Source organism: Cupriavidus sp. MPR-AND1C (assembly GCF_058809705.1).
Genome location: NZ_JBXASU010000005.1, coordinates 1 through 56,835 on the forward strand (window position 1 = coordinate 1; position 56,835 = coordinate 56,835).

At 66.3% G+C, this 56,835-nt stretch carries 52 protein-coding genes, 1 tRNA gene and 1 pseudogene (1 of these 54 only partly in view); 43 read left to right on the plus strand and 11 right to left on the minus strand.

The window, feature by feature from the left end; translation table 11 throughout:
- Positions 1–276 (plus strand): annotated as a pseudogene (locus tag AC1RWI_RS04565) (copper resistance protein CopQ); the annotation flags it as partial.
- Between the two features lie 132 nt (positions 277–408).
- Positions 409–1,047, plus strand: a complete 639-nt coding sequence (locus tag AC1RWI_RS04570) for a TetR/AcrR family transcriptional regulator (protein WP_492864823.1) — start codon at positions 409–411, stop codon at positions 1,045–1,047.
- On the opposite strand, the gene AC1RWI_RS04575 is transcribed toward AC1RWI_RS04570, so the two are convergent.
- Positions 992–2,386, minus strand: a complete 1,395-nt coding sequence (locus AC1RWI_RS04575; RefSeq protein ID WP_492864825.1) for an APC family permease — start codon at positions 2,384–2,386, stop codon at positions 992–994. The two genes, AC1RWI_RS04570 and AC1RWI_RS04575, sit on opposite strands and share 56 nt — an antisense overlap.
- Positions 2,387–2,514: 128 nt before the next feature.
- A complete protein-coding gene (locus tag AC1RWI_RS04580; protein ID WP_492864827.1) occupies positions 2,515–3,387 on the minus strand; it encodes a LysR family transcriptional regulator in 873 nt (290 codons plus the stop codon).
- 139 nt (positions 3,388–3,526) lie between these two features.
- Here AC1RWI_RS04580 and AC1RWI_RS04585 point away from each other — a divergent pair, with 139 nt between their 5' ends.
- The 5 genes from AC1RWI_RS04585 (at position 3,527) to AC1RWI_RS04605 (ending at position 8,638) form a co-directional block, all read left to right on the plus strand.
- Positions 3,527–4,132: a cysteine hydrolase family protein gene (locus AC1RWI_RS04585; RefSeq protein ID WP_492865017.1), complete on the plus strand. Its 606-nt coding sequence runs from the start codon at positions 3,527–3,529 to the stop codon at positions 4,130–4,132.
- A 152-nt stretch (positions 4,133–4,284) separates the two neighbouring features.
- On the plus strand, positions 4,285–5,283 hold the full coding sequence (gene waaC, locus AC1RWI_RS04590; protein ID WP_492864829.1) for a lipopolysaccharide heptosyltransferase I: 999 nt from the start codon (positions 4,285–4,287) through the stop codon (positions 5,281–5,283).
- Positions 5,284–5,535: 252 nt separating this feature from the next.
- Positions 5,536–6,150 (plus strand): TetR/AcrR family transcriptional regulator, encoded by a 615-nt coding sequence (locus AC1RWI_RS04595; protein WP_043347708.1) that lies wholly within the window; start codon positions 5,536–5,538, stop codon positions 6,148–6,150.
- 47 nt (positions 6,151–6,197) lie between these two features.
- Positions 6,198–7,424, plus strand: coding sequence for a YbfB/YjiJ family MFS transporter (locus AC1RWI_RS04600; RefSeq protein WP_492864831.1), 1,227 nt, complete (start codon positions 6,198–6,200; stop codon positions 7,422–7,424).
- 92 nt (positions 7,425–7,516) lie between these two features.
- Positions 7,517–8,638, plus strand: a complete 1,122-nt coding sequence (locus AC1RWI_RS04605; protein ID WP_492864833.1) for an NADH:flavin oxidoreductase/NADH oxidase — start codon at positions 7,517–7,519, stop codon at positions 8,636–8,638.
- Between the two features lie 84 nt (positions 8,639–8,722).
- Here AC1RWI_RS04605 and AC1RWI_RS04610 read toward each other — a convergent pair whose 3' ends face one another.
- Both AC1RWI_RS04610 and AC1RWI_RS04615 read right to left on the minus strand, forming a co-directional pair.
- Positions 8,723–9,703: a Bug family tripartite tricarboxylate transporter substrate binding protein gene (locus tag AC1RWI_RS04610; protein WP_492864835.1), complete on the minus strand. Its 981-nt coding sequence runs from the start codon at positions 9,701–9,703 to the stop codon at positions 8,723–8,725.
- 89 nt (positions 9,704–9,792) lie between these two features.
- Positions 9,793–10,890, minus strand: a complete 1,098-nt coding sequence (locus tag AC1RWI_RS04615) for a porin (RefSeq protein WP_492864837.1) — start codon at positions 10,888–10,890, stop codon at positions 9,793–9,795.
- A gap of 499 nt (positions 10,891–11,389) precedes the next feature.
- On the opposite strand from AC1RWI_RS04615, the gene AC1RWI_RS04620 reads away from it, so the two are divergent.
- The 13 genes from AC1RWI_RS04620 to AC1RWI_RS04680 all read left to right on the plus strand — a co-directional run bounded on the left by AC1RWI_RS04620 (position 11,390) and on the right by AC1RWI_RS04680 (position 24,713).
- Complete coding sequence (locus AC1RWI_RS04620; protein WP_492864839.1) at positions 11,390–12,277, plus strand: alpha/beta fold hydrolase; 888 nt, start codon at positions 11,390–11,392, stop codon at positions 12,275–12,277.
- A 221-nt stretch (positions 12,278–12,498) separates the two neighbouring features.
- On the plus strand, positions 12,499–12,804 hold the full coding sequence (locus AC1RWI_RS04625) for a recombinase-like helix-turn-helix domain-containing protein (RefSeq protein ID WP_043347691.1): 306 nt from the start codon (positions 12,499–12,501) through the stop codon (positions 12,802–12,804).
- Between the two features lie 111 nt (positions 12,805–12,915).
- Entirely contained in the window at positions 12,916–13,971 is a 1,056-nt protein-coding gene (locus AC1RWI_RS04630; RefSeq protein ID WP_043347690.1) for a Rieske 2Fe-2S domain-containing protein, read from the plus strand.
- Positions 13,964–14,734 carry an SDR family oxidoreductase gene (locus tag AC1RWI_RS04635; protein ID WP_043347686.1) on the plus strand — a complete coding sequence of 257 codons (771 nt, stop codon included), beginning with the start codon at positions 13,964–13,966 and terminating at the stop codon, positions 14,732–14,734. The genes AC1RWI_RS04630 and AC1RWI_RS04635 overlap by 8 nt, the downstream gene beginning before the upstream one ends.
- Positions 14,735–14,750: 16 nt before the next feature.
- Positions 14,751–15,287: a cupin domain-containing protein gene (locus AC1RWI_RS04640; protein ID WP_006157660.1), complete on the plus strand. Its 537-nt coding sequence runs from the start codon at positions 14,751–14,753 to the stop codon at positions 15,285–15,287.
- A 68-nt stretch (positions 15,288–15,355) separates the two neighbouring features.
- Positions 15,356–16,186 carry an IclR family transcriptional regulator gene (locus AC1RWI_RS04645; protein ID WP_043347683.1) on the plus strand — a complete coding sequence of 277 codons (831 nt, stop codon included), beginning with the start codon at positions 15,356–15,358 and terminating at the stop codon, positions 16,184–16,186.
- 5 nt (positions 16,187–16,191) lie between these two features.
- Positions 16,192–16,995, plus strand: a complete 804-nt coding sequence (locus tag AC1RWI_RS04650) for an SDR family oxidoreductase (protein WP_492864842.1) — start codon at positions 16,192–16,194, stop codon at positions 16,993–16,995.
- The gene (locus AC1RWI_RS04655; RefSeq protein WP_043347677.1) at positions 16,988–18,709 is read left to right on the plus strand and encodes a thiamine pyrophosphate-binding protein; all 1,722 of its coding nucleotides are present in this window, start codon (positions 16,988–16,990) and stop codon (positions 18,707–18,709) included. Before AC1RWI_RS04650 ends, AC1RWI_RS04655 begins: the two co-directional genes overlap by 8 nt.
- A gap of 12 nt (positions 18,710–18,721) precedes the next feature.
- On the plus strand, positions 18,722–19,528 hold the full coding sequence (locus AC1RWI_RS04660) for an aspartate dehydrogenase (protein ID WP_043347674.1): 807 nt from the start codon (positions 18,722–18,724) through the stop codon (positions 19,526–19,528).
- A 21-nt stretch (positions 19,529–19,549) separates the two neighbouring features.
- Positions 19,550–21,022, plus strand: coding sequence for an aldehyde dehydrogenase (locus AC1RWI_RS04665; protein ID WP_043347671.1), 1,473 nt, complete (start codon positions 19,550–19,552; stop codon positions 21,020–21,022).
- A gap of 51 nt (positions 21,023–21,073) precedes the next feature.
- Positions 21,074–22,063, plus strand: coding sequence for a VOC family protein (locus AC1RWI_RS04670; protein WP_492864845.1), 990 nt, complete (start codon positions 21,074–21,076; stop codon positions 22,061–22,063).
- Positions 22,064–22,173: 110 nt separating this feature from the next.
- On the plus strand, positions 22,174–23,130 hold the full coding sequence (locus AC1RWI_RS04675; RefSeq protein WP_043347667.1) for a PDR/VanB family oxidoreductase: 957 nt from the start codon (positions 22,174–22,176) through the stop codon (positions 23,128–23,130).
- Positions 23,131–23,417: 287 nt separating this feature from the next.
- Complete coding sequence (locus tag AC1RWI_RS04680; protein WP_236702050.1) at positions 23,418–24,713, plus strand: MFS transporter; 1,296 nt, start codon at positions 23,418–23,420, stop codon at positions 24,711–24,713.
- 80 nt (positions 24,714–24,793) lie between these two features.
- Here the strand turns inward: AC1RWI_RS04680 and AC1RWI_RS04685 are convergent, their stop codons facing one another.
- On the minus strand, positions 24,794–25,372 hold the full coding sequence (locus tag AC1RWI_RS04685) for a MarR family winged helix-turn-helix transcriptional regulator (protein WP_043347664.1): 579 nt from the start codon (positions 25,370–25,372) through the stop codon (positions 24,794–24,796).
- A gap of 330 nt (positions 25,373–25,702) precedes the next feature.
- On the opposite strand from AC1RWI_RS04685, the gene AC1RWI_RS04690 reads away from it, so the two are divergent.
- From AC1RWI_RS04690 to AC1RWI_RS04725, 8 genes are all read left to right on the plus strand, one after another.
- Positions 25,703–26,683 carry a Bug family tripartite tricarboxylate transporter substrate binding protein gene (locus AC1RWI_RS04690; RefSeq protein WP_043347662.1) on the plus strand — a complete coding sequence of 327 codons (981 nt, stop codon included), beginning with the start codon at positions 25,703–25,705 and terminating at the stop codon, positions 26,681–26,683.
- A 72-nt stretch (positions 26,684–26,755) separates the two neighbouring features.
- Positions 26,756–29,050, plus strand: a complete 2,295-nt coding sequence (locus tag AC1RWI_RS04695; RefSeq protein ID WP_492864848.1) for a xanthine dehydrogenase family protein molybdopterin-binding subunit — start codon at positions 26,756–26,758, stop codon at positions 29,048–29,050.
- Positions 29,043–29,909, plus strand: coding sequence for an FAD binding domain-containing protein (locus AC1RWI_RS04700; RefSeq protein WP_043352081.1), 867 nt, complete (start codon positions 29,043–29,045; stop codon positions 29,907–29,909). Before AC1RWI_RS04695 ends, AC1RWI_RS04700 begins: the two co-directional genes overlap by 8 nt.
- Positions 29,910–29,918: 9 nt before the next feature.
- Positions 29,919–30,395 (plus strand): (2Fe-2S)-binding protein, encoded by a 477-nt coding sequence (locus AC1RWI_RS04705; protein ID WP_043347658.1) that lies wholly within the window; start codon positions 29,919–29,921, stop codon positions 30,393–30,395.
- Entirely contained in the window at positions 30,385–31,170 is a 786-nt protein-coding gene (locus tag AC1RWI_RS04710) for an SRPBCC family protein (RefSeq protein WP_043347656.1), read from the plus strand. The genes AC1RWI_RS04705 and AC1RWI_RS04710 overlap by 11 nt, the downstream gene beginning before the upstream one ends.
- A gap of 184 nt (positions 31,171–31,354) precedes the next feature.
- Positions 31,355–32,176, plus strand: a complete 822-nt coding sequence (locus tag AC1RWI_RS04715) for an IclR family transcriptional regulator (protein ID WP_043347655.1) — start codon at positions 31,355–31,357, stop codon at positions 32,174–32,176.
- A 307-nt stretch (positions 32,177–32,483) separates the two neighbouring features.
- A complete protein-coding gene (locus AC1RWI_RS04720; RefSeq protein ID WP_492864852.1) occupies positions 32,484–32,750 on the plus strand; it encodes a hypothetical protein in 267 nt (88 codons plus the stop codon).
- A gap of 236 nt (positions 32,751–32,986) precedes the next feature.
- Positions 32,987–33,580, plus strand: a complete 594-nt coding sequence (locus tag AC1RWI_RS04725) for a ParB-like protein (RefSeq protein ID WP_043347650.1) — start codon at positions 32,987–32,989, stop codon at positions 33,578–33,580.
- Between the two features lie 114 nt (positions 33,581–33,694).
- On the opposite strand, the gene AC1RWI_RS04730 is transcribed toward AC1RWI_RS04725, so the two are convergent.
- The 5 genes from AC1RWI_RS04730 to AC1RWI_RS04750 all read right to left on the minus strand — a co-directional run bounded on the left by AC1RWI_RS04730 (position 33,695) and on the right by AC1RWI_RS04750 (position 36,776).
- Positions 33,695–33,982, minus strand: a complete 288-nt coding sequence (locus AC1RWI_RS04730) for a hypothetical protein (RefSeq protein ID WP_082054898.1) — start codon at positions 33,980–33,982, stop codon at positions 33,695–33,697.
- A 456-nt stretch (positions 33,983–34,438) separates the two neighbouring features.
- Positions 34,439–34,513: transfer RNA gene (locus tag AC1RWI_RS04735), tRNA-Val, on the minus strand.
- Between the two features lie 132 nt (positions 34,514–34,645).
- Complete coding sequence (gene dnaQ / locus AC1RWI_RS04740) at positions 34,646–35,368, minus strand: DNA polymerase III subunit epsilon (RefSeq protein ID WP_043352077.1); 723 nt, start codon at positions 35,366–35,368, stop codon at positions 34,646–34,648.
- 76 nt (positions 35,369–35,444) lie between these two features.
- Positions 35,445–35,882: a ribonuclease HI gene (gene rnhA, locus AC1RWI_RS04745; RefSeq protein ID WP_043352076.1), complete on the minus strand. Its 438-nt coding sequence runs from the start codon at positions 35,880–35,882 to the stop codon at positions 35,445–35,447.
- A gap of 102 nt (positions 35,883–35,984) precedes the next feature.
- On the minus strand, positions 35,985–36,776 hold the full coding sequence (locus AC1RWI_RS04750; RefSeq protein WP_043347648.1) for a methyltransferase domain-containing protein: 792 nt from the start codon (positions 36,774–36,776) through the stop codon (positions 35,985–35,987).
- Between the two features lie 10 nt (positions 36,777–36,786).
- Between AC1RWI_RS04750 and gloB the strand changes: the two genes are divergently transcribed.
- The 15 genes from gloB to AC1RWI_RS04825 all read left to right on the plus strand — a co-directional run bounded on the left by gloB (position 36,787) and on the right by AC1RWI_RS04825 (position 56,530).
- Complete coding sequence (gene gloB, locus AC1RWI_RS04755; protein ID WP_043347645.1) at positions 36,787–37,590, plus strand: hydroxyacylglutathione hydrolase; 804 nt, start codon at positions 36,787–36,789, stop codon at positions 37,588–37,590.
- A gap of 192 nt (positions 37,591–37,782) precedes the next feature.
- Positions 37,783–39,474, plus strand: a complete 1,692-nt coding sequence (locus AC1RWI_RS04760) for a transglycosylase SLT domain-containing protein (RefSeq protein WP_043347643.1) — start codon at positions 37,783–37,785, stop codon at positions 39,472–39,474.
- Between the two features lie 250 nt (positions 39,475–39,724).
- Positions 39,725–41,617 carry a propionate--CoA ligase gene (locus AC1RWI_RS04765; protein WP_043347640.1) on the plus strand — a complete coding sequence of 631 codons (1,893 nt, stop codon included), beginning with the start codon at positions 39,725–39,727 and terminating at the stop codon, positions 41,615–41,617.
- Between the two features lie 193 nt (positions 41,618–41,810).
- Positions 41,811–44,201, plus strand: coding sequence for a bifunctional salicylyl-CoA 5-hydroxylase/oxidoreductase (locus AC1RWI_RS04770; RefSeq protein ID WP_043347637.1), 2,391 nt, complete (start codon positions 41,811–41,813; stop codon positions 44,199–44,201).
- A gap of 2 nt (positions 44,202–44,203) precedes the next feature.
- Complete coding sequence (locus AC1RWI_RS04775) at positions 44,204–45,004, plus strand: SDR family NAD(P)-dependent oxidoreductase (protein WP_043347633.1); 801 nt, start codon at positions 44,204–44,206, stop codon at positions 45,002–45,004.
- 52 nt (positions 45,005–45,056) lie between these two features.
- Positions 45,057–45,908 (plus strand): enoyl-CoA hydratase family protein, encoded by an 852-nt coding sequence (locus AC1RWI_RS04780; RefSeq protein WP_043347630.1) that lies wholly within the window; start codon positions 45,057–45,059, stop codon positions 45,906–45,908.
- A gap of 15 nt (positions 45,909–45,923) precedes the next feature.
- A complete protein-coding gene (locus tag AC1RWI_RS04785) occupies positions 45,924–47,087 on the plus strand; it encodes an acyl-CoA dehydrogenase family protein (protein ID WP_043347626.1) in 1,164 nt (387 codons plus the stop codon).
- A 71-nt stretch (positions 47,088–47,158) separates the two neighbouring features.
- Complete coding sequence (locus AC1RWI_RS04790) at positions 47,159–48,832, plus strand: AMP-binding protein (protein WP_043352074.1); 1,674 nt, start codon at positions 47,159–47,161, stop codon at positions 48,830–48,832.
- Complete coding sequence (locus tag AC1RWI_RS04795) at positions 48,829–49,287, plus strand: acyl-CoA thioesterase (RefSeq protein ID WP_043347623.1); 459 nt, start codon at positions 48,829–48,831, stop codon at positions 49,285–49,287. Before AC1RWI_RS04790 ends, AC1RWI_RS04795 begins: the two co-directional genes overlap by 4 nt.
- 75 nt (positions 49,288–49,362) lie before the next feature.
- Positions 49,363–49,773, plus strand: a complete 411-nt coding sequence (locus tag AC1RWI_RS04800) for a RidA family protein (protein WP_416049106.1) — start codon at positions 49,363–49,365, stop codon at positions 49,771–49,773.
- A 357-nt stretch (positions 49,774–50,130) separates the two neighbouring features.
- Entirely contained in the window at positions 50,131–51,267 is a 1,137-nt protein-coding gene (gene carA / locus AC1RWI_RS04805; protein WP_043347616.1) for a glutamine-hydrolyzing carbamoyl-phosphate synthase small subunit, read from the plus strand.
- 56 nt (positions 51,268–51,323) lie between these two features.
- A complete protein-coding gene (gene leuE / locus AC1RWI_RS04810; protein WP_043347615.1) occupies positions 51,324–52,004 on the plus strand; it encodes a leucine efflux protein LeuE in 681 nt (226 codons plus the stop codon).
- Between the two features lie 65 nt (positions 52,005–52,069).
- Entirely contained in the window at positions 52,070–55,318 is a 3,249-nt protein-coding gene (carB, locus tag AC1RWI_RS04815; RefSeq protein ID WP_043347612.1) for a carbamoyl-phosphate synthase large subunit, read from the plus strand.
- 224 nt (positions 55,319–55,542) lie between these two features.
- Complete coding sequence (greA, locus tag AC1RWI_RS04820) at positions 55,543–56,016, plus strand: transcription elongation factor GreA (protein WP_043352072.1); 474 nt, start codon at positions 55,543–55,545, stop codon at positions 56,014–56,016.
- 10 nt (positions 56,017–56,026) lie between these two features.
- Positions 56,027–56,530 carry a DUF4149 domain-containing protein gene (locus AC1RWI_RS04825; RefSeq protein ID WP_043347610.1) on the plus strand — a complete coding sequence of 168 codons (504 nt, stop codon included), beginning with the start codon at positions 56,027–56,029 and terminating at the stop codon, positions 56,528–56,530.
- A 79-nt stretch (positions 56,531–56,609) separates the two neighbouring features.
- Here AC1RWI_RS04825 and AC1RWI_RS04830 read toward each other — a convergent pair whose 3' ends face one another.
- A protein-coding gene (locus AC1RWI_RS04830; RefSeq protein WP_043347609.1) for a YhbY family RNA-binding protein crosses the window boundary here: on the minus strand, positions 56,610–56,835 show its end. 272 nt of this gene lie beyond the right edge of the window; 226 of the gene's 498 nt are visible here — the last part of the coding sequence; its start codon lies off the right edge, out of view; it ends in the stop codon at positions 56,610–56,612.

Here is a 56,835-nt window from a genome sequence, read left to right on the forward strand (position 1 = left end):
GCTCGCGTTGGCAAGGCCGACCCGTACACGGACGGTGCCCGCATCGTAGCCGGCCTGGACCGCACTGGTGTGTCGGCTAGCCCGGCCCGCAGCGTTGACGCTTATACCGACGGCGCCCGCAGCGGCAAGTTCGACCCGTACACCGATGGCGCACGTATCGTCGCTGGCCTGGATCGCACCGGTGTGTCGGGCAGCCCGGCTCGCAGCGTGGATGCCTATACCGACGGTGCACGTACCGGCAAGTTCGACGTGTTCACGGAAGGCGCCAACGCCTGAGCTACGCGCGACGCCTGAACACGCTGTGAATCAATCGGTCATCCAATGAATGCGGCGATGGCAAAGAGCCGGTAACACGGCTCTTTGCCATTGCCGGCGCCTCGAGGGTCCGCCGAAAGGTGGGTGCATGCCATGACGACTCCGTCCGTACGCGATCAACTGCTGGAGCACACCCTGGTGCTGGTGCGGCAGCGGGGTTTCAATGGATTCAGTTATCGGGACCTTGCCGAGCGGGTAGGGGTCAAGACCTCCAGCATCCATTATCACTTTCCGTCCAAGGAGGACCTGGTGCAGGCGGCGGTGACGGAGTACAGCGCCCGCAACGCGCAGCGCGTGCGCGACATCGACACCAGCCTGCCGGTGGACGAGCAGGCTCGCGCTTACCTCGCGCCCTGGCTGGCCACTGCGGGCGGCGACGCCATCTGCCTGGTGGGCATGCTGTCCACGGATGCCGTGTTCCTGCCGGAAGCGGTGCATCGCATCCTCAAGGATTTCTACCGCCTGCACGAGGCCTGGCTCACGCGCCTGCTGGAAACCGCGCAGGCCGTGCGGCACAAGGCCCTGCCAATCCCGCCGCAGGCGCTGGCACAAGCCGTGTTTGGCGCGCTGCAAAGCGGGCTGGTGGTTGCGAGGCTGTTCGGCGCGCCACAGCGTATCGAGGCGGCGGCAGACCTGTTGACGGCATCGGTATCGGCCTGGGCGGCCCCGGGGCGTGTCACGGGCCCGGGGCCCTGGGCGCTGCGCGCGCGGCGAGCCGCCGGCGCCGGTTGAACCAGAGCGGTGCCGCGCCAACCGCGATGCCGCCCAGGGCCACCACGCGCGTGGCCAGGTCGAAGCTGGGGATGCTGTACAGCCCGATGAACCACAGGAACGCTGCGCTGCAAGCGGGCCAAAGCACTAGCAGCAACAGCCTGGCAGGTGCGCGTGCGGTACCGCGCCGGCAGTGCCAGGCACAGGCGAAGCCGGCTAGCCCGTAATAGAACGCCACTTGGAAGCCGATGGCATTGACCGAGTCCTGGATGATCTGGCCCACGCTGTTGAAGCATGCCGACAGCGCCAGCAGCAGCAAGCCGAACGAGGCGATCACCGCGGTGGCCACCCACGGCGTGCGCCAGGTGCGGTGCAACTCGGCATAGCGCGGGTGCAGCAGGCCATCGCGGCCTTTAGCGTAGAGCGTGCGGGTGAATTGCAGGATCGAGGTCTCCAGCGTGCCCACGGTGCTGAGCATGACGGCCAGCACGGCCAGGTAGTCCCACGGGCGCGGGAACAGCCGCGCGGCGAGCGCAAACACCACGTTGGTGCCGGCTCGGCGGATTTCCTGGTCGCTCAGCACGGCCTGGCTGGCGATGACGAAGGCCATGAACAGTGCCAGCACGATGACCATCGCCATCAAGGCGCCGCGCCCGGGCGCACGCGCCGGATCGCGCGTTTCCTCGGTCAGGTTCGCCGTCACGTCCCAGCCCCAGAAGAAGAACAACGCCACCAGCGCTCCATTGGCAAACAGCTGCGGGGTAAAGGCAAATGGTGACAGCATGGCCAGCGAGGGCGGGTGGGCAAGCGGCAGCGGCGCGCGCAGCAGGGCCGCGAGCACGATCGCGCCCAGCACCCCGACCTCGGCCAGCGTCATCGCCACCTGGGTGTAGCTGGTCAGCTTGACCCCCTTGACCACGACCACGCTTACCGCCAGCAGCCAGCCTGCGGCGACCAGGGTCACCACGGGCGGGCGCTCCGCCAGCGCCGGATCGAACAGGAGCAGGGTGGCGGTGGCGGCCGGAATGGTGCCGGATACCATGAATACCGCCGACGCCACCAACAGCGTCCAGCCCGCGAAAAAACCGAGCACCGGATGGAAGATCTCGCAGACCCAGGTGTAGCAGGCGCCCGCGCTGGGCTGCAGCCGGTTCAGTTGCTGGTAGGACAGCGTCACGCCGAACATGATCAGGCCACAATACAGCAGGCTGGCCGGCGCCAGGCTCCCCACCATCGCGACCAGCGTGGCGGTGGTGGCCGCTAGGCTGAAGGCGGGCGCCGTACCCGCCACGCCCATGACGACGGATTCGCCCAGCCCGAGTGCGCCTGCGTCCAGCGTTGCCGGTGAATTCCGATCCATGGCGAAGCTCCCCGTGCCATCGGTGGCCGGTGGCGGCCTGCCGACAGCACCGTGCGCGAGCCCGTGGGGGCGGGCATGCTTGAGGCAACTATACTGCCTGCCCCCGCGTTTTCAACTGCTTGCGTGGTTCACGGGCATTGCCGCAGTGCCCCGGCCAGCCAGTCGATCACGGGCCGGAACCGGGAAGCGCCGCGGAATTCCTGCGGATATGCCAGCCAGATTTCCCGCACCACCTCCGGGACCTCGCGCACCAGCGTGAGCCGGGCATCGTCCCGCGCCAGGTAGTGCGGTAGCAGGCCGATGCCCAAGCCGTTGCGGATGGCCTCGCGCACTGCCAGCAGGTTGTTCGACTGGAACCCCGTGCGTGCCGCCAGCGTGCGCGTCCATTCGGATTCCGGCAGCGCCAGGCCTTCGTCCAGCAGGCCACATAATGGCGCGCCGTCGAGATCCTGCTCGCGCCACGGGCCGGCGTTGTCGGGCCGTACCGGCGCATACAGGCCAAAGCCCATGCTGCCCGCGCGCTGCGCGATGGCATCGCTTTCCTGCGGCCGCGCCAGCCGCACCGCGATGTGGGCGCGGCGCCGCGCCAGGCTGGCGATGCGGTTGTCCGTTTCCAGCCTGACCTCGAGTTGCGGGTGCGCGCGATAGAGCCCGAACATGCGTGGTGTCAGGAAGTGGCTGCCGAGCGCGGCGGTGCAGGCGATGCTGACCACGCCGGAGACGCCGCTGCCGGCGTCCTCCACTTCGCGCAGCAAGCGCTGCGCCGAACTCTCCATCTGCTGCGCCGCGGCCAGTGCCGAGCGGCCGGCCGCCGAGAGCGCGAACGCGCCATCGGTGCGTGTTGCCACGGGCTTGCCGAGCGCTGTCTCAAGCCGCCGGATGCGGCGGATCGCTGTCGCGTGCGTGACCTCAAGCTCGCGGGCGCAGGCCGAGTAGTTGCCGGTGCGGATCAGCGTGGACAGGGTGAGCAGGTCATCCCAGTGGAGTGAGCGTTTTTGCACAATGGATGTGAGCCGGTTGAGAATTGGCGAACAGCATAGCGCGGCTTATCATCGCTTGCATGGTAGTCGCCCTCGTCGTGCCTACCCGTTCATCCCCACGCAGTTTCCATCACGTGATGCATAAGCAAAAGGAGCCATGATGACCACACCCTTTACCCTGCTCGACCTCGCCGGCGCCAGCCGTCTTCCTTCGGCGTGGGAGGCCGCCACGCTGGTGCTGATCGACCACCAGCGCGAGTATGTCAACGGCAAGCTCCCGCTGGTGGGCATGCCCGCTGCCACCGCGGCCTGCGGCGAACTCCTGGCGCTGGCGCGCCGCCATGGCAGCCCGGTGGTGCACGTGGTGCATCACGGGCGGGCCGGCAGCGGCGGCGCCTTCGATCCCGAGGGCCCATATGCGACCATCATCCAGGGCCTGGAGCCGCTTGGCGGCGAGCACACCGTGGTCAAGGGCCTGCCCAACAGCTTTGCCGGCACAACGCTGGCGGCCATGCTGGACAAGCTAGGGCGCAAGGAGCTGATCGTGGCGGGCTTCCAGACGCATATGTGCATCAGCGCCACGGTGCGCTCAGCGCTCGATCATGGCTATCGCAGCACGGTGGTGGCATCGGCCTGCGCCACGCGCGACCTGCCTGACCCGCTGGGCGGGGCGCCGCTCTCGGCAGCGGAAATCCACCGTCACTCGCTGGCGGCGCTGCATGACCGCTTTGCCACCGTGGTGGCTGGCCCTGGCGCCTGGGCCTGAGTTGGCTGGAAAGGGGTGCCGGGCGGATCCCGTGCGGGGCCGCGCGGGGCCGTCGCACGGCTTGCAAATTGGTGCGCCGCCCATGGGGCTGGTGCATACTACGGCCTCGCTGCCAGCCAGCGAGATCCGTCCGCAACCGATTTTCCATTTCCATGAAACGCATTCTCCTCATCAAGATCACCTCTTTGGGCGATATGGTGCACACACTGCCGTTGGTGTCCGACCTGCGGCGCGCCTATCCCGAGGCAAAGATCGACTGGGTGGCCGATGCGTCGTGTGCCGATATTCCGCGCTGGGCAGTGGGCGTGGATCGCGTGATCGCGCCGCCGCTGCGCGGCTTCAAGAAATCCCGCAGCTGGGCCGACCTGCGTGCCATCATCGGCGCGCTGTGGGCCCTGCGCCGCGAGAAGTACGATGTGGTGGTGGATGTGCACGGCGTGTACAAGAGCGCCATCGTGGCCTGGCTGGCGCGCTCCAGCCGGCGCCTGGGTTACGCCGCCGAGTACCTTGGCGAGGCGCGCGCCGTGTTTGCCTACACGCAGATCTTCGGGCCGCATGGCGACGCTACCGCGCGTCACAAGATGCGCATGGTGGTGGCCAACGGGCTTGGCTATGCGCTGGATCCCGTTGAGCATTACGCGCTGCGCGTGCCCGCGCCCGCGGCACCGCTCAATGCCGATGGCGTGCCACGCGCGATGCTGTTCCACGCGACCTCCGTCGAGGCCAAGAAATGGCCTGCGCAGCGCTGGATCTCGGTCGGCAAGACGCTCACCGAGCGTGGCTACAAGATCCAGTTGCCCTGGGGCTCGCCCGCGGAGCGCGAGCAATCCGAAGCCCTGGCGGCGGAGATCCCCGGTGCCGAGGTCCTGCCGCGCATGACCATTACCGAATGCGCGCAACGCGTGGATGCCGCCGCGCTCGTGGTTGGCACCGATACCGGCTTCGTGCATCTGGCGGATGCGCTGGGCAAGCCGTCGGTGATGTTGTTCACGGTCACCGACAGCCGGCACTTCGGCATTAACACGCCCGGGCAGTCCGTCTCCGTTGGCGCGCGTGGCGTGGTGCCGGAGATTGCGGACGTGCTCGCCGCGATCGGCCAGGTCACGGGCGGCCAGTCCAGGCCGCAACGGGTGGCCGCCAGCCAGGGCTGATTGCCGCCCGCCCCGCCGCAACGGCGGGGCGTTCTGTCCACTTGCGCGGCACCGGCAGTTCCCGGCGCCCGCGCCGCTCCCCTTGTTCATCACGGAATGCAGGCCGTCCATCTGGGCGGCCGCCTGCGTTGCCCACGCTTGCCCGCATTTTTGTCTTGCGTTCTATATCGACTGATATACAATGCGTTCTGTATCGTGTGATACAGAATATATCCACCCCAACCGACCCAAGTCAGGCAAGCCGGAGCCACCATGGCGCGACCACGTGAATTTGATGAGAAGCAGGTGCTGGAGGCAGCGGGAGACGCATTCTGGGCGAATGGCTTCGAGGCCACCTCCACGCGCGATCTCGTGAAGTGCACGGGCTTGACGCAGCCCAGCCTGTACAACGCATTTGGCGACAAGCGCGGGTTGTTCCTGCGCGCGCTGGAGCACTACCTCGACCGTACCCTGCGCGAGCGCATCGGCCGGCTGGAAACTTCGCAATCGCCCGCGCATGCCATTGCGGCGTTCTTTGGCGAGATCGTCGAGCGCTCGGTCGCGGACGTGCAGCGCCGCGGCTGCATGCTGGTCAATGCGGCGGTGGAGTCCACGCCCGGCGACGAAGCCTGCCGGAGCGGCATCGCCAATGAACTCGCCCAGATCCAGGATTTTTTCCAGCGCTGCATGGTAGCGGGGCAGGCGAGCGGCGAGATTCCCGCGGCCGTGCCGGCGGCGGATGCAGCTGCGCATCTGCTGGCGGTGCTGCTCGGCGTGCGCGTGCTGGCCCGGGTCAGGCCGGAACGGGCGTTGCTGACGGCGGCCGTTGCGCCGGTGCTTAGCCTGCTGGGCCTGCCGCCGCTGCCCGCCGGACCGCGCACGGCATGAGCCCGCATGAGCACAACAAACACCACACGTATCCATAGGAATGCACCATGTCCGAGCAGACAGCCACCATCCCCGGTCCCACGGCATTGACGCTCGATGCCCGCGCGTTGTCCGCCACGCTCGCAGGGTTGTGTGCCAGCCTGGTGGCCATCGGCCTGGCGCGCTTCGCCTACACGCCGCTGATTCCGCCGCTGATCCAGGCGCACTGGTTCACGTCGTCGCAGGCGGTGACGCTGGGCGCGGCAAACTTCGCGGGCTACCTGGCCGGCGCGCTGCTGGGCCGGCCGATTGCCACGGCGCTGTCGAACCGTAACGCGCTGCGTTTGCTGATGGTGATTGCCACCGCCGCGTTCTTTGCCTGCGCGTACCCGTTGTCGGTGAGCTGGTTCTTTGTCTGGCGCTTTGCTTCCGGCGTGTCCGGCGGCGCCATCATGGTGCTGGTCGCCACCACGGTCCTGCCGCATATCCCGGCCGCGCGGCGCGGCTTTGCCAGCGGCATGATCTTCCTGGGGCTCGGGCTGGGCATCGCCGCCTCGGGCACCATCATTCCGGAGTTGCTGCGCCTGGGTTTGAAGGACACGTGGATCGGGCTGGGCGTGTTCGCGGCCATCCTCACCGCCGTGAGCTGGTTCGGTTGGCCGGGCGCCGCACCGGCGGTAGCGGCGTCCAGCGTGAACGCAAGGCCGGCTCGGCGTGCGAGCACCGCCATGCGCGTGCTGTATGGCCAGTACGCCGCGAACGCGCTGGGCCTTGTGCCCGCCATGGTGCTGCTGGTCGACTACGTGGCGCGCGGGCTCGGCCGTGGTGCGCAGATCGGCGCAGGCTATTGGGTCTTGTATGGTGTCGCTGCCATCGCCGGCCCCCTGGTGTGCGGCAACGTGGCCGACCGCATCGGCTTTGGCCCTGCCTATCGCCTTGCGTTGCTGTTGCAGGCGATTGCCGTGGGTACGCTCGCGTTGTCGGGCAGCCCGTTGCTGGTCGGCGTCGCCACCGTGGTCCTGGGCCTGTTCACGCCCGGCATCGTGCCGCTCGTGCTTGGGCGCATTCACGAGATGGTTGCGCATGACCATGCCGAGCAGCGCGCCGCGTGGAGCCGCGCCACCACCGCTTTCGCGCTGTTCCAGGCGCTTGGCGGCTACGGCTACTCGTACCTGTTCACGGTGTCCCACAACAATTACGCGCTGATCTTCCTGTGCGGCGCCACGGCGCTGGGCGTGGCGTTGGTCGCCGATCTCCTCACCCGGCGCGCGCCGCTTGCGGTGGCTGCGCACTGAAATGGCGCGGCGACGCAAAAAAACCAGGCGTTCTAGAATGAGATGCCATGCCTGGCGCAAGCCGGCGCCACAGACAGCAAGGAGTCTCCCTCATGAGTGAAAGTCCGTTGTTCCAACCCTTTTCGATTGGCAATCTTCGGCTGGAAAACCGCATCGTGATCGCGCCCATGTGCCAGTACTCGGCCGAGGAAGGCTCGGCTGGCGACTGGCACATGATCCACCTCGGCCAGCTCGCGCTGTCGGGCGCCGCCATGCTGATCATCGAGGCGTCGGCCGTGTCGCCGCAGGGGCGCATTACGCCGGGGGATCTCGGCCTGTACTCGGATGCGAACGAGGCGGCGCTCGGCAAGGTGATCAAGGCCGTCAGGGCGCATTCGCCGATCGCGCTGGCGATACAGCTGGCGCATGCCGGGCGCAAGGCATCGAGCCGCGCGCCCTGGGAAGGCGGCAGCCAGATCCGGCCGGACCAGCCGTCAGGCTGGAAGACGCTGGCGCCATCCGCCGTGCCGCACGCCGAGGGCGAGGATGCGCCGTTGGCGCTCGACCGCGCGGGCATGGACAAGGTGCGGGACGATTTCGTTGCCGCGGCCAGGCGCGCGGCCCGCCTCGGACTCGATGGCATCGAGCTCCACATGGCGCATGGCTACCTGCTGCATCAGTTCCTGTCGCCGCTGGCGAACAAGCGTGATGACGAATACGGCGGCAGCCTGGAGAACCGCATGCGGTTCCCGATCGAGGTGTTCGACGCCGTGCGCGCGGCTTTTCCCGCGGACCAGCCAGTCTGGGCTCGCATCTCGGCCACCGACTGGGTGCCGGGCGGCTGGGACATCGAAGGCACGATCGCGCTGTCGAACGCGCTCAAGGCACGTGGCTGCGCGGCCATCCATGTGACCACCGGCGGCGTTTCGCCAGCGCAGGCGATCAAGCTGGGGCCGGGCTACCAGGTGCCTTACGCGCAGCGGGTCAAGGCGGAGGTGGGCTTGCCGACCATCGCGGTGGGGCTCATCACCGAGCCCGAGCAGGCGCAAGCCATCATTGCCAGCGGCGAAGCCGATGCGGTGTCGCTGGCGCGCGCCATGCTCTACGATCCGCGCTGGGCATGGCATGCGGCGGCCAAGCTTGGCGCGCAGGTGCATGCGCCTAAGCAATACTGGCGCTCGCAGCCGCGCGAGTACAAGGACCTGTTCATGGATGCCAGTTTCGGGCAGCGCTAGGCTGCGCCGGAAAGCAAGCGGCGTCCGGTTTTCGCAGGGGAAGCCGGACGCCGTCGTCTTGCACAGGCTGAGCCAGCCGATCCATCAATCGGCCTGGATGCCGAACTCCTTGACGATCTTGGCGTAGCGTGTCGCGTCCGACGCGATCAACTTGCTCAGCGTAGCGGGCTCGCCGCCAACGGGCGTGATGGCGATGGTTGCCATGCGTGCCACCACGTCAGGCATTTTCAGGATGTCGTTGATGTGCGTATTCAGCGTTTTCACCAACTCCGGCGGCAGTCCCTTGGGTGCCAGCAGCGCTTGCCACGCGCCCACCTCCACATCCTTGTAGCCCAGCTCCGCGAGCGTCGGCACATTCGGCGCGAACGGCGAGCGCTTCATGTCCGCGACGGCTAGCGGCACGATGGCGCCCGTGCCGATGTACTGCGCCACCGCGCCCAGCGTGGAGTATGTCATCGGCACTTGCCCGCCGAGCACGTCGACCACCGCCGGCGCGGTGCCGCGATACGGCACCTGCGAGATGTTCACGCCCGCGGCCTTGTTGAACAGCTCGCCAAGGATGTGCATGGGCGATCCGTTGCCAGGCGAGGCGTAGGTCCGCACAGTACCCGCCTTGGCGCGCGCGACCAGCTCGGGCAGCTTGGTGATGCCCGTGCCTTTGTTGACCACCACGAACAGCGACTGCACGCCAAGCTGGGCCACTGGCGTGAAATCGCCGCGCACGTCATAGCTGGCGCCCGTGCCGTTCTTGAGCACCAGCGGCGCGATGGCAACGGTGTTGGGCGCGACCAGCAAGGTATAGCCGTCGGCGGCCGATTTGGCGACGTATGCGCTGCCGATGGTGCCGGCCGCGCCGGTGCGGTTCTCGACCACCACGGACTGGCGCAGGCGCCCCGAGAGTTTCTCGGCGAGCAGGCGGGCCAGCACGTCGGTATCGCCGCCGGCCGGGTAGGCAACGACCAGCGTGATGGGTTTGGTGGGGTAGGCCTGCGCTCCGGCGCCGCCTGCCATCATGGCAGTCGTGGCCGCGATGGCGGCAAACAGAATGCGAGTTGCGAGCTTCATGGGGAAACGCCTCTAGATTGACTTCGTGCTGGCATGCAGCGCGTTGCGCGGCGCATGCCAGCCAGTGCCGCGCAGCGACGCGCCGGCGCTTAGAACGTGTGCTTGATGCCGATCATCGTGCCCAGCTGGTTGCCGCCGGGCTTCGGGTTGGAACCCGTCTGGGCAGCGCTGACCGACAGGGCGAGCTGGCCGCCGTTGTCGATGTAGCCAGCCGTGGCGTACACGGAGGTGCGCTTGGAGAAGGCGTAGGTACCACGCAGCGCGTACAGCATCGCCTTGTTGTCGCTGTTGTGGTACTTGAGGTAGTAGACCTGGCCGGCCAGCGTGAACGCCGGCGTGATGTCATATGCCAGGCCCGCATACCAGAGTTCGCTGCGCGGCGTGGGGCTGCCGTCATTGTCGCGGCGGATCACGCCCAGGCCCATCTTGGTCTTGGACAGCAGCACGTAGCCATTGAGCGAGAGACGGTCGTCCGTCAGGTTGCTTTTGGTCAGGCCGCCAAACGCGCCAGGCCCGCCACGCAGCGAGTCGTAGGCCGCGGCCACGCCCCACCACTTGTTGTCGTACTGGAGCAGGGCCGACCATTCGCGGCATTGCTTGCTGTCAGCCGCATTCTCGCCCGCGCAGTTGGCGCCGGCCGGGCTCGGGCCCGCGTTCACCGTGTCGCGGCCAAAGCTATAGGTGGCACCCACCGTGAAGCCGCCAAACGTGCCCTTGTAGGAAACGGCGTTGTCGGCGCGCGCGTTCGGCAGATAGCTGTCGAGCGAGCCCGAGCCGTACACGTTGGGGCCGAGGATGTCCGGGTCCAGCGTGGCCCAGAACAGCATGGTGTACTGCCGGCCCAGGGCGACCTGGCCCCAGGGTCCGGAGAGTCCCACCAATGCTTGCCTGCCGAACAGGCGCGCGCCTTGGTTGGAGGTGCCGGAATCGGGAGCGAATCCGGATTCGAGCACAAACAGGCTCTTGAGCCCGCCACCGAGATCTTCCGTGCCGCGGATGCCCCAGCGCGACGGCACCGTGCCCGTCAGGGTGTTCATGCGGGCCACGTTGTCCTTCGCCACGCCAACATTGTTCACATACTCGATGCCGGTATCGACGACGCCATACAGCGTCACTGTCGATTGGGCCGAGGCCAGCATGGGTACTGCGGCTGCAAGGGCAGCCAGTGCAATCCGTCCAGGTTTCATCGTTCGTTTCCTCTTCCTTTTCCTTTTCCGCCGTGTCGGTTGGTTGGCGTTGCAGCGCTTCGTCAGGCCATCTTCGAGCTGGGTCTATGCATACCGTAAGGCGCACTTTCCTGCTTCTTGTGTTTTATAGGTAAAACATCAAACTACATAAGAAACAACAAGCAAAATATAGCTGGTCATTTCGGGAAATACATGGGTGGGTAATCCCTAGTGATGTGGAGACGCGACGCGTGTTCCGCACCAGAACGGTGCCGCTGCGCACCATGCTGCGCAGCGGCGAGGAGGGCGGGCGAGCGGCCGCCATGGCGGGGAGCCGCGCCTGTATTGGTATGCAAGGCTGCGCAAGGCCGTGGCGCCAAAAAGGGGATTTGCGAGCGCGCCAACGCCGGCGGAGAGCCGGGCCCGAGCGAATTTTTTTGCAGGGGGTTAACCCGGATCAATTTCCAGATTCAGGCGGTCTATATTTCTTAAGTTTTATTTGCAAACTATGGTTTCATATATGAAACAAAATAATCCGACGCAGGCACTCCAGCCGGATGAAGCGTTGCTCCGCGCACTCGATAGCGGCTTCAGCGAGCGGCGCATAGCCGCCGGCCACGGCGGCGCGCCGCTCGCCTACCGGTGCGGCGGCAGCCACGGGCCTGTGGTGGTGCTGCTGCACGGCATCAGTTCCGGCGCGGCCTCCTGGCTGTCGTGCGCAAGCCTGCTGGCGGCGCACGCGCGCGTGATTGCGTGGGATGCGCCCGGCTATGGCAATTCGCAGGCCCTGCCTATCGCGGCGCCCAAGGCGGCCGACTACGCGCTGCGCCTGCAGGATCTGATGCGCGCCCTGGACGTGCGGCCCGATGTGATCGTGGGGCACTCGCTCGGCGCGTTGATGGCGGCCGCCTATGTGGCCGAGGCTAGCCCGGCGCTGCTGCCCGCGCAGTTGCTGCTGCTTAGCCCGGCGCAGGGATACGGCGGCCCCGGCAAGGAGGACAAGGCAAGGGATGTGGCGCGCCAGCGGCTCGAAGCGCTGGCGGCGGTGGGCGTGGAAGGCCTGGCCGAGCGGGGTCCCGGCCGCCTGCTGAGCGCCGCGGCCAGCGCCGACATGCAAGCGTGGGTGCGCTGGAATATGCGCCGGCTGGATCCGGACGGTTACCGGCAGGCGGTGGCGATGCTGTGCGGCGATGCCATTGACGATTACCTCGGGCGCCGGGGGCAGGGCGTCAGGGCGCAGGTTGGCTGCGGCGCGCTGGACGTCGTGACGCCGCCGCCCGGGTGCGCGGCGCTAGCGGAGCGCTTTGCCTTGCCGTTCGAGTTGATCCCGGATGCCGGGCATGCCTGCTATGTGGAGCAGGCCAGCCGTGTCGCGGGATGGATTCGCCGCGGGCTTGCCGCGGCTTAGCCTTCCCCTTCCTGCTGCCTCGTACCCACCCGCCTCAGGCTGTCGCGCCGATGCCGATGCCACGTTCTCGTGGCATCGGCATATCCGAAGGGTAAACCCCAGTCAATTTTTGAAGTTTCGTTGTCTATAGTGGTGTCTGTGTTCAATATTTAAATCAGCGTTTTACAAGTGAAACAGAACGCTGGGTTAGCCGGTTGGCAAAAAGGGAAAGGAGTAGCGCAATGGAAAACCTCGCATACAACCCGAATCTGGCGCCGTGGGAGCGTCCGGCTCCGAACAATGTCGCCGGCAAGGGCCACATCGAGCAGCCCGGCAAGGTGCCCAACATCGTGTGGCAGACCCGCGCCGCCATGCCCACCGCCTATGAAGACGCGCTGGGCGATGCGCTGGAGGCCGCCTTCGAATCGGGTGCGAAAAGCCCGGAAGACATCGTGCGTTCGTTCAACCAGGCGGGATTGCTGGGCGCGGATGGCCAGGCCTGGACAGAAGAGCGTTTCCTCGCCGAAATGCGTCGCCTGGGCGCCTGAACGAGGCACCACGCAGTTCAAGAACATCAAAGCGATTGCGTCGCGAAGGGCAGTGCAATCAGGCGCCCCTCGAAAGAGCGATCCGATCCGGTACCCGCAAGAGAGCAAACAATGGAATCGAACAAGCAAGCGCGTGCTGAGGCGCGTCTGAACACCGGCCTGCACAACTATTGGTATCCGGTATCGGCCGCATGGTCGGTCACGCACGCACCGGTCGGCATTACGCGCCTGGGCCAGAACATCGTGCTGTGGCGAGATGGCGAAGGCCAGGTGCACGCGCTGGAAGATCGCTGCCCGCACCGCGGCGCGCGCCTGTCGATGGGCTGGAACCTTGGCGACCGCGTGGCCTGCTGGTACCACGGCGTGGAAGTGGGTGGCGATGGCCAGGTCAAGAGCGTACCGGCCGTGGACAGCTGCCCGCTCGAAGGCAAGACCTGCGTGCGCAGCTACCCCGTGCAAGAAAAAGCCGGTGCCATCTTCCTGTGGTTCGGTGAGCGCGCTCCGGCGCAGGCCGATGCGCTGCGCCTGCCGGAAGAACTGGAAAGCGACGAGCACACCAGCTTCCTGTGCGTGGCGCACTGGGACTGCAACTACCGCTACGCCATCGACAACGTCATGGACCCGATGCACGGCGCTTACCTGCACGCGGTGTCGCACTCGATGGCCAGCGGCGAAAAGCAGGCTGTGATGGCCGTGCGCGAGACCGACACCGGCCTGGTGTTCGAGAAGACCGGCCAGCGCGGCGTGAACTTCGACTGGGTGGAGTTCGGCGAAACCGGCACGATGTGGTTGCGCCTGGCCATCCCCTATCGCGCCAAGGTGGGCCCTGGCGGTCCCTTCGGCATCGTTGGCGTCGCCACGCCGGTGGATGAGGAGCATTGCATGGTGTTCTTCTGGCGCACCCGTCACGTGCAGGGTTGGGAGCGCGATGTCTGGCGCTTCCTGTACCGCAACCGCCTGGAGGGCCTGCACTGGGACGTGCTGGAGCAAGACCGCGTGGTGCTGGAAATGATGGCGCCGAACGCACGCGAGCACGAAACGCTGTACCAGCACGATGTCGGCATCACCCGCGTGCGCCGCCTGCTGCGCCGCCGTGCCGACCAGGAAGTGGCCGACGAGCCCGTAGCCATGCTCAAGCCGGTTGGCGGGGTGGCTAGCCATGCCTGAGATCGATCGCCATAACCTGCTGGCTGGCCGACGCGTGCTGGTGACCGGCGCCGCGCGTGGGCTTGGCCTGGCTTTTGCCACCGCGATTGCCGAAGCCGGCGGCGCGGTCGCCATGGCCGACATCCTCGCGGACCGTCTGGTTGAGGAAACCGCTGCGCTGCAGGCCCGCGGACTGAAGGTGCTGCCGTTCGTGCTCGACCTGGGCAACCCCGAATCGGTGAGCGCGTGCGCCACCGCTGCGGCGGCCGGGCTCGGCGGCCTGGACGGCCTGGTCAACAACGCCGCGGTGACAGACTCCGGCGGCCGCGACGCCAGCGCCATCGACATCGCCACCTGGGACCGCGTGATGAATATCAACGTGCGCGGCACCTGGCTGATGACCACCGCCTGCCTGCCGGCGCTGCGCGCCTCGGGCCGTGGCGCCATCATCAACCTGGCGTCTGACACGCCGCTGTGGGGCGCGCCCAACCTGCTGGCATACGTGGCGAGCAAGAGCGCCATCATCGGCATGACCCGCTCGCTGGCGCGCGAGCTGGGCGACGACCAGATCACCGTCAACGCCGTCGCACCGGGGCTGACCCTGGTAGAGGCAACCGAATACGTGCCTCAGAAGAGGCGCGACCTCTATCGCGAGCAACGCGCGATCTCCCGCGAGCAGCTACCCGAGGATGTATCCGGGGCCGTGCTGTTCGCCCTCTCCGACCTGTCCCGCTTCGTGACGGGCCAGACGCTGGCCGTCAACGGCGGCTTCGTCATGCACTGAGCTAGAAGGAATCCAAATGAGCGATCTTTCCCAACAAGACAACATCAAGCGTTCCTGGGAGCAGCCGTCTGGCGCTTCCTTCGACCAGTGGATGGAGAGCCGCGTCGCGCGCTTCTCCACCCGCCGCTACGACTGGGACGCGCTGAAGTTCCAGGCCGACTACGATCCCAAGTACCGCCGTGCGCAGATGCGTTACCTCGGCACCGGCGGCACCGGCGTGGCCACCGACACCAATACCGTGCCGTCCGAGAACTTCACGTTCTCGACCATGATCATCCCGGCCGGCCACGAAGGCCCGTCGCACCTGCACACGGACGTGGAAGAAGTCTTCTTCGTCATGCGCGGCAAGATCAAGCTGATCCTGGAAAAGGACGGCGAGCGTTTCGAAACCATCCTGACCGACCGCGACCTGGTCTCGGTGCCCCCCGGCGTGTACCGCGAGGAAATCAACATCGGCGAGGAAGACGCGCTGATGTGCGTGATGCTCGGCGCCAAGAAGCCGATCACGCCGACGTACCCGCCCGAGCATCCGCTCACCAAGGTCAAGCGCTGAAAAGCGGGAAGCCGGCGCGCCAAAGCAACCGCGGCCGTGCGCCGGACCCAGTGAAACACGAACCTCTCATGACTCAAGAACGCCTGTCGGAAGACACCCAGGACAAGTACATCGTGCCCGGACTGGAGCGCGGCCTGCGCCTGCTGGCTGAATTCAGCCGCCGCGACCGCACCTTGTCGGCGGCCGACCTGGCGCGCCGGCTCAAGGTGCCCCGCTCCACGGTGTTCCGGCTGCTGGCCACGCTGGAGATGATGGGCTTTGTCGAACGCACCGACGGCGGCCGCGACTACCGCCTCGGCATGGCGGTGCTGCGCCTGGGCTTCGAGTACCTGGCGTCGCTGGAACTCACCGAGCTGGGGCGCCCGCTGCTGGATCGCCTGCGTGATGACATTCGCTACCCGTGCAACCTGGTCGTGCGCGACGGCCGCTCGATTGTCTATGTGGCCAAGTCGGTGGCGCCCACGCCGTTCAGCAGCTCGGTCACCGTGGGGACCCGCCTGCCGGCGCACGCCACCGTGCTCGGACGCGTGCTGCTCGAAGACCTGACGCTGGCCGAGTTGCGCCAGCTCTATCCGGAGCCGCAACTGGAAGTGTTTACGCCCAGCACGCCGCGTACGGTCGAAGAACTGTTCGAGATGGTGCAGCGCGACCGTGAGCGCGGCGTGGTGCTGCAAGAAGCGTTCTTCGAGGCCAGCATCTCGACCATCGCGGCACCGGTGCGGGATCGTACCTGCAAGGTGGTGGCGGCGCTGGGCGTGACCATCCCGGCCTCGCGCATCGATCCGGAGCAACTGGACATGATGGAAGAGAAAGTCAGAGACACCGCGGGCGAGCTGTCTCGCCTGCTGGACTACCGCCCGCGCGAGCACGGCAAGGTGGTCAACCTGTATCGGGAGTGAGAACGATGTCCATGATTGAACTCGACGGCAAGGTTGCCGTCGTCACGGGTGGATCCTCGGGCATTGGCCTGGCCACCGTCGAACTACTGCTGGAATCGCGCGCTGCCGTGGCGCTGTGTGGCCGCGACGAAGCGCGGCTGCGCGAAGCGCAAAGCCATCTGCGCGCACGCTTCCCCGATGCCCGCCTGTACGCCGCTGCCTGTGACGTGCTGGACCCCGCACAGGTAGCCGCTTTTGCCGCCGCCAGCGAGGCCGCGCTCGGCCCCGCCGACATGCTGGTCAATAACGCAGGGCAGGGGCGCGTCTCCACGTTCTCGAGCACCGAGGACGCAGCCTGGCTCGAAGAGCTGCGGCTCAAGTTCTTCTCGGTGATCCATGCCACGCGTGCGTTCCTTGCGCAACTGGAGCGCTCGGACAGCGGTGCCATCGTCTGCGTGAACTCGCTGCTGGCCGTGCAACCCGAGCCGCATATGGTGGCGACGTCCGCGGCGCGTGCCGGCGTGCATAACCTGGTGCGCTCGCTGGCGACCGAATTCGCCCCCAAGGGCATCCGCGTCAACGGCATCCTGCTCGGCCTGGTCGAGTCGGGCCAGTGGCGCCGACGTTTCGAAGCGCGCCCGGATGCCGAGCGCGACCTCGACTGGGCCGCGTGGACCGCGCGCCTGGCGCAGCAAAAGCATATTCAACTTGGCCGTCTTGGCCTGCCGCAGGAAGCCGCACGCGCGATCCTGTTCCTTGCCTCGCCGTTGTCTTCGTACACCACGGGCAGCCACATCGATATTTCCGGAGGACTTTCCCGTCATGCGTAACGAACAGCAACAAGTCACGGTGGGCTACGCCATCGCCGCCTTCCTCGAACAATGCGGCGTCAAGGCTGCGTTTGGCGTGATCTCGATCCACAACATGCCCATCCTCGACGCGATGGGCGAGCGCGGCAAGATCCGCTTCGTGCCAGCGCGCGGCGAAGCCGGCGGCACCAATATGGCCGATGCCTGCGCCCGCACCACCGGTGGCCTGGGCGTGTGCCTGACCAGCACCGGCACCGCCGCGGGCAACGCCGCCGGCGCCATGGTCGAAGCACTGACCGCCGGCACGCCGCTACTGCACCTGACCGGACAGATCGAAACGCCGTACCTGGACCAGAGCCTGGCCTACATCCACGAGGCGCCGGACCAGCTGACCATGCTGAAGGCCATCTCCAAGGCCGCGTTCCGCATCCGCAGCGCCGATACCGCGCTGAGCACCATCAAGCTCGCCGTGCAAACCGCGCTGACCGCGCCGACCGGCCCTGTCAGCGTGGAAATCCCCATCGATATCCAGGCCGCGCTGATCCCGATGCCAACCGACCTGCGCCCGCTGGCGGTGCCCACCCATGTTCCTTCTGCCCACGCGCTGGACGAACTGGCCGAGCGCCTGTCCAAGGCAAAGCGCCCGCTGCTGTGGCTGGGTGGCGGCGCACGTCACGCCGGCGCGCAGGTCAAGCGCCTGATGGCGCTGGGCTTTGGCGTGGTCACCAGCACGCAAGGCCGCGGCATCGTGGCCGAAGACGATCCTCGCTCGCTGGGTGCGTTCAACCTGCACAAGCCGGTGGAACAGTTCTATCAAACCTGCGACGCCATGCTGGTGGTGGGCTCGCGCCTGCGCGGCAATGAAACGCTGAAGTACGAACTGAAGCTGCCGCGCCCGCTGTTCCGCGTGGATGCCGATGCGTCCGCCGAAGGCCGCTGCTACCAGAGCGACTACTTCGCCAGCGGCGATGCAGCGCTGGCACTCGATGGCCTGGCCGACCGCCTGGAGGGCAAGCTCAAGGTGGACCCGAACTTTGCCGCCGACCTGCGCGGCGCGCACGAAGTCGCCATGAGTGGCCTGATCGATGGCCTGGGCCCATACTCGGCGCTGGTGGAAGCGCTGCAAGGCGCGGTCGGCCGCAATTTCAACTGGGTGCGCGACGTGACCGTCTCCAATAGCACCTGGGGCAATCGCCAACTGCGCATTTTCGACTCGCGTGCCGGCGTGCATGCGCTGGGCGGTGGCATCGGACAGGGCCTGGCGATGGGCATCGGCGCCGCCGTGGGCGCGGCAGTGACGGCTTCCGGCAAGAAGACATTCTGCCTGGCCGGCGATGGCGGCTTCATCCTGAACCTGGGTGAACTGGCTACCGCCGTGCAGGAGCGCGCCGACGTGGTCTTCGTGCTGATGAATGACAAGGGCTATGGCGTGATCAAGAACATCCAGGACGCGCAATACGGCGGACGGCGCCACTACGTGGACCTCCACACGCCGGACTATGCGCAACTGTCGCAATCGCTGGCCCTGCGCCATCGCCGCGTCAGCAACCTGGCCGACGTGGGCGCCGCACTGGAAGAAGCCACCATCGAATCCGGCCCGTTCCTGCTGGAGATCGACATGCTGTCCATCGGCACTTTCAAGACCGCGTTCGCAGGCCCGCCGGTCAACAAGGAAGCTGACGCCGACGCTGAGAAGACCGCACGCGCGGCCGAACGCAGCACTGTGACCGCCTGAGGGAGACGCAACATGCTGCACGTGTCGATGGTGGGATGCGGAGCGATCGGGCGCGGTGTGCTCGAGCTGCTCAAGAGCGATCCAGACGTGGTGTTCGACGTGGTGGTGGTGCCCGAGGCCCAGATGGACCAGGCCCGCCATGATGTCTCCGCGCTGGCGCCGCACGCACGGGTTGCCACCTGCCTGAGCCAGGCCGATGGACGGCCTGACCTGCTGGTGGAGTGCGCCGGCCACCATGCGCTGGAGGAGCACATCGTGCCGGCGCTGGAGCGTGGCATCGCCTGCATGGTGGTGTCGGTGGGCGCGCTCTCCGAGCCGGGCCTGGCCGAGCGGCTGGAAGCCGCGGCACGGCGCGGCGGCACGCAGGTGCAGCTACTCTCCGGTGCCATCGGTGCCATCGACGCACTGGCGGCAGCGCGCGTGGGCGGGCTGGACTCGGTGGTCTACACCGGGCGCAAGCCGCCCGGCGCGTGGAAGGACACGCCGGCCGAGGCACTGTTCGACCTCGACGCGCTGACCGAATCCACGGTGATCTTCGAGGGCACCGCCCGCGAAGCCGCGCGGCTCTATCCGAAGAACGCCAATGTGGCGGCTACGTTGTCGGTGGCCGGCCTCGGGCTGGACCACACGCAGGTCAAGCTGCTGGCGGATCCGGGCGTGGATGAAAACGTGCACCACGTGGAAGCGCGCGGTGCCTTCGGTGGTTTCGAGCTGACCATGCGCGGCAAGCCGCTGGCGGCGAACCCCAAGACTTCGGCGCTGACGGTGTTCAGCGTGGTGCGTGCGCTGGGCAACCGTGCCCACGCCATGTCGATTTAAGCAGGCAGCAAGGCAATCATCATGAAGCAAGAGATTCTCCCCATCTGTATCGCAGGCCAGTGGCGCCTGGGCGGCGGCGAGCGCTACGCCACGCGCTACCCGGCCACCGGCGAGGTCGTCGCGGAGTTGAACGCGGCCAGCCTGGACGACGTGGAAGAGGCCGTGCAGGGCGCGCATCGCGCGTTCCTCACCAGCGGCTGGGCGCAACGCAAGCCGCACGAGCGTGCCGCGGTGCTGCATCGCGTGGCCGACCTCATCCGCGCGCGCGCCGAGCCGCTGGCTCAGCGCCAGCGCCTGGACAATGGCAAGCCCATCAGCGAGACGCGCGCGCTGGTGGCCAGCGCCGCCGGCACGTTCCAGTTCTTCGCGGCGGCCTGCGAAACCCTGGAGGAGGCCCTCACGCCCGCGCGTGGTGATTTCCTCACCATGAGCGTGCATGAAGCCATGGGCGTGGTGGCGGCGATCACGCCGTGGAATTCGCCCATCGCCAGCGAGGCGCAGAAGCTGGCGCCCGCGCTGGCCGCCGGCAACGCGGTGGTGATCAAGCCCGCCGAGATCACGCCGCTGATGGCGCTGGAACTCGCCGCCATCTGCGAGGAAGCCGGCGTGCCCAAGGGCCTCATCAGCGTGCTGCCGGGCAAGGGCTCGGTGATCGGTGACGCCATTACCAAGCACCCGCTGGTGCGCCGCGTGTCCTTCACCGGTGGTACCACCACGGGACGCCATATCGCCCACATCGCTGCCGACAAGATGATGCCGGTATCGCTGGAGCTGGGCGGCAAGTCGCCCACCATGGTGTTCGACGACGCGGATCTGGACCACGCGGTCAACGGCGTGCTCTACGGCATCTTCAGTTCCTCGGGCGAATCGTGCATCGCGGGTTCGCGCCTGTTCGTGGCACGTTCCTTGTATGAGCCTTTCATGGACCGCCTGGCCGAGGGCGCGGCGCGCCTGCGCGTGGGCGATCCGGCCGACGAGCGCACCCAGATGGGACCGCTGATCAGCGACCGCCACCGCGACTCGATCGAATCGTATGTGGCGCTTGGCGTATCCGAAGGCGGCCAGCTGCGCACGGGTGGCATCCGCCCTGCGGTGGCGGGCTGCGAGAACGGCTACTTCTACACGCCGACCATCATCGAGGGGCTGGATAACAGCGCCCGCGTATGCCAGGAGGAAATCTTCGGGCCGGTGCTGGTGGCGATGGCCTTTGACGACGAGGACGATCTGATCGCACAGGCCAACGACAGCGTGTACGCGCTGGCGGCGGGCGTATGGACGCGCGACTACAAGCGCGCGTGGCGCTTTGCGCGTGCGGTGCAGGCCGGCAATGTGTGGATCAATACGTACAAGCAGTTCTCGATCTCGACGCCGTTCGGCGGCTGGCGCGACAGCGGGCTGGGGCGCGAGAAGGGGCGACTGGGGATCCTGCAGTACATGGAGCAAAAGAGCGTGTACTGGGGCATGCATGAACAACCGCTGCCGTGGGCCAACTAAGTGAGCGAGACGACATTGGACGCTGCAAAAGCGACACAGCAGGAGAGGGTAATGAACACGATTCTGGGCATCGACGAAATCGTCTACGGTGCCGACGACCTGGACGCCTGCCGGCGCTTCTTCGCCGACTGGGGCCTCACGCTGGTGCGCGAGGATGCCGCCGGGCTGGATTTCGAGACGCTGAACGGCTGCCGCGTGCTGGTGCGCCGCACCGACGACCCGGCACTGCCGGCGGCAATGGAAGACGGCCCGACGTTGCGCGAGGTGGTGTGGGGCGTGGACACGCAAGCCGCGCTGGACCGGATCGCGGATGCCATCCGCGCCGAGCCGGGCTTTGTCAGCACGGGCGAGCACGGCGTGCAGGGCGAGCAAGGCGAACGCGTTGGCTGCACGGATCCGAACGGCCTGGCCGTGCGCTTCCAGCTGACCCGCAAGCGCGAGGTCGAGGTGGAATGCGCCGCGATGAACACGTGGAACGACAAGCCGCGCATGAACCAGCGCAGCCCGATCTACGAACGCGCCACGCCGATCGAGGTAGGGCACGTGGTCTTCTTCGTCAAGGACGTGCTCGCCACCGAGCGTTTCTACACCGGGAAGCTGGGCTTCGTGCCGTCGGACCATTATCCGGGCCGTGGCGCCTTCCTGCGCTGCGCGCCGGACGGCGGCCACCACGACCTGTTCCTGCTGCAGTTGCCGCAGGCCAAGAGCGGGCTGAACCATGTAGCCTTCACCGTGCGCGACATCCACGAGGTGTTCGGCGGCGGCCTGCATGTGTCGCGCAGCGGCTGGGATACGCAGCTCGGCCCGGGCCGGCATCCGATTTCGTCAGCGTATTTCTGGTACTTCAAGAATCCGGCCGGCGGCTTGATCGAGTACTACGCCGATGAAGACCAGCTGGATGCCGATTGGGAGCCGCGCGATTTCGAGCCGGGCCCGACCATGTTCGCCGAGTGGGCGGTGGAAGGCGGGCTGGATGGCAATACGCGCAGGCAGAAGAACGCGGGCGGCCCGCAGGGCAAGTTCCTGACGGAGAAGCGCTGAGCACGGCGTAGCAGTACAGGCAACGCAGGCAACGCAGGCAACGCAGGCAATGCAAGCAACGCAGGCAACGCAAGCAAGACTAGCAACACGAAGCAACCGAAGGAAGTGCCATGAGTACCAGCCAATCCCTGAGCCTGCGCGTGCAGGCCATGCGTTTCGAAGCGCGCGGCATCGTCAGCGTGGAACTGCGCGATCCGCACGGGCATGCGTTGCCCGAGTACGCGCCGGGCGCGCATATCGACCTGCATCTGGGCAATGGCCTGGTGCGCAGCTACTCGCTGTGCGGCGCGCCGGAACTGCGCGATCGCTACGTGGTGGGCGTGCTGCTCGACCGCGGCAGCCGTGGCGGCTCGCGCTACGTGCATGAGCAACTGCGGGTGGGCAGCACGCTCACCGTGGCGGCGCCGCGCAACCACTTCGCGCTGGATGAGGATGCGGCTCACACGGTGTTGGTGGCCGGCGGTATCGGCGTGACGCCCATCGTGTGCATGGCGCGTCGGCTGCATGAGCTCGGGCGTTCCTTCACGTTGCTTTACTGCGCACGCTCGCGCGCGGAAGCCGCCTTCGCGGACGAACTGGCCGCCTATGGCGACGCGGTGCGCATGCACTTCGACGACGAGGCGGGCAGCCCGCCGGACCTGTCCGCGCTGCTCGCCGGGCAAGCTGCCAGCACGCACTTCTATTGCTGCGGCCCGGGCCCGATGCTGAATGCCTTCGAAGCCGCCTGCGCCGGCCATGGCTATCCCGAAGTGCATATCGAACGCTTCGCCGCCGACCCGTCGGTGGCGGCGGTGCAGGACGGCGAGTACACCGTGGCGCTGGCAAGCACGGGTAGCGAGCTGAAAGTGCCCGCAGGCAAGTCCTTGCTGGATGCCTTGCTCGAAGCGGGCATTGCGGTGGAGCACAGCTGCAGGGAGGGCGTATGCGGCTCGTGCGAAACGCGCGTGCTCGAAGGCATACCCGAACACCGCGACGGCGTGCTCAGCAAGAGCGAGCGCGAGTCGAACCAGACCATGATGGTTTGCGTGTCAGGCTGCAAAGGCAAGCGCCTGGTCCTGGACCTCTAAGCGCGCCACCGCGCGCCGCGTCCATCGCGGCGCCAACGGTGGTGGCCCTTGCCGGGCAGTCCGGCAATGCGCCAGCGCGGGGCGGCTGCCTGCCTCGGATACTTTAGAAGAGAAACACCGTGTTGATCCAGAGACAAGAGGCCCCGTTCGCCAACGCGAACGCCGAGGGTGTGGCGACCCCATCCAGCAGCATCACGGCAGGCGGTGGCGAGCGCGCCACTGACGCCCCCGTGGCAACCACCCGGGGCGCGATCATCGCCCGCATCGAGCGCCTGCCCAGCAATGGCATGCATGTCAGGGCACGGCTGCTGATCGGCCTGGCCACGTTCTTCGATGGCTTTGACGTCATCGCCATCGCCGCCACGCTACCGCTGCTGATCTCGATGTGGTCGCTCACGCCGGGGCAGATCGGCTTTCTGATCGCGGCGCCGTCGGTCGGGCAACTGATCGGCGCGCTGCTGTTTCCCGCGCTGGCCGAGCGCTTTGGCCGCCTGAACTCGATTGGATGGAGCGCGGGCATCATCGGGCTGATGAGCATCGCCTGCGGCTTCGCGCCCTCGTTCGAGATCTTTGCCTTGCTGCGCATCGTGCAGGGCCTTGGCCTGGGCGGTGAGCTGCCAGTGGCCGCCACTTATATCAACGAAGTGACGCGTGCCCACGGGCGCGGGCGCTTCGTGCTGCTATACGAGGTGGTGTTCCCGATCGGCCTGCTGATCTCCAATGCCGTCGGCGCGTGGCTGGTGCCGCGGTTCGGCTGGACGGTGATGTACTTCATCGGCGGCGCCCCAGTCGTCCTGTTCTTCATCCTGCGCCGGGCCATTCCCGAGTCGCCGCGCTGGCTGGCGGAGAAGGGCCGCCTGGCCGAAGCCGACCGTGCGCTCGCGGCGTTCGAGTCCCGCGCCAAGGGGCCGCTGGCGCCGCTGGGCGATGTATCCGCGTACGACGCGATGACCGGAAAGCACCCGCGCCGGCGTGTCCGGGACCTGCTGAGCAAGGCCTATATCGGCCGCACGCTGGCGGTGTGGATGCTGTGGGCGACCTGCGGCTTTATCCAGTACGGACTGTCGACCTGGTTGCCGACGATCTACAAGACGGTGTATCACGCACCGCTGCAACTGGCGCTGAACCTGGCCGCGGGCGCATCGGTGCTCGGGGTGATCGGCTCGCTGGTGTGCGCGATGATCGTCGACAAGGTGGGCCGCAAGCCGGTGATCAACGTCTCGTTCATCCTGTGCGCGATATCGCTGGCGCTGGCCGGCGTGTTCCACGCGGAGTCGGTGTACGTCGTGGCCGGGCTCTGCGCGCTTTCGCTCGGCTTCCTGGCAAGTGGCTTTATCACGGCCTACGTGTACACGCCGGAGCTGTATCCCACCAGCATCCGCGCCATGGGCTGCGGCTTTGGGGGCGCGTGGCTCAAGCTGGCGGCGATCTTCGCGCCGACGCTGGTGGCCAGCACGATCGGCTCGGGCAATCTCAGCATCGCTTTCTACGCGCTGGCGACGGTGCCGTTCGTGGCGGCGCTGACCATCCACTTCCTTGGCATCGAGACCAAGGGCAAGGTGCTCGAGCAACTCGAGGCCTGATTCGCGACGCACGACGCACGATATGAAGCCCGTGGCAGCGCCAGCTGCCACGGGCTTTGTTCGTTCTCGTGTGCGCTAATTTATTCGCCTTCGCCCCCGCCCCCGCCGGCGTCACCGCGCCCGGGCGTCACGCACAGGCCGTGCAGCTTCCTCAGCGCCTGGTACATCGCTCGGCGCTCCTCCGGCTCAAGCAACCGGATCACCTCCGCCTGGCCCTTCCTGGCCAGCGGCATCACTTGCTCATGCAGCGCCAGGCCTTCCGGCGTGATGCTGCAGATCAGCTTCTTGCGCGGGGTGTTGCCCTCGGCATCCAGCTTCACCAGCCCGCGGCCTTCGAGCAGCCGCAGCGTGCGGCTCACCAGCGCCTTATCCGATGTGGATTGCAGCACCAGTTCTGCAAAGGGCAGCTGCCGTGCGTGCGCCAGCAGGGCCAGCAGGCGCCACTCGGGCACCGTGAGCGCGAACTGCTCGGCGTAGGGCAGCGTCACGGTGCGCCGCAGCGCGTTGACCAACTGGCTGAGCATCGTCGTCAGGAAGTCGTCGACATCGAGCCCGCTGCCTTGCTCGTCCAGTTGCGCCCAGGGGCAGTCGGTTTTCGGGGGCACTGCCTTGTCGCCGGTGTCGGTTGTCGTTCCGGCTGCGCGCTTCATCAGATCCATGTCTTTCAAGAGATGCCGCCGGACGGCGGCTGATCAGGGGGGGGCGGAGCCGATTGTCTCATAGGGACTCCGATGTGCTGCCTCCTTCTCGTCATGAATCTCTCTTTTAATTTATAAAAAGATATATATGTCAATTAGGGATTAACGTAAGTTGAGTAGTCAACAATGTAGATCTAGTATGAATAGCGCGTTCCTCTCCTGAACTAATGTTTCGCTAATAAAACGCACATCGAATGCGTTCCCGTCCCTTAGCCGTCCCTTAGCCGTGCCTAACCCCGCACCCACCATGCCATTCCCCGCTGAAGTGGAGCGCCCCCACAGGAGCCGTAGATGAACCTTGCCCGCCGACACGTCCTTGCCACAGCGCTCGCCGCGATTGCCCTGGGAGGCGGCAGCGCCTTCGCGCTCGGTTATCCCGCCAAGCCGGTCACGATCGTGGTCGCCTATCCGCCGGGCGGCGACACGGACTCCATGGCGCGCATGTACGCCGAGAAGCTGTCGATGCGCCTCAAGCAGCCGGTGATCGTGGAGAACAAGCCAGGCGCTGGCGGGGTGGTCGGCAACGCCATGGTCGGACGCGCGCCGGCCGACGGCTACACGCTGCTGTTCACGCCCAACCCGTTCACGACGGCGCCGATGGTGCTCAAGCTCCCCGCCAGCTCCAGCTACGACGCGCTGCATGGCTTCACCCCGGTCATCCAGACCGGCACGCAGACCGTGCTGCTGGTGGCGTATCCGGGCGCCGGCATCAAGACGGTGCAGGAAATGGTGGCCGCGGCGAAAGCCGGCAAGCCGCTGACGTATGCCACCCCCGGCGCGGGTTCGCCCATGCATATCGCCGGCGAGTGGCTCAACCGCGCCGCTGGCGTGAAGATCCAGCACGTGCCGTACCGGGGCGTCGCGCCCGCCGTCAATGATGTCGTCGCAGGCCACGTCAACTTTGCCTACGTGACGCTGGGGCCGGTGGCCCAGTACATCAACACGGGCAAGCTGCTCGCGCTGGCCGTGACCGATCCGAAGCGCTCTGCGCTGCTGCCTAATGTGCCGACGCTGTCCGAGCTTGGCTACAAGGACGTCGTCGTAGGCGCATGGCACGGCGTCATGGCGCCCAAGGGCACGCCGGCCGAGGTGGTGAAGCTGCTCAACGAGCAGCTCAACGAGATCGTCAGGATGCCGGACATCGCCGAGAAGATGGCCACCTTCGGCGCGGTGCCGGTGGGCGGCGCGCCCGCCGTGCTGGAAAGGATCAATGCTTCCGACTACGAGCGGCTGGGCAAGGTCATCAAGGATTTCGGCATTACCGCCGAGTGACGCGACGCCGGCGGCAACGCTCGCCGGCGTCTTCATGGTTTTCAGTGGTTTTCTGACTAGCAGGAGGTCGGCATGAGCACGTCGACAGTGGGAAGCGCCACGCCGCAAGTGACGGCGCGGGAGAAAGTGATGGGCAGGGCCGTGTATGCCGGCGACATCAAGCAGGCCGGCATGCTGCATGCCAAGGTGCTGCGCAGCCCGTATCCGCATGCCCGCATCGTTCGCATCGACACCGCGGCGGCGCGCGCGCTGCGGGGCGTCAAGCTGGTGCTGACCGGCGAGGACACGCCGTCGCGGTTGTGGGGCACGCATCGCAAGGAGCAGCGCATTCTTGCCGCTGGCGTGGTCCGCCACGTGGGTGAGGAGGTCGCCGCGGTGGTCGCGGTGGACGAAGAAATCGCACGCGATGCGCTGGACCTGATCCGCGTGGAGTACGAAGAACTGCCCGCCATCTTCAGCCCCGATGCAGCGCTTGCCGACGGCGCGGCGGAGCTCCACCCGGGCACGCGCAATATCGCCCATGAGATGCATATCGAGCGCGGCGACGTCGAAGCCGGCTTCGCTCGCGCCGCGGTGGTCTACGAGGCCACGTACGACATGCACTCGCAGTATCCCGGCTACCTGGAGCCGATGGCCACCGTGGCCGCCCAGGATGGCAATGGCCGGCTCACGGTCTGGGCCTCGACACAGTCCGTGTTCCTGGCGCGCGCGCGCCTGGCCGAGGCGCTGGACCGGCCGGTGTCCACCATCCGCGTGATCCAGGCGGTCACCGGTGGCGGCTTTGGCGCCAAGATCGTGGAGGAGAGCAACAGCCTGATCGCGGCCTTGCTGGCAACGCGGCTCGACCGCCCGGTGCGCCTGGTCAACAACCGGCTCGAGGATTTCCTCGGCGCGCGCTCCAGCGTGCCGGCGCGGGTCTGGCTGAAGATGGGCCTGGATGCGCAAGGGATGATCGTCGCCAAGGACGTCAACATCGTGGCCGAGTGCGGCGCCTATGCGGGCCTGGCTGGCGACGTGATGCACGTTACCGCCATGCGCAGCGACAACATGCATCGCGTGGAGAACGTGCGCTCCAACGCCGTGCTCGCCTATACCAACAATCCGCCGCGCGGCGCGTTCCGCGGCTTCGGCGGCCAGCAGATGCAGTTCCCGCTGAACAGCCACCTCACCATGCTGGCCGAAATGCTAGGCATGGATCCCATTGAAGTCCACAAGCGCAATGCCATCCGCTCCGGGGACACCAGCGTGCATGGCTGGAAGATTGGCAGCAGCGGCCTGGTGGAATGCCTCGAGCAAACGCGCGAGGCAATCCAGTGGGATGCGCGCCGCGCCGATGCCTCGCGGCGAACCGGCACGCGCCGGCGCGGGCTCGGCATCGCGGCCGCCATGCACGTCAGCGGTAACCGCACGCTGGGCAACTGGGATGGCTCCACCATCGTGCTCAAGGTCAACGAGGACGGGCGCGTCATGCTGCTCACCAGCGAGTGCGACATGGGGCAGGGCGCCAACACCATGCTCAGCCAGATCTGCGCCCAAGAGCTGGGCATTGCGCTGTCGCACGTCACCGTGAGCGCGCCGGATACCGATGTGGCGCCGTTCTGCCTCGGCTCGCTGGCATCGCGCGTCACGATCATTTCCGGCAACGCAGTGATGCGGGCCGCGCGCGAGGCGAAGCAGAAGCTGCTGGCCGTGGCCGCCGGGAAGCTCGGTGTGCCGCAGGACGAACTGGACCTGATCGACGGCGTGATCCGCGCCCGTCATGACGACACCACGCGCGCCACGCTCGCCGAGATCGCGCGGCTGCATATCTTCCGCCATGGCGGCGAGGGCCTGATGGTGCGCGCCACTTACGATGCGCCCACCGTGATGCACGACGCCAACTACTACGGCAACATCGCGCCTGCCTACTCGTTCGCGGCGCAGGCTGTCGAAGTGGAAGTGGACACGGTGACCGGGCAGATTACGCTGATCGACAGCTTCGTGTCGGACGACTGCGGCAAGGCCATCAACCCCTTGGCCGTGCACGGCCAGACGCACGGCGCCACCGTGCAGGCGATCGGCTGGACGCTGTATGAGCATGTGCAGGTCGAGGATGGCCGCATCCTGAACGGCAACTTCGCCGACTACACCATGCCGACCGCTGACGCGGTGCCTGCGCTGCGCACGGATGTGGTCGAGTCCGTTGAGCCCAATGGGCCCTATGGGGCCAAGGGCGCCAGCGAAACCGCGATCCTGCCGGGCGCGGCGGCCATTGCCAATGCGGTCTATGACGCCATCGGCGTGCGCATTGCTTCGCTGCCCATCACGCCGGAGAAGGTGCTGGCCGCGCTGCGCGAGCGCAAGGAAAATGAGGCGCGCCATGCGTAATTTCGAATTTCTGGAGCCGGGCTCGGTGCCGGAAGCCAGCCGCATGCTGGCCGACCTGGGCGACGAGTGCCGGGTAATCGCCGGCGGCACCGCGCTGATGCTCGGCATGCGCCAGCGCATGCTCATGCCCACCCACCTGGTATCGCTTGGCCAACTTGATGCCTTGCGCAAGATCGAGTTCGATCCGCGCACCGGCTTGCGCATCGGCGCGCTGGCCTTGCATGCGCAGGTGGCGCGCTCGCCGCTGGTGCAGGCGCATTACCCCATGCTGGCCAGCATGGCGGGGCGCGTGGCCAATCCGCAGGTGCGCAACCAGGGCACGATCGGCGGCAACCTTTGCTATGCCGATCCCGCCACCGATCCGCCGGGTTGCCTGATGGCGCTGGGGGCGCAGGTGGTGCTTGCCGGCAGGAGCGGCGAGCGCGTGCTGGAGATGGAGGCGTTCCTGGTCGACTACTACACCACGGCGCTCGAGCCCGATGAGATCGTGACCGAGATCCGCATTCCCGCGCTGGCGCCGGATGCGCTCGGCCACTACGCGCGCTTCCTGCGCACGGCCGCCGAGCACCGGCCGCTGGCCAGCGTCTCGCTGCTGGCTCGCCGGACTGGCGCTACGTGCATCGAGGCGCGCCTTGCGGTTGGCGCATCCACGCCGATTCCGGCGCGGCTGCGGCGCGCCGAGGCGTTCCTGGCCGGCAAGGCCGTCACGCCGGAAGTGGCCGCCGAGGCGGCGGATATCGTCGCCGCGGACATCGACCCCGTTTCCGATATGCGCGGCAACGCGGACTATCGCCGCGAGATGGTGCGGACCGTGGCGCGGCGGAGCATCGCCACGTTGTTCGGGCTGGCAACGGACTAAGGATTCCCCATGCAAAAGATCCATATCGAACTCACCGTCAACGGCGAAGACCACAGCGTGGAAGTGCCCGCGCGGCGCCTGCTGTCGGACCTGCTGCGCGACGACCTCAACCTGACCGGCACCAAGCGCGGCTGCGAGACCGGCATCTGCGGCGCCTGCTCCGTGCTGGTGGACGGCGAAGTCATGAAGTCCTGCCTGATGCTTGCCGTGCAGGCACGCGGGCGCGACGTGACCACCGTCGAAGGCCTAGGCGCTGGCGGTGAGCTGCACCCGCTGCAGCAAAGTTTCATGGAGTGCGGCGGCCTGCAGTGCGGCTACTGCACCCCTGGCTTCCTGATGACCTCCTGCGCCATGCTGGCGCATAACCCCAACCCGACAGAAGAGGAAGTCCGCGCTGGCCTGAACGGCAACCTGTGCCGCTGCACCGGTTACGTCGGCATCGTCGAATCCATTCTGTGCGCCGCGGAGAAAATGCGTGGAAATTGAAAAAAACCTGATCGTCGGCGCAGCACCGGCGCAAGTTTGGGCACTGCTGCTCGATCCCAATGTGATGGGCGGCTGCGTGCCGGGCATGCAGTCGATCGAGGTGGTCAGCGATGTGGAGTACATCTCGCACATCCAGGTCAAGATTGCCTTTGTCAGCGCGCGCTTCAAGATCAAGACCACCATCGTGGAGATGCGCGCGCCCAACTACCTGCGTAGCGAAGGCACGGGCGAGGACGCCTCCGTGGCCAGCTCGCTCAAGCAGTCCAGCGAGATCTTCCTGACCGGGCAGCCCGACGGCAAGACCGAACTGCGCATGAAGATCAACGTGGACGTGCTGGGCCGCCTTGGCACGTTCGGCCTGAGCGTGATGAAGACGAAGGCCGACCGGATGTGGGAGGAGTTCGGCACGAATCTGTCGGCGCGGCTGGTGGCGCCCGCCGAGGCGGCGCCGGCTGCGGCGTGCGCAGCGCCCGCAGCAGCGGATGTGGCGCAAACGGTTGCGAAGGAGCAGGCCCCTTCGCCCGCCGCGCCCGGCTCCGCCATCGAGGGGATTCCCGCTCGCCCGGCCGTCATCCCGGCTCGCACCGTACAAGCCGGCCCCAATCGCGGCGCAGGCTGGTGGTCGCGCCTGTTCTCGCCCGCGCCCGCTGTGGACAGGGGTCCGCTCACGGATATCTGCATCGAAGTGCGCCAGCCCAATGCGACCATTACCGTGCGCTGGCCGGCACAGCACGCGGGCGAGTGCGCCGCCTGGCTGCGGGACTATCTGAAGTGAGCGCGCGCGGCTTTGGTGATGGAAGTGCTGGAGGATAGATGCAGGGCGTGTTATATCGGACAGTCGCGGGCGGCGCATCGGGGTGCACGGTGCGTTATCCGCACAGGCCGGGCCTCAGAGCAGGGCCGCAGCCAAAGCCGTTACCATATCGCACGCCAAAGTACTCATTCGCAGAGATATCACCATGACAGATGCCCTCGAGCCTACCGATCTCCAGGACAAGTACATCGTGCCGGGGCTGGAACGCGGCCTGCGCCTGCTGGGCGAGTTCAGCCGCAACGAGCGGACCTTGTCTGCCGCCGAACTGGCGCGCCGGCTTCAGGTCCCGCGCTCCACGGTGTTCCGCCTGCTGACCACGCTGGAGATGATGGGCTTTGTGGAGCGTACCGATGGCGGCCGTGAATTCCGGCTCGGCATGGCGGTACTGCGCCTTGGCTTTGACTACCTCGCCTCGCTGGAGCTGACCGAGCTCGGCCGGCCACTGCTGGACCGCCTGCGCGACGAGGTCAACTACCCATGCAACCTGGTGGTGCGTGACGGCCGCTCCATCGTCTACGTGGCCAAGTCCGTGGCGCCTACGCCGTTCGCCAGCTCGGTCAACGTCGGCACCCGCCTGCCGGCGCACGCCACCGTGCTTGGCCGCGTGCTGCTTGAAGACCTGACGCTGGCGGAACTGCGTGATCTCTATCCCGAGCCGCAGCTGGAAGTCTTCTCGGAGAGCACGCCCAAGACCGTCGAAGCACTGTTCGACATGGTCCAGCGCGACCGCCAGCGCGGCTACGTGCTGCAGGAAGGCTTCTTCGAAACCAGCATCTCGACCATCGCCGCGCCGGTGCGGGACCGCAGCGCCAAGGTAGTGGCGGCGCTTGGCACCACCATCCCGGCTTCGCGGATCGATCCCGAGCGGCTCCATGGCATGGTGGAGCAGGTGAGGAGCGCGGCGGGCGAGCTATCCCGGTTGCTGGACTATCGGCCGTCGGAAGGTGGAGCGGTAGTCAATTTGTAGGGCGCGGCCAGCGCGGCGCCAGGCTTGTCGCCTGGCCGTGACGGCCAAGCACCGCCACTTCCCCTTGCCGCGCAAATCCGGCATTGGGCCAGGCCGGGACCAGGAATGTGCACTGGAAATTCGTGTCTAACTACACGAACGCGTCAGGAATTGGCGATGGGCACATGTATCAGAATCCTCACAATCGGTGCGGCCATGACGCTGGCCGGGTGCGCGGCAGTGCCTGCCTATGATGGCTACGGCTATCCGGCCGAAGGCACCTATCCTTACGGCGCTTACCATCCCGCTTACCCCTATGGCCCCTACTATGACTACGGCTGGTGGCCTGGGTTTTATGGGGGTGGCGCTGTGTTCTTCCATGGTGGTGGCCACGGCGGTGATGGTCACGGCGGTGATGGTCACCATGGTCATGGCGGCCACGGCGAGGGGCATGGGGAGGGCCATGGCGGTGGTCATGACGGTGGTGGTCACAACGGTGGCAGCCATGGCGGCGGCCATGGTCGATGAGCGTTCGAGCAGGCCCAATCGGAGCCCGTCATGCCGGTTCTCTCCCTACTTGTCGTTGCCCTGCTGATCGTCGGGGTGTACGCGTTTGCGATCCGGGCAATCTTTCATCGCGAACCCAAGGCGCGGGGAAGACCCGTCCGGCGTTGCCGACGGCATTACCCGCGCACCTGACGGCGAGCGAATTCCGCATCCGGCTTGACTGCCTCCTGGGCGTCCATCCCTTATTCGTTCTGGGTGTTGGCGATATGCCTGCTAATCTTGCCTTGTGCAGAACCTGTGCGGAAAAATGAAGAGGAGGGCAATATGGCAGCGGTCCGCGAATCCTTGATTCACGAGCTCCACCCGACGCAGCTGACGGTGGGCATGATCGAAGTGCAGGACAAGAAGAAACACCTGGCCTCGCTAAAGCCTGCGGAGCAGCGTGAGTTCCTGCAGGCCCATCCGATCCCGGTAGTGAACGGGCCGGGCGGCAAGCTTTACATCACCGATCACCATCATCTCGGGCGGGCAGCCTTGGAGGCCGGCGTCACCAGTGGCTTTTTCACCGTGGAGGCCGATCTGTCGGCCTGCGCGCAGGACGATTTCTGGGTGCAGATGGACAAGAACCTATGGGTTCATCCCCTGGACGAACACGGCGTGCGGCACCGCTACGCTGCGGTTCCCAATCACCTCGAGAAACTGGTCGACGATCCATATCGGTCGCTGGCCGGGTATGTCCGGGATGCTGGTGGCTACACCAAGACGCCTACCGCCTTTGCGGAGTTCGTGTGGGCGGACTTCTTTCGCCGCGCCATCGCCGTCGAGGACCTTAGCGCCGACTTCCACTCGGCGGTTCAGCGAGGCATCACGCTGGCAAAAGGCAAGCTGGCTGTCGGCCTGCCAGGATACGCCGCGTAATCAGCACCAGAGCATGACGGAGGGGCCGCAGCCCCTCTTGCCTAGCTCTTGCTTGAGGCTATCAACTATCAACTATCGGCAAATGGCGATAATTGATCAGCGCCAGGGCAAAATTCAATGGCCGATTTGCCGGCTCACGGTGTTTTCCTGCTGATTGAGAGCCTGCTGTTCCGTCCGGGTGATATGGCCGCCGTTCTGGCTTGCCATCGCGCGTTCTTCCTGGCGGATCTGGTGATCTTCGCCGTGCAGCTTGGCCGCCTGTCCACGCGACATTTCCCCCTCCTTGACCTCGTGGTGGATGCGCTTGTCCTGGTTGGACAGGCGGTTGTTCACCTGCTCGCGGCGAGGGTGATTTCTCTCCCACCGTGTATCTTTGTCGTTGGCCATCGCGCCACCTGCCATGCCTGCTGCCAGAACAGCGATAGTCACACTGCCGATAACCTTACGCATAAACATAGTGAACTCCCTGGTTGTTGATGCTCGGTGCAATTTGCCGAACATGGCCAACTAACGCGGCAGAATTTGGCGGCGATGACAGGTGCCAGACAGAGCTCTGTAACGAATTATCTACGTGCCAGCGAGTCCGCGCGCCACCGCGGCATCCCCATTTTTGGGCTCTTATATCGCTAACCGAAGGAGGAGCCGGATCCCTGCGAGGGCGAGGATGCGCATCCTTGCACTGCTTGTCGCTGAGGGGTTTGATGCGGATTGGCATGACAGCATTGGCATCCTGAAGGCTGTACCCTCAAAAAAGTTGGGTATCGGTGGTAGGCCTTGGCAAACGCCAGACAACAAAAAACCCAGAGAGCTTTCGCTATCTGGGTTTTCGGCAACGTAGGCAGTTGCTAGCCACTAATTTGGTGGGTGGTACAGGGATTGAACCTGTGACCCCTGCCGTGTGAAGGCAGTGCTCTACCGCTGAGCTAACCACCCCTGCTGCTGCGCTGTTACTGTCGTGCTGCAGAGAAACGAGATTATGTCAGCGCCGTTGTATCTTGTAAAGCCCTTCCTGGAAATTTCTGCAAAAAATCCGTTGGCTGCTTTCGGCCGGCAATCTTGAGCTGCCTATGCAGCTTCGGTCGCCGGCGGTGCTTCCTTCCATACGACCTTGCCGCCGCTCGCCTTTTCCAATTGCTTGAGCACCGCCAGGTGGGCGGTGGCTTCATCTTCGCTGGCCATCAGCACGGGCAGCTCGAGGCGGGAGAGGTCGGTGGCGGCCACTGCGTCGCTGTCGGCGCCGCCGCCGTCGAGCATATCGATCACCAGCGAGTTCTGGCCGCGCGTCATGGCGAGGTAGACCTCGGCCAGCAGCTCGGCATCTAGCAATGCGCCGTGCAGGGTACGGTGGGCGTTGCTGACGCCGAGGCGGTCGCACAGGGCGTCCAGCGAGTTGCGCTTGCCGGGGAACATCTGGCGGGCTTCGCGCAGGGTGTCGATCACATTGCCAGCGTGCTCGCGAAACGGCGGCAGCCCGACAAGCTTGAACTCCATGTCGAGGAAGCCAAGGTCGAAGGGCGCGTTGTGGATGATCAGCTCGGCGTCCTGGACGAAATCCCGGATCTCGTTGACCACTTCCGCAAACTTGGGCTTGTCGGCCAGGAAGTCCACGGTGATGCCGTGCACCGCGATCGCGCCTTCGTCGATATCGCGTTCCGGGTTGACGTAGAAGTGCAGGTGCCTGCCCGTGAGGCGGCGGTTAAGCAGCTCCACGCAGCCGATTTCAATCAGGCGGTCGCCGGTGGCGGCGCTCAGGCCGGTGGTTTCTGTGTCGAGAACGATCTGTCGCATGGCGGGCATTCTAACCGGTGGGGCAGGGGAGGAGTCGGGCCGGCGTGGGGCGCGATGAGGCGGTACGGAGCCGGCTTTATCCCTTGAGCGAGTCGACGCCACGGTTGGCAAGGGCATCGGCGCGTTCGTTGCCGGGGTGGCCGTTGTGGCCGCGGACCCAGTGCCAGGTGATGTCGTGCTGCCGCGCGAGCTTGTCCATTTCCTGCCAGAGGTCGGCGTTCTTTACCGGCTTCTTGTCGGCGGTCTTCCAGCCGCGGGCCTTCCATCCCGGCAGCCATTCGCCGATGCCCTTCTGCACGTATTGGGAGTCGGTGTAGACCTTGATCCGGCAGCGGCGCTTGAGCGCGCGCAGGGCCTCGATCACGGCCGTCATTTCCATGCGGTTGTTGGTGGTGAGGGCTTCGCCGCCGAACAGCTCTTTCTCATTGGTGCCGGACACCAGCACGGCGCCCCAGCCGCCGCGCCCGGGGTTGCCTTTGCAGGCGCCGTCCGAATAGATGATGACGTCTTCGATTTCGCTGGGTTCCATTGGGTATTGATTAGCTAATCTAAGGCTGGCACCGCGATGAGGCGGGGCCGACCGGGGTGATTGGGGGGCGGCAGCGCATGATGGCGCTTAATGCTCGTCGCCGGGGGACTTGCCGTGGGTGCCCGTGGGGGTCGCCACCGGCGCGGCGACTGGCGACAGGGCAGCCTTGGGGCTCTTCCAGGCGGGCCCGACCAGGCGGATATTGCGCACGCGCTTGACCGCCGAGATCATATAGACTGAACCGAAGATCGGCCACCAGCGGTCGCCGGCCTTCTCCATGAAGGCGGCGCGCTGCAGCCAGCGCTCCGTGTGGTATGGCGGGCAATAGCAGCCGAACCGGCCGCGGATAATATCGAAACCCAGGAGTTTGAGCCAGTCCTTGATGCGCACGAAGCCGATGGACTGGCTGTCGTTGGGCAGGAAGGGGTCAGCGCCGAGCCGCTTGAGGCCTTGGCGGGCGCCCCACAGGCTCATGGGGTTGAAGCAGGTCACCACCACCCGGCCTTCCGGCATCAGCACACGGGACACCTCGCGCAGCACCTCGTGCGGGTCTTCCGAAAACTCCAGGATGTGGGGCAGGGTGACCAGATCGATACTTTGCGTCTCGAACGGCAGTTCGTCGAAGCGGCACAGCAACTGGCGCGAATCGGCCTGTGCCCGTGGGCCGTGGGGCCCGTTGCCGGGGGCAAGCGCCAGTGCGGAGAACGGCATGCGGTTCTCGCGCAGGGTGTCGATGTGCGGCAGGCCGAGCTGCACCGCGTGGTAGCCGAAGATATCCACCACGGTCCGGTCGTACTGCGCCTGCTCCCACTGGAGCATGTATTGCCCGGGTGGCGAGGCAAGCCAGTCTTCCCAATTTATAATCGGACGCTTGGACATAGGAGCACGCATGTTGAAGGTGGAGCCGATTCCCGCATTCCAGGATAACTATATCTGGGCAATCCACGACGGTCACTGCGCCGCCGTGGTCGACCCCGGCGAATCCGCGCCGGTCGAAGCCTTCCTGGCACGCGAGGGGCTGACGCTGGGCGCTATTGTAATCACCCATCACCACGGCGATCACCAGGGCGGGGTGGCCGGGTTGCTGGCGGTGCATCCCACCGCGCCGGATGGCGCCCCGTTGCCGGTCATCGGTCCGGCCGGCGAGCGTATCGGCGCGCGTACCGTGGCGGTGCGCGAGGGCGATACCGTCAACGTGGCGCATCCGTCGCTGCAACTCAAGGTGCTCGACGTGCCGGGCCATACCGCCGGTCATGTCGCGTACGTGGCGGACCTGCCGGGCGCGGGGCCGTCGGTCTTCTGCGGCGATACGCTGTTTGCCAGCGGCTGCGGCCGCCTGTTCGAGGGCTCGCCGGCGCAGATGTTGTCGTCGCTGGACAAGCTGGCGGCGCTGCCCGGCGCCACCCGGGTGTACTGCGCCCACGAGTACACCCGCAGCAATGTGCGGTTCGCCCGCGCGGTGGAGCCGCATAATGCCGAGCTGGCAGCCTGGGAGGCACGCGTGGATGCGTTGCGCGCGGTCGGCGCACCGACCGTGCCGACCACCATCGGGCAGGAGCGCGAGGTCAATCCCTTCCTGCGCTCGCGCGTGCCCGCGGTACGCGAGGCGGTGGCGGCCCACGCTGGCGGGGTGGCCGGCAATGACGCGGCGGCCTTTGGCGCGCTGCGCGGCTGGAAGGATGATTTCCGCTGATTTCCGCTTGCCTTCACGTCCTTTCGCGTGCCCGCAAGCCTTGGGCACGCTTGGCCGGAACGGCATTTTTCACGTACCCGATACGTCCCTGTCGGCCTCGGCCCGGCGCCGCGGCAGGGAGAATTTCATTGACGCGAAAGCCGCTTTTTCTTAGCATCAGGCAAATTTTTAGCGTCACGATTTGAGAACTTAATGAAAATTGGTCGATTACTGGCGGTAGTTGCGTGTGCCGCGCTGCTTGCAGCGTGTGCCAGCACGCCCACTCCGCCCGAGGGTGCCGATGGCGCCACAGCGACCGCCTCCGCTTCCAGGCCCGCGATTTCCAAGCCCGATCCGCTCAATTCGATCAACAGCGCAGGTGTCATCAACGTGGACCGCGACAGCATGGACTGGCTGCGCGGGCCGTCGAGCGACATCTGGGACCGCATCCGTCGCGGCTTCGGCATGCCGGACCTGGAAGGCACGCTGGTTGACGATCGCACGCAGTGGTACGCGCAGCGCCCGGAATACATGGAACGGATGGTGGGGCGCTCGAGCCGCTACCTCTATCACATCGTCGAGGAGCTGGAACGCCGCAAAATGCCCACGGAGCTGGCGCTGCTGCCGTTCGTGGAGAGCGCGTTCAACCCGCAGGCCGAGTCCACCGCCAAGGCGGCGGGCATGTGGCAGTTCATTCCCAGCACCGGCAAGAGCTACAACCTGAAGCAGAACATGTTCCGCGACGAGCGGCGGGATGTGCTGGCCTCGACCGACGCGGCGCTGGACTACCTGCAGCGGTTGTACGACATGTTCGGCGACTGGCAACTGGCGCTGGCGGCATATAACTGGGGCGAGGGCGCGGTGTCGCGCGCCATCGCGCGCAACCAGGCGCGCGGGCTGCCGACCGACTACGCCAGCTTGAACATGCCCAACGAGACGCGCTATTACGTGCCGAAGCTGCAGGCGGTCAAGAACATCATTGCCAATCCCCAGATGTATGGGGTGAAGCTGCCGGATATTCCGGATCACCCGTACTTTGTCACGGTGACCACCTCGCGCGACATCGACGTCAAGCTGGCGGCCAAGCTCGCCAACCTGCCGCTCGACGAGTTCAAGGCGCTCAATCCGTCCTTTAACCGGCCAGTGATCCTGGGCGCGGCAAATCCCCAGATCCTGCTGCCTTTCGATAACGCCGAGCGCTTCCAGTACAACCTGAACACCTACCGTGGGGGCCTGTCGAGCTGGACGGCAGTGACGGTGGATAACCGCGAGCGCATCGAGGCGCTCGCGGCACGGCTGAATATCGACGCGGACACGATTCGCGAGATCAACCGCATTCCCAAAGGCATGCGGCTGAAGGCCGGCTCCACGGTGGTGGTGCCGCGCTCCGAGGATCGCAACCAGGACATCAGCGCCACGCTGGCCGAAAGCGCCACGATGGCCATGGAGCCTGATGTGCCCGACGCACGCCGCGTGGTGGTGCGGGCCGGGCGGCGCGATACGGTGGCAACGCTTGCGCATCGCTATGGCGTGTCGGCTGGCCAGGTGCAGTCCTGGAACAAGCTCTCCGGCACCAAGCTGGTGGCGGGGCAGAGCCTGGTGCTGATGGTGCCGGCGCGCTCGGCGGCTCGCTTTGCCAGCGCGCCCGACCCGGCGCCCACCGCTTCCGCGCTGGTCCCCGTTCGGGCCGAACCGGTGCGGGGATCGGCCAAGGGACGCGCCGCGCCGCGCCAGCGCGTGACGGTCGAGGCCGCGCCGCGCAAGGGTGCCGCGGCCACGGCAAGGTCATCGGCCAAACCCGCGCCGACCGTTTCGGCAGCCAAGGCCAGCGCCAAGCCGGCCAGTGCCAAGGCGGCCAGCAAATCGGCGGCAGGGCCGGCGAAGACCAAGGCGCACGCGCGCTGAAGCGCAAGGGGGTTTGAGCCAGATCAAGGGCGTGCCAGTGGCACGCCCTTTTGCCTGGTGCGGCGCATCGTGGGTAAGCCTTGCGTAAGGCGGCATGCGCAGACTGCGGGAACCCGTGGCCAGGATCGGCCATGGCATGCCAGGCGCCAGGCCGCCCCGGTGGTGGCAAACTAGCGGCAGCAAATCAGCAAATCAGCAAACGACCCGACAAACAAACCAATAGCCCGCATCCAAGCGGAGGAGACAAGCCATGACGGCTACCCGTGCCCTGCACGCCCGCTCGCTGAGCGACCCTGAAGGCTTCTGGGCTGAACAGGCGCGCCGCATCGACTGGGAAACCCCGTTCGACACCGTGCTGGACGACAGCCGCCCGCCATTCACCCGGTGGTTCGTCGGTGGCCGCACCAATCTTTGCCATAACGCGGTCGATCGTCATCTGGCCGAGCGCGCGGACCAGGCCGCGCTGATCTACGTATCGACGGAAACCGGCCAGCACCGCACCTACAGCTACGCCGAATTGCACGACGAGGTCAACCGCATGGCCGCGATCCTGCAGCAACTGGGTGTGGTAAAGGGCGACCGCGTGCTGATCTACATGCCGATGATTCCCGAGGCCGCGTTTGCCATGCTGGCCTGCGCGCGCATCGGCGCCATTCATTCCGTCGTGTTCGGCGGCTTCGCCTCGGTGAGCCTGGCCGCGCGCATCGACGATGCGCAGCCGCGCGTGATCGTCAGCGCAGATGCCGGCTCGCGCGCCGGCAAGGTGGTGCCCTACAAGCCATTGCTGGACGAGGCGGTGAAACTGGCCACGCACAAGCCGGAGCGCGTGCTGCTGGTGGATCGCCAGCTTTCCCCGATGACGCTCACGCCTGGCCGCGATGAAGACTATGGCGCCTGGCGCGAGCGCGTTGGCGCGGCGCGCGTGCCGTGCGCATGGCTCGAATCGAGCGAGCCGTCCTATGTGCTTTATACGTCCGGCACCACCGGCAAGCCCAAGGGCGTGCAGCGCGATACCGGCGGCTACGCGGTCGCGCTGGCGGCCTCGATGGAATACATCTTCTGCGGCAAGGCCGGCGACACCATGTTCTCCAGTTCCGATATCGGCTGGGTGGTGGGGCACAGCTATATCATCTACGGGCCGCTGCTGGCGGGCATGGCCACGATCATGTACGAAGGCACGCCGATCCGCCCGGACGGCGGCATCCTGTGGCAACTGGTCGAGCAGTACCACGTCAACATCATGTTCAGCGCGCCCACCGCCATTCGCGTGCTGAAGAAGCAGGACCCGGCCTGGCTCACGCGCTACGACCTGTCCAGCCTGCGCCTGCTGTTCCTGGCCGGCGAGCCGTTGGACGAGCCCACCGCGAGCTGGATCCAGCAGGGCATCGGCAAGCCGGTGGTGGACAACTACTGGCAGACCGAGACGGGCTGGCCGATCATCGCGATCCAGCGCGGCCTTGACCCGCTGCCGGCCAAGCTCGGCTCGCCGGGCGTGCCGGTGTACGGCTACGACTTGAAGATCATCGACGAGGCCACCGGCGCCGAATGCCCGCCGGGGCAAAAGGGCGTGGTCGCCATCGACGGGCCGCTGCCGCCGGGCTGCATGACCACGGTATGGGGCGACGACGAACGCTTCGTCAAGACGTATTGGTCCGGCGTGCCGGGACGGCGCTGCTATTCCACGTTCGACTGGGGTGTGCAGGACGAGGATGGCTATATCTTTATCCTCGGCCGCACCGACGATGTGATCAACGTGGCGGGCCACCGTCTTGGCACGCGTGAGATCGAGGAGAGCATTTCGTCGCACCCGGCAGTGGCCGAGGTAGCGGTGGTGGGTGTGCACGATGCGCTCAAGGGCCAGGCGGCGATGGCCTTTGTGATCGTGCGCGACGCGGGCCGCACCGCCACCCAGGCAGACCGGCTGGTGCTGGAGGGCGATGTGATGAAGACCGTGGACCAGCAACTGGGGGCAGTGGCGCGCCCGGCACGCGTGTTCTTCGTCAATGCGCTGCCCAAGACGCGTTCCGGCAAGCTGTTGCGCCGCGCCATGCAAGCGGTGGCGGAAGGGCGCGACCCGGGCGACCTGACCACGATTGAGGATCCCACCGCACTCGCGCAGTTGCAGGCGGCGATGCAAGGCTGAAGGCAGGGGTGCCCGCCTTCCGGCGGGCGCTGCACTGCGCAAAAGATTGTCCTTGCCAGGCGGGCTCATGCCGACTAATATTTTAAGTGTCAAATATTTAAGCATGATCTAGATGCGCTCCCGCGCATCGCATGTGCCGCACGGCTATCCTGGAACTCAGAATCCCAGGGGCCGGCACGCAGGAGACGAAAAAATGCGAGTGCTCTGTATCGGCGGAGGCCCCTCGGGCCTGTACTTCGGCTTGCTGATGAAGCTGCGGGACCCTTCCAGCGAGGTCTACGTGGTGGAGCGCAACCGGCCCTATGACACCTTTGGCTGGGGCGTGGTGTTCTCCGATGCCACCATGGACAACCTCAAGCAGGCCGACCCGGTCAGCGCGGAGCAGATCAACGCGGCGTTCAACCACTGGGACGATATCGATATCCATATCGGCGGGCGCACCCTGCGCTCCGGCGGGCATGGCTTTATCGGCATCGGCCGCAAGCGCTTGCTCAACATCCTGCAGGCGCGTTGCGAGGCGCTCGGCGTGCACCTGGTGTTCGAGACCGACGTCACGGATGACCAGGCGCTGGCGCAGCAATACCAGGCCGACATCGTGATCGCCTCCGACGGTATCAACAGCCGCGTGCGCGGCCGCTACGCCGAGACCTTCCAGCCCGACATCGATACCCGCCTGTGCCGCTTTGTCTGGCTTGGCACGCGCAAGCTGTTCGACGCTTTTACCTTTGCCTTCGAAAAGACCGAGCATGGTTGGTTCCAGGCCCATGCCTACCGTTTCGACGACAACACCTCCACCTTTATCGTCGAGGCGCCCGAGCCGGTCTGGCGCGCCGCCGGCATCGAGCAGATGAGCCAGGAGGAGGGCGTGGCCTTTTGCGAGCGCCTGTTTGCCCGCTACCTGGACGGTAACGCCCTGATCAGCAACGCCACTCACCTGCGCGGCTCGGCCAACTGGATCCGCTTTCCGCGTGTGATCTGCGGCACCTGGGTGCACTGGAACACGCTGGCCGGCGGCCGCCGCGTGCCGGTGGTGCTGATGGGCGATGCCGCGCATACCGCGCATTTCTCGATCGGCTCCGGCACCAAGCTGGCGCTGGAAGATGCGATCGACCTCGCCAACAATATCCGCGATGCCGGGCCGGGCGGCGCCGACGTGCTGCCGCAGGCGCTGGAGCGCTACCAGGCCACCCGCAGCGTAGAAGTGCTCAAGATCCAGAATGCCGCGCGCAACTCCACCGAGTGGTTCGAAAATGTCGAGCGCTACGCGGGCTTGGCGCCGGAGCAGTTCGCCTATTCGCTGCTGACGCGCTCGCAGCGCATCTCGCACGAGAACCTGCGTGTGCGAGACCCCGGCTACGTCGAGGGTTTCGAGCGCTGGCTGGCGGGGCAGGCGGCTGCCAACGTCGCCAATGCCACCAGCACCGGACAGGCGGCCGAGGCCCGCGTCGTGCCGCCGATGTTCACGCCGTTGCGCGTGCGCAATGTCACCTTGAAGAACCGCGTGGTGGTGTCGCCGATGGCCATGTACTCCTGCGAGGACGGCGTGCCGGGCGACTTCCACCTGACGCACCTGGGCGCGCGCGCGCTCGGCGGCGCGGGCATGGTGGTGGCGGAAATGACCTGCACCTCGCCGGATGCGCGCATCACCCCGGGCTGCCCGGGTTTGTGGAACGATGAGCAGCGCGATGCCTGGCGCCGCATTGTCGATTTCGTGCATGCCAACAGCGACGCGCGTATCGCCATGCAGATCGGCCACGCCGGGCGCAAGGGCTCCACGCAACTCGGCTGGGAACAGATGGACTATCCGCTCGCCGAAGGCAACTGGCCGGTGCTGTCGGCTTCGCCGCTGCCGTATATGCCGGGCATCTCGCAAGTGCCGCGCGAGATGAGCCGCGCCGATATGGACGCCGTGCGCGACGATTTCGTGGCCAGCGCGCGGCGCGCTGCCCAAGCCGGGTTCGACTGGCTGGAACTGCACTGCGCCCACGGCTACCTGCTCTCCAGCTTCATCTCGCCGCTGACCAACCAGCGCAGCGACGAATACGGCGGCTCGCTGCAGGCGCGGCTGCGCTATCCGCTGGAAGTCTTCGCCGCCGTGCGTGCCGTATGGCCGCAGGAGCGCCCGATGTCCGTGCGGATCTCGGCCCACGACTGGGTCGAAGGCGGCATCACGCCCGACGACGCGATCGAGATTGCGCGCGCCTTCAAGGCCGCGGGCGCCGACATGATCGACTGCTCATCCGGGCAGGTGAGCCCGGACCAGGCGCCGGTGTACGGCCGCATGTACCAGACGCCGTTTGCTGATCGCATCCGCAATGAAGCGGGCATCGCCACGATCGCTGTTGGCGCGATCTTCGAGGCCGACCACGTCGACAGCATCATCGCCGCGGGCCGTGCGGACCTGTGCGCGATTGCCCGGCCGCACCTGGCCGATCCCGCGTGGACCATTCACGAGGCGGCGCGGCTGGGGCATCGCGACCTGGCCTGGCCCAAGCAATACCAGGCCGGCAAGCGCCAGCTCGAGACCAATCTGGAACGGGCAGCGCAACAAGCCAGACAAGCCCGCCAGCCGGAGGATCACTGAGCATGAACACGCTTCTTTCCCTGCAAGGCCGGCACGCGCTGGTCACGGGCGGCGGGCGCGGCATCGGTGCCGCCATTGCCCGCCGCCTGCTCTCGCACGGCGCTAGCGTCACGTTGCTGGGCCGCGACGCGGCTACGCTGGCGGCCACCGCCGATACGCTGGCCGAGGCGGTCGTGTCGCCCGCCATGCTTTGCACCGTGGCGGCGGATATCTCGCAGGCCGACAGCGTGGCAGCGGCCTTTGCCGACGCCGCCGGCAAGGCAGGGCCCATCGACCTGCTGATCAACAATGCCGGCCAGGCGCGCAGCGCGCCGTTCGGCAAGACCGATCTTGCGCTATGGCAATCCATGCTCGAGGTCAACCTCACCGGCACCTTTCTCTGCACGCAGGCCGCGCTGCCGCACATGCTCGCCAATGGCTGGGGCCGCATTATCAATGTGGCCAGCACGGCCGGGCTGGTTGGCTATGGTTATGTGAGCGCCTATTGCGCGGCCAAGCACGGCGTGATTGGCCTGACCCGCGCGCTGGCGCTGGAAACGGCGAGCAGTGGTGTCACCGTCAATGCGGTCTGCCCCGGCTATACGGAAACCGACATCGTGCGCGACGCGGTCGCCAACATCGTGCGCAAGACCGGCCGTACCGAGGCGCAGGCCCGCGCCGAACTGGCCAAGGGCAATCCGCAGGGGCGATTGGTGCAGCCCGACGAAGTCGCGGACGCCGTGGCATGGCTGTGCCAGCCATCGGCCAGCGCGATTACCGGTCAGTCGATCGCCGTGGCCGGCGGCGAGGTCATGGCGGGTTGATCGCCAACGCCTGCAAGCCAACCAGATTCAGAACGAACAAGCGAGAAACGAGATGAGCGAAATAGCACTGGACATGCGCCACCACAAGCGCAGCTTCGCCGGCTACCAGCCACGGCACTTCCTGTGGTCGGTCTCGGCCGACGGCAAGGTCGGCACCGTGACGCTGAACCGCCCCGAGCGCAAGAACCCGCTCACGTTTGATTCCTACGCCGAGCTGCGCGACCTATTCCGCGGCCTGTGCTACGCCACCGACATCAAGACGGTGGTCATCACCGGCGCCGGCGGCAACTTCTGCTCGGGCGGCGACGTGCACGAAATCATCGGCCCGCTCACGCGCATGACCATGCCGGAGCTGCTGGAATTCACGCGCATGACCGGCGACCTGATCAAGGCCATGCGGGCTTGCCCGCAGCCCATCGTCAGCGCCGTCGACGGCATCTGCGCCGGCGCCGGCGCGATGATGGCGCTGGCCTCGGATATGCGTCTGGGCACGGCGCAGGCCAAGACCGCTTTCCTGTTCGTGCGGGTTGGACTGGCCGGCGCCGATATGGGTGCCTGCTCGCTGCTGCCGCGCGTGATCGGGCAGGGCCGTGCGAGCGAGCTGCTCTACACCGGCCGCGCGATGGCTGCGCAAGAAGGGCTGCAGTGGGGCTTCTTCAACGCGCTGCACGCACCGGACGCTGTGCTCGCCGAGGCGCAGGCACTGGCCGCGCAGATTGCGGCTGGTCCGACGTTCGCCCACGGTGTGACCAAGAAGCTGCTGCACCAGGAATGGAACATGGGCCTGGACGAAGCCATCGAGGCCGAGGCCGAGGCGCAGGCCATCTGCATGCAGACCCGGGATTTCCGCCGCGCCTACGACGCGTTCGTGGCCAAGACGCGCCCGGTGTTCGAAGGCGATTGAAAGGAATAGCAAGCCATGTCCGACAAAGGTTATCTCTGCCTGCCGTTCTTCGACGACACGCACCGTGAACTAGAGCAACGGCTCGATGCATGGGCCACGGCCTCGCTCAAGGTCGACCACAGCGACACCGATGCCGCCTGCCGAGCGCTGGTGCGCCAGCTCGGCGCGGCCGGCTGGCTGCGCTACTGCGTGCCAGCCGCCTACGGCGGCGCGCTCGACACGCTCGACTCGCGCTCGCTGTGCCTGCTGCGCGAGACGCTGGCTCGCCATGATGGCCTGGCCGACTTTGCCTTCGCCATGCAAGGCCTGGGCAGCGGCGCGATCACGCTGGCCGGCAGCGGCGCCATGCGCGAACGCTACCTGCCGCGCGTGGCGCGCGGCGAGGCGATTGCCGCGTTCGCGTTGTCCGAACCCGATGCCGGTTCCGATGTCGCCGCCATGCAATGCCGTGCCGTGCCGGATGGCGATCACTACGTGCTCGATGGCGTCAAGACCTGGATCTCCAACGGCGGCATCGCCGACTTCTATTGCGTCTTTGCCCGCACCGGCGAAGCGCCGGGCGCGCGCGGCATCTCCGCGTTTGTCGTGGATGCCGACACGCCGGGCCTGACCATCGCCGAGCGCATCGACGTGATGGCGCCGCACCCGCTTGCCACGCTGCGCTTCGAGAACTGCCGGGTGCCCGTCACCGCAAGGCTTGGCGAGGCAGGGCAGGGCTTCAAGGTGGCCATGATGACGCTGGACATCTTCCGCGCCTCGGTGGCTGCCGCCTCGCTGGGCTTCGGCCGCGCCGCGCTCGACGAAGCACTGGCCCGTGCCACCGCGCGGCCGATGTTCGGCGGCGTGCTGGCGGACCTGCAACTGACGCAGGCCGCCATCGGCGACATGGCCACCGCCATCGACTCGGCAGCCTTGCTGACCTACCGCGCCGCGTGGCTGCGCGATGTGGCCGGCGTGCGCACCACGCGTGAAGCCGCCATGGCCAAGATGGTGGCCACCGAGAACGCGCAGCAGGTGATCGACCGCGCGGTGCAGATGTTCGGCGGTCTCGGCGTCAAGGTCGGCACGCGCGTGGAAAGCCTGTATCGCGAGATCCGTTCCTTGCGGATCTACGAGGGTGCCACCGAAGTGCAGAAGCTGATCATCGCGCGCGAAACGCTGGCGCAGCATCGCGCCTGACGTGGCCGGCGCGAGCGGATAACCGGATAACCCTTACCAGCATCACCAGAATGAAGGAAGCGGAGACAAACATGGCGAGCACAGCCCATCTCGATACCTATGCACTGGACCGCCTGCCGCCCCCGCAGCAGTGGCCGGCGTTCCTGTTCAACGCCGATACCCGGTATCCGGAGCGCATGAACTGCGCGCTCGAACTGGTCGAGCGCCACGTGCGCGAGGGGCGCGGCGAGCGTGTGGCAATCCGCTACGAGCAAGACGGCGCGCACCGTACCGTCAGCTATGCCGAACTGGCTGCGCTATCGAATCGCATTGCCCATGTGCTGACCGGCGACATGAAGCTGGTGCCGGGCAGTCGGGTGCTGCTGCGCGGCCCAAACAACCTGATGATGGCGGCATGCTGGCTGGCCGTGGTCAAGGCAGGCTTGATCGCTGTGCCGACCATGCCGCTGCTGCGCGCGAAGGAACTCAAGCAGGTGATCGACCGCGCGGCAGTCAGCGCCGCGCTGTGTGACGAACGCCTGCGCGAGGAACTGGAGGCCAACCTCAAGCCAGGCGGCGAGCACCATTGCCCGAGCCTGACCCAGGCGCTGTACTTCAACAGCAGCGGCGCCGGTTCGGTGGAGGCCGCGATGGCGAACAAGCCCGACGGCTTCGAAGCCTGCGATACCGCGGCCGATGATATCTGCCTGATTGCCTTCACCAGCGGCACGACGGGGCAGCCCAAGGGCACGGTGCATTTCCATCGCGACGTGATCGCGATGTGTGACCTGTTTCCGCGCCATGTCCTCAAGCCCGGCCCGGACGATATCTTCTGCGGCACGCCGCCGCTGGCCTTTACGTTTGGCCTTGGCGGCATCCTGTGCTTCCCGCTGCGGGTCGGGGCTTCCACCGTGCTGGCGGAACGGCTCACGCCCGAAAGCCTGCTGGCGCTGATTCAGTCCTGGCGCGCCACCATCGTGTTTACCGCGCCGACCTTCTACCGGCAGATGGCAGCGCTGGCGCCGGGCTACGATCTGTCCAGCCTGCAAAAGAGCGTGTCGGCAGGCGAGGCGCTGCCGGATGCCACGCGCCAAAGCTGGAAGGCGGCCACGGGCATCGAGATGACCGACGGCATCGGCGGCACCGAGATGATGCATATCTTCATTTCCAGCGCGGGCGCCGATGTGCGGCCTGGTGCTATCGGCAAGGTGGTGCCCGGCTATATCGCGCAGATCGTCGATGAGCAGATGCAACCCGTGCCGCATGGCACGGTCGGCAAGCTGGCGGTGCGCGGCCCCACCGGATGCCGCTACCTGGACGACCCGCGCCAGGCCAACTACGTAAAGGACGGCTGGAACCTGCCGGGCGATACCTTCAAGGCGGATGCCGACGGCTATTACTACTATCAGGCACGCTCCGATGACATGATCGTCTCGGCTGGCTACAACATCGCCGGGCCGGAAGTGGAGAGCGCACTGATGCGCCACGAGGCGGTGGCCGAGTGCGGCGTGGTCGGCATGCCCGACCCCGAGCGCGGCCAGATTGTTGCTGCGTATGTGGTGCTGCGCCCTGGCGTGGCGGCAAGCGACGAGACTTGCGCGGCACTGCAGTCCTATGTCAAGGCCGAGATCGCACCCTACAAGTATCCGCGCAAGGTGATTTTTGTCGATGCGCTGCCGCGCACCGAGACCGGCAAGCTGCAGCGTTTCCGCCTGCGGCAGATGGCCGAGCAGAGCGGGGCACCCGAGGGTGCGAGGCAGCCGTGAACGCGTGCTTCAGCAACAGCGCGCGGGTGCGCTTCAAGGATTGCGATGCCGCCGGCATCGTGTTCTTCCCGCGCTACTTCGAGATGCTCAATGACCTGGTCGAGGACTGGTTCCGCGACGCGCTCGGCTGGTCCTTCGCCGAAATGCATGGCGCAGGGCAGGCCGGCGTGCCGACGGCGGAATTGTCCACCCGCTTTGTCGCGCCCAGTCGCCTGGGCGAATTGTTGACACGGGAGCTGCGCGTGACACAACTAGGTCGCAGCAGCTTTTCGTTGCAGGTGCGCTTTGTCGGGCCGGCTGGGGATGTGCGGGTGGAGATCGCCCAGCGGCTGGTATGCGTGGACACCGGGCAGATGGCGTCGCGCGCGCTGCCGCCGGAAGTCCGCTCGGCCATGGAGCGCTTCCTCGCGCCCGATGCCCCGGCGTCCGCACCGATGCACCCGTGCGGGGCGTAGGGCGAAGCCGGCCAAACAGAAAACAGGATCCCGATCCTGGATCCCAATCACTTCTTACGTTACGGAAAACCGACCATGAAGATTCTCCAGCCACCAGACTGGGCCGCGCCGCGCGGCTACTCGAACGGCACCATGACCGAATTGCAGGTGGGCAGCCGCCTGCTCTTCGTCGGCGGCCAGATCGGCTGGAACGGCCAGTGCGAGTTCGAGACCGATGACTTCTCCGAGCAGGTCGGCCAGGCGCTGCGCAATATCGTGGCGGTGCTGGCGGCGGGCGGCGCGCGTCCGGAGCACATCGTGCGCATGACCTGGTATGTGAAGGACAAGGTGGAATATGTGGCGGCCTACCGCGCCATCGGCGAGCACTACCGCGCCACCATCGGGCGTCATTTTCCGGCCATGACGGCGGTCGAAGTGGCCGATCTGGTGGAGGCGCGCGCCAAGGTGGAGATCGAAGTGACGGCGGTGGTGCCGGCCGGCGAATGACAACGTCAGCCCGGCATGCCGCCGGGCTGACGGGCCCGCTGAGGAGGGCGGAGGCGTCCGCAAGTCCTTGATAACTTGAGAAAATGGGTGGCGCGGGGTATAATCCAAAAGTTTCGCTTTCAGAACCCCTCACCCTAGCGCCTACCGAATTCCACCTTCCGCCGCCCCCATTTCGCCCTGGCTCCGCCGCATTGTTTTGTGTGGCGTATCGAGCACCTGGCGAACGGCCCCGGCGACAAGCATCGCGCCCAGTCGACGAAATCGACAATCCGCGTGCTGCCTGTCGCCCCGCCGGACAAACGGGGCAAGAGGCGTTGAGCAGGTCGGTCACGGGGTGAATCCAGCAGGAGCCTACCCGTGTTACCGTCTTTTCCGTCCGCCATTCTCGCGCTTGCAGACGGCACGGTCTTTCGTGGCTATTCCATTGGCGCTTCCGGCCATACCATCGGCGAAGTGGTGTTCAACACCGCTCTGACCGGTTACCAGGAAATCCTCACCGACCCCAGCTATTCCCGGCAGATCGTCACATTGACGTATCCGCATATCGGCAATGTCGGGGTCAATACTGAGGATGTCGAAGCCACGAAAGTCCATGCCGCCGGCCTGATCATCAAGGATCTGCCGCTCCTGGCCTCCAATTTCCGCAAGGAACATTCCCTCGGCCATTACCTGAAGCAGGAAAAGGTGGTGGCGATTGCCGGCATCGACACCCGCAAGCTGACCCGTATCCTGCGCGAGAAGGGTGCGCAGAACGGCTGCATCCTCGCTGGCGAGGACAATGTGCAGAAAGCCATCGACCTGGCACGTTCCTTCCCCGGCCTGGCCGGCATGGACCTGGCCAAGGTGGTGTCGGTCAAGGAACCGTACGAGTGGAACCAGACCGAATGGGTGCTGGGCCAAGGTTATGGCAAGCTGGAGTCGCCGCGTTTCCACGTGGTGGCCTTTGACTACGGCGTGAAGTTCAACATCCTGCGCATGCTGGCCGCACGCGGCTGCAAGGTGACCGTGCTGCCGGCGCAAGCCAGCGCGGAAGATGCCCTGGCGCTCAACCCGGACGGCGTGTTCCTGTCGAACGGCCCAGGAGATCCCGAGCCCTGCGACTATGCGATCCGTGCCACCCGTGAGTTCATCGCCCGCGGCATCCCCACGTTCGGCATCTGCCTGGGCCACCAGATCATGGCCCTGGCCGCCGGCGCCAAGACGCTGAAGATGAAGTTCGGCCACCACGGCGCGAACCATCCGGTGAAGGACCTCGACGACGGCCGCGTGGTGATCACCTCGCAGAACCACGGTTTTGCGGTGGACGCCGATACCCTGCCTGCCAACGTGCGCGCCACCCACGTGTCGCTGTTCGACGGCTCGCTGCAGGGCTTCGCGCTGACCGACAAGCCGGCATTCTGCTTCCAGGGTCACCCGGAAGCCTCGCCGGGCCCGCACGACGTGGCTTACCTGTTCGACCGCTTTACCAAGATGATGGCCGACGCACGCCAGTAAGCACGTTCAAGCCAAGACGAGAAGTTACGTAGACAAGCAGACCGCAGGACGACCCGATGAACGCCTTCATGCATACCGCGCTGGGCATTACCGATTTCTGGACCTTTGTGCTTGGCACGATTTTCATCGTGCTGCTGCCGGGGCCGAACTCGATGTATGTGCTATCCGTCGCGGCGCAACGCGGCGTGCGCGAAGGCTACAAGGGTGCCTGCGGGGTGTTCCTGGGGGACGCCATCCTGATGGTGCTGTCGGCGGCGGGCGTGGCCTCGCTGCTCAAGGCCAGCCCCGCCTTGTTCTACGTGGTGAAGACCATCGGTGCCGCTTATCTGGGCTGGATCGGTTTCCAGATGCTGCGTGGTGCCGTGCGCGCATGGTTGCGCCGTGGCAGCGACGGCGGGACGGCGGCGCAGGCTCAAGCGCCTGTGGACCGCGCGGTCAGCCCGTTGCGCAAGGCGCTGGTGGTGAGCCTGCTCAACCCCAAGGCCATCCTGTTCTTCATCTCCTTCTTCATCCAGTTCGTCGATCCGCAGTTCGGCTACCCGGCGCTGTCGTTTGTCGCGCTGGGGCTGGTGTGCCAGTTGTGCAGCTTCGCCTACCTGACCACGATCATCTTCGTGGGCGCCAGGCTGGCCGAAGCATTTCGCCGCCGACGACGACTGTCGGCGGGCATGGCGAGCGGGGTAGGCGCCATGTTCATCGGCTTCGGCGCCAAGCTGGCGACGGCCACCCTGAACTGAATCGAATCCTGATATCCGGTGCGGCCCGCGCGATTGTGCGGGCCGGCCAATAATGAGAGCGTGCAATGCCAAAGCGCACAGACATAAAGAGCATCCTGATCATCGGCGCCGGCCCCATCATCATCGGGCAGGCGTGCGAGTTCGACTATTCCGGCGCCCAGGCCTGCAAGGCGCTGCGCGAGGAAGGTTTCAAGGTCGTGCTGGTGAATTCGAATCCGGCCACGATCATGACCGATCCCAATACGGCCGATGTGACCTACATTGAGCCGATTACCTGGGAAGTGGTCGAGCGCATCATTGCAAAAGAGCGTCCCGACGCCATCCTGCCGACCATGGGCGGCCAGACCGCGCTGAACTGCGCGCTGGATCTGCATCGCCATGGCGTGCTGGCAAAGTACAACGTCGAGCTGATCGGCGCGTCGCCGGAGGCCATCGACAAGGCCGAGGATCGCCAGAAGTTCAAGGAAGCGATGACCAAGATCGGCCTGGGCTCGGCCAAGTCCGGCATCGCTCACTCGATGGAAGAAGCGCTGGCCGTACAGACGCAGATCGCCAAGGAAACCGCCACCGGCGGCTACCCGATCGTGATCCGCCCGTCTTTCACGCTGGGCGGCTCCGGCGGCGGCATTGCCTACAACCGCGAAGAATTCGAGGAAATCTGCAAGCGCGGCCTGGATCTCTCGCCGACCCGCGAACTGCTGATCGAAGAGTCGCTGCTGGGCTGGAAAGAGTATGAGATGGAAGTTGTCCGCGACAAAAAGGACAACTGCATCATCATCTGCTCGATCGAGAACCTGGACCCGATGGGCATCCACACCGGCGACTCCATCACGGTGGCGCCCGCCCAGACCCTGACTGACAAGGAATACCAGATCCTGCGCAACGCCTCGCTGGCGGTGCTGCGCGAGATCGGCGTGGATACCGGCGGCTCCAACGTGCAGTTCTCGATCAACCCGGCCGACGGCCGCATGATCGTGATTGAAATGAACCCGCGCGTGTCGCGCTCGTCGGCGCTGGCCTCCAAGGCCACCGGTTTCCCGATCGCCAAGGTCGCCGCCAAGCTTGCGGTGGGCTACACGCTGGACGAGCTGAAGAACGAGATCACCGGCGGTGCGACCCCGGCCTCGTTCGAGCCGTCGATCGACTACGTGGTCACCAAGGTGCCGCGTTTCGCCTTCGAGAAATTCCCGCAGGCCGACAGCCACCTGACCACCCAGATGAAGTCCGTGGGTGAGGTGATGGCCATGGGCCGTACCTTCCAGGAATCGTTCCAGAAGGCCCTGCGCGGCCTGGAAGTGGGCGTGGATGGCCTGGATGACAAGTCCACCGACCGCGACGAGATCGTCGAGGAAATCGGCGAGGCCGGCCCGGACCGCATCTGGTACGTGGGCGACGCCTTCCGCATCGGCATGTCGCTGGAAGAAGTGCACGCCGAGACCGCCATCGATCCGTGGTTCCTCGCCCAGATCGAAGATATCGTCAAGACCGAGACCCTGGTCAAGGCACGCAAGCTGGACAGCCTGTCGGCCGCCGAGCTGCGTCACCTGAAGCAGAAGGGTTTCTCGGACCGCCGCCTGGCCAAGCTGATGGGCGCCGAGCCCGCAGCCGTGCGCGTGGCGCGCCATGCCGCCGGCGTGCGCCCGGTGTACAAGCGCGTGGACACCTGCGCTGCCGAGTTCGCCACCAATACCGCCTACATGTACGGCACGTATGAAGCCGAGCACGGCGAGTGCGAAGCCGACCCCACTGCCAATCGCAAGATCATGGTGCTGGGCGGCGGTCCGAACCGGATCGGCCAGGGCATCGAGTTCGACTACTGCTGCGTGCACGCCGCGCTGGCGCTGCGCGAAGACGGGTACGAGACCATCATGGTCAACTGCAACCCGGAAACCGTGTCGACCGACTACGACACCTCGGACCGCCTCTACTTCGAGCCGCTGACGCTCGAAGACGTGCTGGAAATCGTCGACCGCGAAAAACCCGTCGGGGTGATCGTGCAGTACGGCGGCCAGACCCCGCTGAAGCTGGCGCTGGACCTGGAAGCCAATGGCGTGCCCATCATCGGCACCAGCCCCGACATGATCGATGCCGCCGAAGACCGCGAGCGTTTCCAGAAGCTGCTGCATGAACTGGGCCTGCGCCAGCCGCCCAACCGCACCGCCCGTGCCGAGGACGAAGCACTGCGCCTGGCCACCGAGATCGGCTATCCGCTGGTGGTGCGCCCGTCGTACGTGCTGGGTGGCCGCGCGATGGAAATCGTGCATGAGCCGCGCGACCTCGAGCGCTACATGCGCGAGGCCGTCAAGGTCTCGCACGACTCCCCGGTGCTGCTGGACCGCTTCCTGAACGACGCCATCGAGTGCGACGTCGATGCCCTGTGCGACGGCCAACGCGTGTTTATCGGCGGCGTGATGGAGCATATCGAGCAAGCCGGCGTGCACTCGGGCGACTCCGCCTGCTCGCTGCCCCCGTACTCGCTGGCGCAAGCCACCGTGGACGAGCTCAAGCGCCAGACCGCGGCGATGGCAAAAGCCCTCAATGTGATCGGCCTGATGAACGTGCAGTTCGCCATCCAGCAAGTCAATGGCGAGGATATCGTCTACGTGCTGGAAGTGAACCCGCGCGCCTCGCGTACCGTGCCTTATGTGTCCAAGGCCACCGGCCTGTCGCTGGCCAAGATCGCCGCGCGCTGCATGGCGGGCCAGACGCTCGACTCGCAAGGCGTGTTCGATGAAGTGGTGCCCCCGTACTTCAGCGTCAAGGAAGCGGTGTTCCCCTTCAACAAGTTCCCTGGTGTCGACCCGGTGCTCGGACCAGAGATGCGCTCCACCGGCGAGGTGATGGGCGTGGGCAAGACCTTCGGCGAGGCCCTCTTCAAGAGCCAGCTCGCCGCGGGCTCGCGCCTGCCGGAGAAGGGCACCGTGTTGCTGACCGTCAAGGACAGCGACAAGCCGCACGCGGTTGGCGTGGCGCGCATGCTGCACGACATGGGCTACCCGATTGTCGCCACCCGCGGCACCGCATCGGCCATCGAAGCCGCCGGCATCCCGGTGCGCGTGGTCAACAAGGTGAAGGACGGCCGTCCGCACATCGTCGACATGCTCAAGAACGGCGAGCTGGCGCTGGTGTTCACCACCGTGGACGAAACCCGTACTGCCATCGCCGACTCGCGCTCGATCCGTATCTCGGCGCTGGCCAGCCGGGTGCCTTACTACACCACCATCGCCGGCGCGCGCGCCGCGGTGGAGGGCCTCAAGCACATGCAGAGCCTGGAGGTCTATGACCTGCAAAGCCTGCACGCCTCGCTGGCCTGAAGCGCGAAGACCGAAAGACGGTAGAGTAGACGGCTGAAGGCCTCCGGGCCGCCCCCAGTTGCTGGGGGCGGCCGTCTTGGCCTAAACTAACAGCAATTTCGTCGATCTAACCGTCGATACAACCTGACAACCTCAAAGCCGCGGTTGAGCGGAAGTGCCCCGGGCAGTGATGCCGGCGCATGGTTCCTGCTCCGCTGCGGCTCATTTTTTTGCTGAACGAAGACATGAGCATTCCGATTACCAAGCGCGGTGCCGAGCTGCTGAAAGAGGAACTGCAGCGCCTGAAGGCCGTCGAACGTCCCGCCGTGATCAACGCCATTTCCGAAGCACGTGCGCAAGGCGACCTCTCCGAGAACGCCGAGTACGACGCCGCCAAGGAAAAGCAGGCCTTTATCGAAGGCCGGATCATCGAGGTGGAGTCCAAGCTGTCGGCGGCGCAGGTCATCGACCCGACCCAGCTCGATACCGACGGCCGCATCGTGTTTGGCGCTACCGTTGACCTCGAAGACCTGGAATCGGGCAAGCCCGTGAGCTACCAGATCGTCGGCGACGACGAGGCTGACCTAGACAGCGGCAAGATTTCCGTCAGCTCGCCGATCGCGCGTGCGCTGATCGGCAAGTTCGAGGGCGATGTGGCGATCGTACTGGCCCCTGGCGGCGAGCGCGAATACGAAGTCATCACGGTTCGCTACGTCTGAACGAGGCTGCGTGTTCTCTTCCTCCTATTCGAGCCTGCCGCCGCTGCCGCATCGGATCTTCCTCCTGCTGACCGTGGTCTGGGCCGGCAGTCTGTGGACAGTGGGCTACATGGTGGCGCCGACGTTGTTTTCCGTGCTGCCCAGCCGCGAGACGGCGGGCTTGATCGCCGGGCAGCTGTTCCGGACCGAAGCCATCCTCGGCGTGGTGGTCGGTGTGCTGCAACTGGCGCTGTGCAACCTGATGATCCGCCGTGGCGCGGGACGCTATCGTGGCCTGCGCTGGCTTGTGCTGGGCATGCTGCTGTGCGTGCTGGCGGGGTATTTCGGTATCCAGCCCTTCATGGAAAACCTGAAGGAGAAGGCGACGGCGCTTGGCATGGGCGTGTCCGAGTCGCCCTACAAAGGGCAATTCGGCATGCTGCATGGCGTGTCCAGCGTGTTCTACCTGGTGCACAGCTTGCTGGCGCTGGTCACGGTGTGGCGCGCAGCGGCGCCGCGCTCGGCTGGCGAGTGAGGCGCAAGGGGCGAGCGCGGGTGGCCGTCCCTTATGCCATGCCGGCGGCCCGGGCGGGCGCGCTGGCATGGCTTCGACATTAGTCGAGCGCTTTCTTCTTCTGGCTGGTCGGGCGGACGCGCGCGCGCTTGACGTTGCCGCCGGCGGTGACGCGTTCATTGCCCAGCACCGTCACTTGCGAGCGCTTGGGGCGCCGATTGGGCGCGGCGCTAGGCTTCTTGACCGTGACAGTGCGCGGGGCGGCGCCGCCTCGCGGGGCCAGGCGGCCCAGTTCCTGCGGACGATTTTCCTTCAGGACGGCCGGG

Bases quoted from the DNA above. Each gene is read 5' to 3' on its own strand.
- AC1RWI_RS04775 (WP_043347633.1), top strand. From the start codon at position 44,204: ATGAACACGCTTCTTTCCCTGCAAGGCCGGCACGCGCTGGTCACGGGC.
- AC1RWI_RS04645 (WP_043347683.1), top strand. From the start codon at position 15,356: ATGACTCAAGAACGCCTGTCGGAAGACACCCAGGACAAGTACATCGTG.
- AC1RWI_RS04600 (WP_492864831.1), top strand. From the start codon at position 6,198: ATGTCCGAGCAGACAGCCACCATCCCCGGTCCCACGGCATTGACGCTC.
- AC1RWI_RS04625 (WP_043347691.1), top strand. From the start codon at position 12,499: ATGGAAAACCTCGCATACAACCCGAATCTGGCGCCGTGGGAGCGTCCG.
- AC1RWI_RS04595 (WP_043347708.1), top strand. From the start codon at position 5,536: ATGGCGCGACCACGTGAATTTGATGAGAAGCAGGTGCTGGAGGCAGCG.
- gloB (WP_043347645.1), top strand. From the start codon at position 36,787: ATGTTGAAGGTGGAGCCGATTCCCGCATTCCAGGATAACTATATCTGG.
- AC1RWI_RS04685 (WP_043347664.1), bottom strand. From the start codon at position 25,372: ATGGATCTGATGAAGCGCGCAGCCGGAACGACAACCGACACCGGCGAC.
- AC1RWI_RS04575 (WP_492864825.1), bottom strand. From the start codon at position 2,386: ATGGATCGGAATTCACCGGCAACGCTGGACGCAGGCGCACTCGGGCTG.
- AC1RWI_RS04695 (WP_492864848.1), top strand. From the start codon at position 26,756: ATGAGCACGTCGACAGTGGGAAGCGCCACGCCGCAAGTGACGGCGCGG.
- AC1RWI_RS04675 (WP_043347667.1), top strand. From the start codon at position 22,174: ATGAGTACCAGCCAATCCCTGAGCCTGCGCGTGCAGGCCATGCGTTTC.
- AC1RWI_RS04670 (WP_492864845.1), top strand. From the start codon at position 21,074: ATGAACACGATTCTGGGCATCGACGAAATCGTCTACGGTGCCGACGAC.
- AC1RWI_RS04700 (WP_043352081.1), top strand. From the start codon at position 29,043: ATGCGTAATTTCGAATTTCTGGAGCCGGGCTCGGTGCCGGAAGCCAGC.
- AC1RWI_RS04800 (WP_416049106.1), top strand. From the start codon at position 49,363: ATGAAGATTCTCCAGCCACCAGACTGGGCCGCGCCGCGCGGCTACTCG.
- AC1RWI_RS04690 (WP_043347662.1), top strand. From the start codon at position 25,703: ATGAACCTTGCCCGCCGACACGTCCTTGCCACAGCGCTCGCCGCGATT.
- dnaQ (WP_043352077.1), bottom strand. From the start codon at position 35,368: ATGCGACAGATCGTTCTCGACACAGAAACCACCGGCCTGAGCGCCGCC.
- AC1RWI_RS04630 (WP_043347690.1), top strand. From the start codon at position 12,916: ATGGAATCGAACAAGCAAGCGCGTGCTGAGGCGCGTCTGAACACCGGC.
- AC1RWI_RS04680 (WP_236702050.1), top strand. From the start codon at position 23,418: ATGCATGTCAGGGCACGGCTGCTGATCGGCCTGGCCACGTTCTTCGAT.
- leuE (WP_043347615.1), top strand. From the start codon at position 51,324: ATGAACGCCTTCATGCATACCGCGCTGGGCATTACCGATTTCTGGACC.
- AC1RWI_RS04605 (WP_492864833.1), top strand. From the start codon at position 7,517: ATGAGTGAAAGTCCGTTGTTCCAACCCTTTTCGATTGGCAATCTTCGG.
- AC1RWI_RS04780 (WP_043347630.1), top strand. From the start codon at position 45,057: ATGAGCGAAATAGCACTGGACATGCGCCACCACAAGCGCAGCTTCGCC.
- AC1RWI_RS04640 (WP_006157660.1), top strand. From the start codon at position 14,751: ATGAGCGATCTTTCCCAACAAGACAACATCAAGCGTTCCTGGGAGCAG.
- AC1RWI_RS04660 (WP_043347674.1), top strand. From the start codon at position 18,722: ATGCTGCACGTGTCGATGGTGGGATGCGGAGCGATCGGGCGCGGTGTG.
- AC1RWI_RS04750 (WP_043347648.1), bottom strand. From the start codon at position 36,776: ATGTCCAAGCGTCCGATTATAAATTGGGAAGACTGGCTTGCCTCGCCA.
- AC1RWI_RS04615 (WP_492864837.1), bottom strand. From the start codon at position 10,890: ATGAAACCTGGACGGATTGCACTGGCTGCCCTTGCAGCCGCAGTACCC.
- AC1RWI_RS04715 (WP_043347655.1), top strand. From the start codon at position 31,355: ATGACAGATGCCCTCGAGCCTACCGATCTCCAGGACAAGTACATCGTG.
- waaC (WP_492864829.1), top strand. From the start codon at position 4,285: ATGAAACGCATTCTCCTCATCAAGATCACCTCTTTGGGCGATATGGTG.
- greA (WP_043352072.1), top strand. From the start codon at position 55,543: ATGAGCATTCCGATTACCAAGCGCGGTGCCGAGCTGCTGAAAGAGGAA.
- AC1RWI_RS04785 (WP_043347626.1), top strand. From the start codon at position 45,924: ATGTCCGACAAAGGTTATCTCTGCCTGCCGTTCTTCGACGACACGCAC.
- AC1RWI_RS04765 (WP_043347640.1), top strand. From the start codon at position 39,725: ATGACGGCTACCCGTGCCCTGCACGCCCGCTCGCTGAGCGACCCTGAA.
- AC1RWI_RS04705 (WP_043347658.1), top strand. From the start codon at position 29,919: ATGCAAAAGATCCATATCGAACTCACCGTCAACGGCGAAGACCACAGC.
- AC1RWI_RS04655 (WP_043347677.1), top strand. From the start codon at position 16,988: ATGCGTAACGAACAGCAACAAGTCACGGTGGGCTACGCCATCGCCGCC.
- AC1RWI_RS04620 (WP_492864839.1), top strand. From the start codon at position 11,390: ATGAAACAAAATAATCCGACGCAGGCACTCCAGCCGGATGAAGCGTTG.
- AC1RWI_RS04665 (WP_043347671.1), top strand. From the start codon at position 19,550: ATGAAGCAAGAGATTCTCCCCATCTGTATCGCAGGCCAGTGGCGCCTG.
- AC1RWI_RS04635 (WP_043347686.1), top strand. From the start codon at position 13,964: ATGCCTGAGATCGATCGCCATAACCTGCTGGCTGGCCGACGCGTGCTG.
- AC1RWI_RS04570 (WP_492864823.1), top strand. From the start codon at position 409: ATGACGACTCCGTCCGTACGCGATCAACTGCTGGAGCACACCCTGGTG.
- AC1RWI_RS04585 (WP_492865017.1), top strand. From the start codon at position 3,527: ATGACCACACCCTTTACCCTGCTCGACCTCGCCGGCGCCAGCCGTCTT.
- AC1RWI_RS04770 (WP_043347637.1), top strand. From the start codon at position 41,811: ATGCGAGTGCTCTGTATCGGCGGAGGCCCCTCGGGCCTGTACTTCGGC.
- AC1RWI_RS04610 (WP_492864835.1), bottom strand. From the start codon at position 9,703: ATGAAGCTCGCAACTCGCATTCTGTTTGCCGCCATCGCGGCCACGACT.
- carB (WP_043347612.1), top strand. From the start codon at position 52,070: ATGCCAAAGCGCACAGACATAAAGAGCATCCTGATCATCGGCGCCGGC.
- AC1RWI_RS04725 (WP_043347650.1), top strand. From the start codon at position 32,987: ATGGCAGCGGTCCGCGAATCCTTGATTCACGAGCTCCACCCGACGCAG.
- AC1RWI_RS04730 (WP_082054898.1), bottom strand. From the start codon at position 33,982: ATGGCAGGTGGCGCGATGGCCAACGACAAAGATACACGGTGGGAGAGA.
- AC1RWI_RS04790 (WP_043352074.1), top strand. From the start codon at position 47,159: ATGGCGAGCACAGCCCATCTCGATACCTATGCACTGGACCGCCTGCCG.
- AC1RWI_RS04760 (WP_043347643.1), top strand. From the start codon at position 37,783: ATGAAAATTGGTCGATTACTGGCGGTAGTTGCGTGTGCCGCGCTGCTT.
- AC1RWI_RS04650 (WP_492864842.1), top strand. From the start codon at position 16,192: ATGTCCATGATTGAACTCGACGGCAAGGTTGCCGTCGTCACGGGTGGA.
- AC1RWI_RS04720 (WP_492864852.1), top strand. From the start codon at position 32,484: ATGACTACGGCTGGTGGCCTGGGTTTTATGGGGGTGGCGCTGTGTTCT.